This window comes from Gordonia sp. LMA167 (assembly GCF_058130025.1).
Window position 1 is genome coordinate 802129 of the sequence record NZ_CM176708.1, and the last position, 57671, is coordinate 859799.

General features: G+C 66.2%; 45 protein-coding genes, 1 tRNA gene and 1 pseudogene (2 of these 47 only partly in view). 18 read left to right on the forward strand and 29 right to left on the reverse strand.

Going from position 1 to position 57671, the window contains the following annotated elements; translation table 11 throughout:
* From ACVT6V_RS03650 to ACVT6V_RS03680, 7 genes and pseudogenes are all read right to left on the reverse strand, one after another.
* Nucleotides 1–1200, reverse strand: the 5' portion of a protein-coding gene (locus ACVT6V_RS03650) for an MSMEG_0569 family flavin-dependent oxidoreductase (RefSeq protein ID WP_489898455.1). It extends 93 nt beyond the left edge of the window; the window shows 1200 of its 1293 coding nt (coding positions 1–1200); the start codon lies at nt 1198–1200; the stop codon falls past the left edge of the window.
* Nucleotides 1197–1520, reverse strand: a complete 324-nt coding sequence (locus tag ACVT6V_RS03655; protein ID WP_489898456.1) for an MSMEG_0570 family nitrogen starvation response protein — start codon at nt 1518–1520, stop codon at nt 1197–1199. The genes ACVT6V_RS03650 and ACVT6V_RS03655 overlap by 4 nt, the downstream gene beginning before the upstream one ends.
* Nucleotides 1513–2412, reverse strand: coding sequence for a carbon-nitrogen hydrolase family protein (locus ACVT6V_RS03660; RefSeq protein ID WP_489898457.1), 900 nt, complete (start codon nt 2410–2412; stop codon nt 1513–1515). The genes ACVT6V_RS03655 and ACVT6V_RS03660 overlap by 8 nt, the downstream gene beginning before the upstream one ends.
* 20 nt (nt 2413–2432) lie before the next feature.
* Nucleotides 2433–2958: pseudogene (locus tag ACVT6V_RS03665) on the reverse strand (MSMEG_0572/Sll0783 family nitrogen starvation response protein).
* A 426-nt stretch (nt 2959–3384) separates the two neighbouring features.
* Nucleotides 3385–5007, reverse strand: coding sequence for a purine-cytosine permease family protein (locus ACVT6V_RS03670; protein ID WP_489898458.1), 1623 nt, complete (start codon nt 5005–5007; stop codon nt 3385–3387).
* 504 nt (nt 5008–5511) lie between these two features.
* Nucleotides 5512–7524: a hydantoinase B/oxoprolinase family protein gene (locus tag ACVT6V_RS03675; protein WP_489898459.1), complete on the reverse strand. Its 2013-nt coding sequence runs from the start codon at nt 7522–7524 to the stop codon at nt 5512–5514.
* 36 nt (nt 7525–7560) lie between these two features.
* Nucleotides 7561–9612, reverse strand: a complete 2052-nt coding sequence (locus ACVT6V_RS03680) for a hydantoinase/oxoprolinase family protein (protein ID WP_489900695.1) — start codon at nt 9610–9612, stop codon at nt 7561–7563.
* Between the two features lie 341 nt (nt 9613–9953).
* Here ACVT6V_RS03680 and ACVT6V_RS03685 point away from each other — a divergent pair, with 341 nt between their 5' ends.
* Nucleotides 9954–11471, forward strand: a complete 1518-nt coding sequence (locus ACVT6V_RS03685; protein WP_489898461.1) for a PucR family transcriptional regulator — start codon at nt 9954–9956, stop codon at nt 11469–11471.
* Here ACVT6V_RS03685 and ACVT6V_RS03690 read toward each other — a convergent pair.
* On the reverse strand, nt 11439–12542 hold the full coding sequence (locus tag ACVT6V_RS03690) for a transporter substrate-binding protein (RefSeq protein ID WP_489898462.1): 1104 nt from the start codon (nt 12540–12542) through the stop codon (nt 11439–11441). The two genes, ACVT6V_RS03685 and ACVT6V_RS03690, sit on opposite strands and share 33 nt — an antisense overlap.
* A gap of 772 nt (nt 12543–13314) precedes the next feature.
* On the reverse strand, nt 13315–14727 hold the full coding sequence (locus tag ACVT6V_RS03695) for an NAD(P)/FAD-dependent oxidoreductase (RefSeq protein WP_489898463.1): 1413 nt from the start codon (nt 14725–14727) through the stop codon (nt 13315–13317).
* Between the two features lie 102 nt (nt 14728–14829).
* On the opposite strand from ACVT6V_RS03695, the gene ACVT6V_RS03700 reads away from it, so the two are divergent.
* Nucleotides 14830–15468 carry a TetR/AcrR family transcriptional regulator gene (locus ACVT6V_RS03700; RefSeq protein ID WP_489898464.1) on the forward strand — a complete coding sequence of 213 codons (639 nt, stop codon included), beginning with the start codon at nt 14830–14832 and terminating at the stop codon, nt 15466–15468.
* A 319-nt stretch (nt 15469–15787) separates the two neighbouring features.
* On the opposite strand, the gene ACVT6V_RS03705 is transcribed toward ACVT6V_RS03700, so the two are convergent.
* The 10 genes from ACVT6V_RS03705 to ACVT6V_RS03750 form a co-directional block, all read right to left on the reverse strand.
* Entirely contained in the window at nt 15788–16375 is a 588-nt protein-coding gene (locus tag ACVT6V_RS03705; protein WP_489898465.1) for a histidine phosphatase family protein, read from the reverse strand.
* Nucleotides 16376–16425: 50 nt separating this feature from the next.
* Nucleotides 16426–17280 (reverse strand): SDR family oxidoreductase, encoded by an 855-nt coding sequence (locus tag ACVT6V_RS03710; RefSeq protein ID WP_489898466.1) that lies wholly within the window; start codon nt 17278–17280, stop codon nt 16426–16428.
* Between the two features lie 51 nt (nt 17281–17331).
* A complete protein-coding gene (locus ACVT6V_RS03715; protein WP_489898467.1) occupies nt 17332–18591 on the reverse strand; it encodes a PucR family transcriptional regulator in 1260 nt (419 codons plus the stop codon).
* Between the two features lie 3 nt (nt 18592–18594).
* Nucleotides 18595–20019, reverse strand: a complete 1425-nt coding sequence (locus tag ACVT6V_RS03720) for a phytoene desaturase family protein (RefSeq protein ID WP_489898468.1) — start codon at nt 20017–20019, stop codon at nt 18595–18597.
* Entirely contained in the window at nt 20016–21869 is a 1854-nt protein-coding gene (locus ACVT6V_RS03725; protein ID WP_489898469.1) for a DUF3556 domain-containing protein, read from the reverse strand. The genes ACVT6V_RS03720 and ACVT6V_RS03725 overlap by 4 nt, the downstream gene beginning before the upstream one ends.
* Nucleotides 21870–22172: 303 nt before the next feature.
* Entirely contained in the window at nt 22173–23660 is a 1488-nt protein-coding gene (locus ACVT6V_RS03730) for a class I adenylate-forming enzyme family protein (protein ID WP_489898470.1), read from the reverse strand.
* A gap of 150 nt (nt 23661–23810) precedes the next feature.
* Nucleotides 23811–25727, reverse strand: a complete 1917-nt coding sequence (cysC, locus tag ACVT6V_RS03735; RefSeq protein ID WP_489898471.1) for an adenylyl-sulfate kinase — start codon at nt 25725–25727, stop codon at nt 23811–23813.
* Nucleotides 25727–26704 (reverse strand): sulfate adenylyltransferase subunit CysD, encoded by a 978-nt coding sequence (gene cysD / locus ACVT6V_RS03740; protein WP_489898472.1) that lies wholly within the window; start codon nt 26702–26704, stop codon nt 25727–25729. The genes cysC and cysD overlap by 1 nt, the downstream gene beginning before the upstream one ends.
* Nucleotides 26701–27498 (reverse strand): trehalose 2-sulfotransferase, encoded by a 798-nt coding sequence (gene stf0 / locus ACVT6V_RS03745; RefSeq protein WP_489898473.1) that lies wholly within the window; start codon nt 27496–27498, stop codon nt 26701–26703. Before stf0 ends, cysD begins: the two co-directional genes overlap by 4 nt.
* 101 nt (nt 27499–27599) lie before the next feature.
* On the reverse strand, nt 27600–29045 hold the full coding sequence (locus ACVT6V_RS03750) for a sulfatase family protein (RefSeq protein ID WP_489898474.1): 1446 nt from the start codon (nt 29043–29045) through the stop codon (nt 27600–27602).
* Nucleotides 29046–29175: 130 nt separating this feature from the next.
* Between ACVT6V_RS03750 and ACVT6V_RS03755 the strand changes: the two genes are divergently transcribed.
* Both ACVT6V_RS03755 and ACVT6V_RS03760 read left to right on the forward strand, forming a co-directional pair.
* Entirely contained in the window at nt 29176–30135 is a 960-nt protein-coding gene (locus tag ACVT6V_RS03755; protein WP_489898475.1) for a phosphotriesterase family protein, read from the forward strand.
* Between the two features lie 14 nt (nt 30136–30149).
* Entirely contained in the window at nt 30150–31652 is a 1503-nt protein-coding gene (locus ACVT6V_RS03760) for an AMP-binding protein (RefSeq protein WP_489898476.1), read from the forward strand.
* 615 nt (nt 31653–32267) lie between these two features.
* Here ACVT6V_RS03760 and ACVT6V_RS03765 read toward each other — a convergent pair.
* Genes ACVT6V_RS03765 through ACVT6V_RS03775 form a run of 3 tightly spaced genes read right to left on the reverse strand, consistent with a single transcriptional unit; the run spans nt 32268 to nt 35060 of the window.
* Nucleotides 32268–32900, reverse strand: a complete 633-nt coding sequence (locus tag ACVT6V_RS03765) for a TetR/AcrR family transcriptional regulator (protein ID WP_489898477.1) — start codon at nt 32898–32900, stop codon at nt 32268–32270.
* A 21-nt stretch (nt 32901–32921) separates the two neighbouring features.
* Nucleotides 32922–34187: an acyl-CoA dehydrogenase family protein gene (locus ACVT6V_RS03770; protein WP_489898478.1), complete on the reverse strand. Its 1266-nt coding sequence runs from the start codon at nt 34185–34187 to the stop codon at nt 32922–32924.
* Between the two features lie 48 nt (nt 34188–34235).
* On the reverse strand, nt 34236–35060 hold the full coding sequence (locus tag ACVT6V_RS03775) for an SDR family oxidoreductase (protein ID WP_489898479.1): 825 nt from the start codon (nt 35058–35060) through the stop codon (nt 34236–34238).
* A 1371-nt stretch (nt 35061–36431) separates the two neighbouring features.
* On the opposite strand from ACVT6V_RS03775, the gene ACVT6V_RS03780 reads away from it, so the two are divergent.
* The 3 genes from ACVT6V_RS03780 to ACVT6V_RS03790 all read left to right on the forward strand — a co-directional run bounded on the left by ACVT6V_RS03780 (nt 36432) and on the right by ACVT6V_RS03790 (nt 39214).
* Nucleotides 36432–37883 carry an RNA polymerase sigma factor gene (locus tag ACVT6V_RS03780; RefSeq protein ID WP_489898480.1) on the forward strand — a complete coding sequence of 484 codons (1452 nt, stop codon included), beginning with the start codon at nt 36432–36434 and terminating at the stop codon, nt 37881–37883.
* 136 nt (nt 37884–38019) lie between these two features.
* Nucleotides 38020–38613 (forward strand): hypothetical protein, encoded by a 594-nt coding sequence (locus ACVT6V_RS03785; RefSeq protein WP_489898481.1) that lies wholly within the window; start codon nt 38020–38022, stop codon nt 38611–38613.
* Nucleotides 38614–38638: 25 nt separating this feature from the next.
* The gene (locus ACVT6V_RS03790; protein WP_489898482.1) at nt 38639–39214 is read left to right on the forward strand and encodes a class F sortase; all 576 of its coding nucleotides are present in this window, start codon (nt 38639–38641) and stop codon (nt 39212–39214) included.
* Between the two features lie 133 nt (nt 39215–39347).
* Here ACVT6V_RS03790 and ACVT6V_RS03795 read toward each other — a convergent pair whose 3' ends face one another.
* The 4 genes from ACVT6V_RS03795 to ACVT6V_RS03810 all read right to left on the reverse strand — a co-directional run bounded on the left by ACVT6V_RS03795 (nt 39348) and on the right by ACVT6V_RS03810 (nt 42595).
* Complete coding sequence (locus ACVT6V_RS03795; protein WP_489898483.1) at nt 39348–40187, reverse strand: SDR family NAD(P)-dependent oxidoreductase; 840 nt, start codon at nt 40185–40187, stop codon at nt 39348–39350.
* Nucleotides 40188–40546: 359 nt separating this feature from the next.
* Nucleotides 40547–41356, reverse strand: a complete 810-nt coding sequence (locus ACVT6V_RS03800; RefSeq protein WP_489898484.1) for an alpha/beta fold hydrolase — start codon at nt 41354–41356, stop codon at nt 40547–40549.
* A 214-nt stretch (nt 41357–41570) separates the two neighbouring features.
* A complete protein-coding gene (locus tag ACVT6V_RS03805) occupies nt 41571–42278 on the reverse strand; it encodes a hypothetical protein (protein WP_489898485.1) in 708 nt (235 codons plus the stop codon).
* Between the two features lie 231 nt (nt 42279–42509).
* Nucleotides 42510–42595, reverse strand: a tRNA-Leu gene (locus ACVT6V_RS03810).
* A 413-nt stretch (nt 42596–43008) separates the two neighbouring features.
* Between ACVT6V_RS03810 and ACVT6V_RS03815 the strand changes: the two genes are divergently transcribed.
* From ACVT6V_RS03815 to pknB, 7 genes are all read left to right on the forward strand, one after another.
* Nucleotides 43009–44205 (forward strand): FHA domain-containing protein, encoded by a 1197-nt coding sequence (locus tag ACVT6V_RS03815; RefSeq protein ID WP_489898486.1) that lies wholly within the window; start codon nt 43009–43011, stop codon nt 44203–44205.
* 176 nt (nt 44206–44381) lie between these two features.
* Nucleotides 44382–44852 (forward strand): FHA domain-containing protein FhaB/FipA, encoded by a 471-nt coding sequence (locus ACVT6V_RS03820; protein ID WP_489898487.1) that lies wholly within the window; start codon nt 44382–44384, stop codon nt 44850–44852.
* On the forward strand, nt 44849–46318 hold the full coding sequence (locus tag ACVT6V_RS03825; RefSeq protein ID WP_489898488.1) for a PP2C family protein-serine/threonine phosphatase: 1470 nt from the start codon (nt 44849–44851) through the stop codon (nt 46316–46318). The genes ACVT6V_RS03820 and ACVT6V_RS03825 overlap by 4 nt, the downstream gene beginning before the upstream one ends.
* A complete protein-coding gene (locus tag ACVT6V_RS03830; protein WP_489898489.1) occupies nt 46319–47746 on the forward strand; it encodes an FtsW/RodA/SpoVE family cell cycle protein in 1428 nt (475 codons plus the stop codon). It begins immediately after the preceding gene.
* A complete protein-coding gene (locus ACVT6V_RS03835; protein WP_489898490.1) occupies nt 47743–49248 on the forward strand; it encodes a peptidoglycan D,D-transpeptidase FtsI family protein in 1506 nt (501 codons plus the stop codon). Before ACVT6V_RS03830 ends, ACVT6V_RS03835 begins: the two co-directional genes overlap by 4 nt.
* Nucleotides 49248–50636 carry a serine/threonine-protein kinase gene (locus ACVT6V_RS03840; protein WP_489898491.1) on the forward strand — a complete coding sequence of 463 codons (1389 nt, stop codon included), beginning with the start codon at nt 49248–49250 and terminating at the stop codon, nt 50634–50636. The genes ACVT6V_RS03835 and ACVT6V_RS03840 overlap by 1 nt, the downstream gene beginning before the upstream one ends.
* A 105-nt stretch (nt 50637–50741) precedes the next feature.
* Nucleotides 50742–52661 (forward strand): Stk1 family PASTA domain-containing Ser/Thr kinase, encoded by a 1920-nt coding sequence (gene pknB / locus ACVT6V_RS03845; RefSeq protein ID WP_489898492.1) that lies wholly within the window; start codon nt 50742–50744, stop codon nt 52659–52661.
* Nucleotides 52662–53104: 443 nt separating this feature from the next.
* Here the strand turns inward: pknB and ACVT6V_RS03850 are convergent, their stop codons facing one another.
* Complete coding sequence (locus ACVT6V_RS03850; RefSeq protein WP_489898493.1) at nt 53105–53782, reverse strand: aminodeoxychorismate/anthranilate synthase component II; 678 nt, start codon at nt 53780–53782, stop codon at nt 53105–53107.
* Nucleotides 53783–53993: 211 nt separating this feature from the next.
* On the opposite strand from ACVT6V_RS03850, the gene crgA reads away from it, so the two are divergent.
* Together crgA and ACVT6V_RS03860 are read left to right on the forward strand one after the other, a co-directional pair.
* A complete protein-coding gene (crgA, locus tag ACVT6V_RS03855) occupies nt 53994–54284 on the forward strand; it encodes a cell division protein CrgA (protein ID WP_489898494.1) in 291 nt (96 codons plus the stop codon).
* Nucleotides 54285–54396: 112 nt separating this feature from the next.
* A complete protein-coding gene (locus tag ACVT6V_RS03860; RefSeq protein WP_489898496.1) occupies nt 54397–54900 on the forward strand; it encodes a PH domain-containing protein in 504 nt (167 codons plus the stop codon).
* Between the two features lie 31 nt (nt 54901–54931).
* Here ACVT6V_RS03860 and ACVT6V_RS03865 read toward each other — a convergent pair whose 3' ends face one another.
* Nucleotides 54932–55876 (reverse strand): rhomboid family intramembrane serine protease, encoded by a 945-nt coding sequence (locus tag ACVT6V_RS03865; RefSeq protein WP_489900696.1) that lies wholly within the window; start codon nt 55874–55876, stop codon nt 54932–54934.
* Nucleotides 55873–56403 carry a peptidylprolyl isomerase gene (locus ACVT6V_RS03870; RefSeq protein ID WP_489898497.1) on the reverse strand — a complete coding sequence of 177 codons (531 nt, stop codon included), beginning with the start codon at nt 56401–56403 and terminating at the stop codon, nt 55873–55875. Before ACVT6V_RS03870 ends, ACVT6V_RS03865 begins: the two co-directional genes overlap by 4 nt.
* Nucleotides 56404–56527: 124 nt before the next feature.
* Between ACVT6V_RS03870 and ACVT6V_RS03875 the strand changes: the two genes are divergently transcribed.
* A complete protein-coding gene (locus ACVT6V_RS03875) occupies nt 56528–56701 on the forward strand; it encodes a hypothetical protein (protein ID WP_489898498.1) in 174 nt (57 codons plus the stop codon).
* Between the two features lie 702 nt (nt 56702–57403).
* Nucleotides 57404–57671, forward strand: the 5' portion of a protein-coding gene (locus tag ACVT6V_RS03880; RefSeq protein WP_489898499.1) for a DUF4190 domain-containing protein. Its footprint extends 230 nt past the window's final position; the window shows 268 of its 498 coding nt (coding positions 1–268); the start codon lies at nt 57404–57406; its stop codon lies off the right edge, out of view.

Consider the following 57671-nt stretch of genomic DNA (forward strand, 5'->3'; position numbering starts at 1 on the left):
GCGTCCCGATCCCCAGGTGTGCATCCAGGGCAGGCCGATGAAGTTCAGGCCGGGGACACCGGTGACGCCGCGGGTCTGCATCGGTCGGCCGCCACCGTCGAAGGCGCTCGCCTCGATCCAGCGGTAGTCGGGGCGAAAGCCGATGGCCCAGACGATGCTGGTGACGCCCGCAGTGCTGAGGTCCAGGTCGGTAGGGTCGGTTTCAGATTCCCAGACCGGCTCATACCGCGAGGCGGGCGGGGCCTCGATGTTCTGGGCGTCGATGTACCGGTCGATGTCGGCGCAGATCGAGTTGTAGACGGCGTCGGCCTTGTCCAAAGCTGCGGTGAGTGTTGGCGCAAAGCGCAGTGTCGAGTCCTTGCCATCGGTGAGAGTTCCGTACAGGCGCATACCCTCCGACGCGAACTGTCGCAGATCCACGTCGCGGCCGCCGTCGCGGCCGGTGACGTAGTGATTTGTCTTTTCCTGCGCTGCTTTACCGCCGGGGTATTCCTTGGTGGGGGTGTCGTAGAGACCCATGTCGGCGAGCCAGGTCATGCAGTCCCGGCCGCGGTAGATCCGCGCGACCCGTGGAGCGTTGCCGACCGCGAGGTGGACTTCTCGACCCGTCAGATGGAGGTCCTCGGCGATCTGTGCGCCCGACTGCCCGGTTCCGACGACGAGGACGGCGCCGTCGGGCAGTTGGTCGGAATTGAAGTACTGTTCGGAATGGATCTGCGTCACAGCAGGATCGAGCGAGGATGCGTAGGGCGGGATCACCGGGAGTGGATAGCCGCCGGTGGCGATGACCACCTGGTCGCAGGTGATGAGCTCGAGTCCGTCAGCGTCTGCGCTGTCCAGGGTGAGTTCGAAACCGGTTGTGCCGATGTGGCGGAGTCGCGTGACGGTCGTGTGCTCACGCACCGGTGGGTCGAAGGTGTCCAGCCAGCCGTTGAGCCAGTCGACGACCTCGTCGCGCGTCATGAACCCGTCGGGGTCCGGGCCGTCGTAGGCGTAACCAGGGAGCCGGCAGTGCCAGTTCGGTGTCACCAGGGTGAAGTTGTCCCACCGTTTGTCGGCCCAAGCGTGCGCCGGCGTCTTCGTCTCCACCACAAGGTGTTCGACGCCGGCTCGTCCGAGATACCAGCTGACCGAGAGGCCGGCCTGGCCGGCGCCGATGATCACCACGGGTAGATGACTGGGATGAGCGGGTGCGCTCATGATGTCTCCAGGGAGGAAGGGGTTGTCGGGGTGGGTAGGGGTGGGTGCATGTCGAGGATCTCGACTGTGGCGCCATGCTCGTAACGGTCGGCGGTACGGCTGATGTCGTCGGCAGTGGCTGCCGCCGAAGTGCAGGCGAAGCCGTACCTTGCGCGGACACGCTCAGCGGCTTCCACGAGTGCAGTCGTTGCGCGGCTGCGGAATTCGTCGACGGTGTACTGCGCGCCGACGTCGAGATGGTCGTGCATGACCAGGCTCGGCGAGTAGCAGTGCTGCACGACGCCGTCGGGCCAGCGAACCGTGACGGTCATCTCAGGCATCGGCGAGGTCCCGCCACGCCGCGGTTCCGGTGGCATCGAGTTCGGTGAGCGCGCCGTAGGCGTCAGGTCTGCGGTCGCGAAGATGGAACATGCCGCCACGCATGGCCGTGAAGGTGGCGGCGATGTCCACGTCGGCGACCGCCATTCCGCTTCCGAGCAGGGTCGAGTCGAGGATGTTGCCCCCGGGGTCGACGATCTTCGCGTTGCCGACATAGCGCAACGACCCGAAGGTGCCGGATTGATTGGACGCGACCCAGAACACCTGATTGTCCAGTGCGCGGGCGGTGTCGAAGAGGTTGAACCGGTAAGTCCATCGATCGTCCTGAAGGTTCTCGGCGGTCGCCGTCCGTGCGGCGGGCCAGGCCGACAGGCTCGCGATGATCTCCGCGCCATTGAGCGCCATCACACGCGCGGCCTCGGGAAAGGCCTTGTCGTAACAGATCTGGAGCCCGACGCGTCCGATCGGCGTGTCGAAGACACCGTACTCGGCACCCGAGGCGTAGGACATGTTCTCGCCCAGCGGCTGGTGCACCTTGCGGTAGCTCCCGTAGATCCGCGAGCCGTCGAGGACGGCGGCCGCGTTGTAGCGGGTCTCACCGTCCTCGGCGAGCTCGCAGAACCCGATGGCGATAACGAGGTCACCGATGATCGATTGCACCCGTTGGATTTCCGGCCCGTCGAGCCTGATTGCCGGCGGCAGTGAGCGGGTGGTGTTCTTGACGGTGTCACCGTGGTTGCCCAGCGACGACAGGTAGCCGCCGATCGCCGCTTCGGGGAACACCAGGAAGTCGACGTCGCACTCTCGGGCCTGGGCCACGTAGTCGGCGATGGTCTGGTAGTTCTGCTCGAGGTCGCGGGTGAAGTTGGCCGCGACCGATCCGATGGTTGTCATGAGCTCGCCTCGGGGTCGGGTCACACCATGTAGGTGGAGTTGATGATCGCGCCCTTGCGCGCGTAGTGGATGATGGCGTCCTGCACGTCGAGCGGGTGGGCCGGGATGACTCCCTCGATGAGGTCCTCTTCACGGCCGCCGTGCAGGGCGAGCCCGAAACGGCAGCAGAAGACGGTGCCGCCCTCGGAGATGAAGGTCGCCAGCGAGTCGTTGATGTTTCTGTTCGCCAGGGAATCCAGAATCACCGGTCTTCGGAAAGCCGCGCGTGGCAAGGCAATTGATCGCGCCGGGACCGTAGAAGTAGATCGCCGACTCGAAGCCCTTGCGCAGCGCCCGGGTGGCCTGAAGCACCGCCACGAACGACACCGACGACTCGTGAGCGATCCCGTGCACCAACGTGAAGTAGGTTTCGCCGTCTTCGGCCTGGTAATCGGGGAAGATCTTGGTGCCGCCATAGATGTTCGACCCCTTCGGCAGCGAGGGGTGCGGGATCTCACCGAGGGACTTGGCGATGTTCTCGGTGATGGTCTCGTCGAAAGTGGGCACAGTTTCTCCTAGAATGAGGCGCGACGGGTCGAGTCCGTCGGACAGTTCGGAAGTCGAGGCGACGCTGCCTCACAAGAGGATTCGATCCCTGGGATCGGAGGTCGTAGTCCTTACCGGCTACGAGATACAGTTGACGCCCGGCGTATTTCGTGGTGGTTACCGGGAGAATAATTGAGCGACCGAATCCGTTAACATAGCCGCCGAAGGCGAGGGTGCAGGTTCTGTCGGCGGGATCTTCGGTTCTGTCGGCGGGAGGTCTGGCGCTGTGGCCCTTCGTGACGCATCCTCGCAAGCTCGGAGGCTCCTCAGGGACCGAGGGCCGGGATTTTGGGTTCTGTCGGCGGGGCGGTCATGACAAACACCCCCCGGCGCCGCCGACTGCGTGCTGCAACCGACGACGTCGTGGGGTGTAATTTCTGCCTGGTGTTACCGGTCCCGCAGTGCCGCGGCCTCGCGGTCGGCGGCGCGCTGGAACTCGATGTCGTCCGATGCGCAGGCCAGACAGATGGGTTGGTGACCGGCTGAGGGGTCGCGGTCCATCTCATAGGCGATGTAGCTGTCCTCGCATCGATGGCAGCGGATACGTGCCTCCCACATATCGTCGACCTCCTCGCGGGGATCGTTGGGACGAGTCATCGTGAACCAGCCGTCGACCCGGAAGGCCAGGGCGGCACAGTAGATGGCGCCGGCGAGCAGGAACGACACCGGCGGCGCCCACACGGCACCGGTTGCTCCACCGGCCGCGACCATGACTATTCCGACAGCCGACGCGACTCCCCAGGCGGCGACACCAGCGGGATTGATCGCGGGCACACGGCCCGGACGGAACTCCAGCGAATCCGACGGGATCTTTTTGAGTCGCATCCAACCGATGTGGGCCAGCGCGATGGCCACCCACCCGACAATCAACACACCCTGGTACTGCAGCGACGTTGCGATCCACGACAGCACGTTGGTCAGCATCATCAGGTAGACCAGTACCGCGACGACGGCCACCCAGAAGGTGCGGGGCATCGAGAACTTCAGGGTGCGGGCGAAGAAGTTCTGGAAGTTGGTCGACGCCAGGTAGAAGTTGCCGCTGTTGACCCGCGTCTGACTCACCAGCACCCACAGCAGTCCCCAGATCCCCATCATGCCGATCACGCCCAGGATCGCCGACTCCTCCGAGAGCGCGCCTGCGATGGAGATGGTCTGCGCGAGGAACATACCGACCGCAGCATTGACGAGCAGCGTGACCACATAGAAGGGCGTGCCGAAGGTGACCTGCGCGTTGAATGTGGCGTCCTGCGGGCGGCCGAACCGTGCGTAGTCCCACGCCATCATGGTGACCACCCAGACACCCATGTAGATCACGAAGGCGTACCACCAGCCGGGTACGCCCAGATCCGCGGCCGATGCCGGCGCGTGGGTCAGCCAATCGTTGCTGTAGCCGTACTTGACGATGGCCCAGACGACCGATCCGACGAGACCCAGCACGTACAGCGGGAGCAGGACCCCGTTGAGCTTGTCCAGCCAGGTGGTCACACCGCGCCAGGCCAGCGGCGCCTGGTAGAGCACCACGACCAGAGACCAGAAGGCCATGGGCAGCGTCCCGAAGTATGCGTGCAGGGCCGACGCCACGATCGAACCCTCGGCGACCACATAGTAGGCAATGGTGATTCCGAACAGGGCTGCGGCAAAGGCAGATCCGGCCCGTCCGAAGAGGACCCGCGAGAAGAGTGAGACGCTCGTACCTGTCTCATTGGCGAATTTCGCCACGATCGCGTTGATCACACCGTACGCCACCACCGACAGCCCGATTCCGATGAGCGAGTCGATGGTGCCGACGGCGAGCGCCACGGTGGCGCCGACGACCACGAAGAACATCGCGCTCATCAGACCGAACCAGGCCATCGACACCGAAGTGCGCGAGGATCGCCAGGATCGCGGAACGATGTGCAGGGAATAGTCCTCGCTCGCAGCCCGGGCGAGAACGTGGGGATCGTCGGTGAACGTGACGTCGAGCGAGGGTATTCCACTCGTCTGAGTGGACTGCGCGTCAATGGTCATGGTCGTCTTTCTGTGGTGTCGGGATGATGGATGCAGAACGGCGGGCCGATGGCATCGTTGCCACGACCCGCCGTTGGGTGGTACTGGTTTTGCGTTGCGGCCCTGCGTCAGCCGGGATTGATCGTGTCGGTGCTTGCCGCTCCCTGAGGAGCCGCCGAGCTTGCGAGGATGCGTCACGAAGGCCCTTCGTGACGCATCGCTCGTTCCTCGCGAGGCTCCTCAGGGACCGAGGTGAACGATCGCTGACCACTGCTCACGGACCGAGGTGAACGATCGCTGACCACTGCTCACGGACCGAGGTGAACGATCGCTGACCACTGCTCACGGACCGAGGTGAACGATCGCTGACCACTGCTCACGGACCGAGGTGAACGGTCGCTGACCACTGCTCACGGACCGAGGTCAACGATCGCTGACCACTCCTCACGGACCGAGGTGAACAGCTGCTCCCCACTTCTCACGGACCGAGGTGAACGGTCGCTCGGGAGTCCTGGATCAACGAGATCAGACCGCTGCCGGCTCGGACACGGTCAATGTGCCGGGCACGAAGTCGATGGTCGGATCGTCGGTCCAGTGGACGATGGTGCGGCGCTTGAGCATCGAGCGGAACTGCTCGGTGGTCTCCGTCAGGACCGCACCGCTGCCCCAGTCCAGGATGACGCCGTACTGGCGGACGCAATCCATCTCGTTGACCAGACCGGACTTGTACTCCTCCGACACGGCGTGCGGATCGCGTTGCATCCAGTCGTGCCGGTTGTCGCGGATGTACTCCCGCGCCCGGGCGGTGGCCTCGACGTCGATCTCGTACTCGAATACCTCCGGGTCGATCTCCTTGATCACGACACCGTAATCCTTCTCGGCCCGGGCAATGGTCACGTATCCGTCGATGACATCCTCGAGCACAGACTCGACGTCACGCTGCAACGGATCCCCCAGTCCGCCACCGCCGGCCGATGGCCGGGTGAACTCGTCGCCCGACTTGATCGGGATGGCCGCGAAGATCGAACCCAGGTACTGCTCGTCGTCGGTACCCTTGTTCAGCCAGACGCCGTGCGGGATGGACGGCAGACCGCCCCAGAGCCCCCAGGTCACCGATCGCTCGCGGTCACAGCAATAGGACATGACCGTGTTGTCGCTGGCCCACAGCTTGCCGCCCTTCTCGGCGCCGAGCCCACCGCGGGTCTTACCCGGACCGCCCGAGTCCGGTACCAGATCGTGGCACGTGGTGAGTACCGGTGCGAGTCGTTCCTGGCCTTCGAAAGGCTGTGTGCCGTACTGGACTCCGAAGATCGGTGCGGACGCGTTGTAGCCGTCGGCGCCGTTGCGCGCGCCCCAGCCGCCCATCATCCAGTCGTACCACATGAAGTTCGGGTCCCCGTCCTCGCGCTGATCCTTGCCACCGACAAGGAGATACTCGAGGTTGAACGCGCAGGCCATGGCCCGTTCGGGTTGGATGTCGGACCAGATCTCGAACACCGAGTTCATGATCTTCTCGAATGGCCCGGAACAGAATCCGGCGCACGGCCGCGGCCATTCCGCATTGACCACGGTGCCGATCGGCCCGAGGTCGGCGGTCACCACCCGGTAGAAGCCGGAGTTCAGCGGGATGTCGGGGAACTGCATCTTGGTCCCGGCGACGATGCCGGCGAACGATCCACCGAAGCCTGCATTGAGCATCGACGAGATCGATGCATGCGAGTCGCTCAGGTCGTAGTGCACGGTGTCGCCGGAGATGGTCATGCGCATGGTGATCGGGATCAAGCCCTCCCCGAGCGCCGGATCCTGGTCGATGTAGTCCTCGGTGTACCAGACGCCGTCGGGCAGCTCGGCGATCTTGGCGCGGGTGAGATCCTCGACGTAGTCCTGCACCTCGGCCATCGCGGTCTTGATCGTCTCCACGCCGTACTTGTCGCACAGCCGCTGGATTTCGCGTTCGGCGACGCGGGTGGACTCCGCCTGAGCCTGCATGTCACCGATGATGTCGCGCGGGTTGCGGGTGTTCTTGGCGATGAGATAGGCGACGTCCTCGAGGAATTCGTCCTTGCTCCACAGCCGGGTCGGCGGAATGCGCAGTCCCTCACCCATGTGATCGAGCGCCTTGACATTGAACGAACCCGGCGTGGCGCCGCCCACATCGGCCCAGTGTCCGTTGGCCTGGGCGTAGCCGAGCAGCTCGCCATCGTAGTAGATGGGCCGGATGATGCGGGTGTCGTTGAAGTGGCTGCCGCCCTCGTAGACGTCGTTGATGACGAAGACGTCGCCGGGATGGATGTCGCCCTCGAACTGGCGGATGACGGCCTTGGCCGTGTAGTGCAGGGTGCCGACGTGGGCCGCGATGTCGCCGGTTCCCTGCATGACCGTGTTGCCCTCGGTGTCGCAGAGCGCGGACGAGAAGTCCCGCGAGTAGATGACGAACGAATAGCAGGTTCGTAGGATCTGCTCGGCCATCTGGTCGACGGTGTTGATGAATGCATTCTTCAGGACCTCGAAGGTCACTGGGTCCAATGATGTTGCCATGGTGGTTTCCTCGTGTCTGTCAGGGTCGGTGGACGGTCACTGGGCGTCGGTGGTCAGGATGAGGTTTCCCCACTCGTCGACGGTTGCGGTCGTCTGCGGCGGAACCACCGTGGTGGAGTCGAGCTGGTCGACGATGCACGGACCGGAGATCACGGCTCCGGCCGGAAGCGTGGACCGGTCGTACACGGGGGTCTGCAGACGAGCGACCTCGTCGGGGAACAGAACGTCGCGGATCTCGACCGGCATCGGGGTGAACCCGGCCGGGTCGATCAGCTCGGCGGGGACGACGTCGGCGCGCGGCGTCAGGCCGATGGCGCGCACCGAGATCCGATAGATCTCCACGCCGGTGTCCTCGGCGGAGAAGTTGTGCTCCTTGAGGTGGGTCGCATGGAAGGTGGCCACCACGTCGTCGAGGTTCGTCAGTGGCATCGTCACCGGCACCGAGATGGCCCGCCACTGACCCATGTACCGCATGTCCAGGTAGTACTCGAACGCCATGTCCTCGGCGGCGACATGCTCGGCCTCGAGACGGGCCCGGCCCTCCTCCTGCAACTCTTTGAACGAGTCGGCGAGGTGCGCCAGATCGGCTTCGGCCGTCTCGGCCAGGTACATCTTGGTGATGTCGTGCTGGATGTCGACCAGCATGCAGCCCATCGCCGACGTCACGCCCGGATGCGGCGGGATGATCACCGTCGGGATACCGAGATCCTTGCCCAGGTACGCCGCATGCAGCGGGCCGGCACCGCCGAACCCGACCAGCGCGAAGTCGCGGGGGTCGTGGCCCTTGCGGATCGAGATCAGTCGGATGGCATCGGCCATGTTGGCGTTGGCGACCTTGATGATCGACTGCGCGGCCGTCTCGACGTCGAGACCCAATGGCGCCGCGACCTTCTCGATGGCGGCGTGGGCGCGCTTCTCGTCGAGTTCCTTGACTCCACCGGCGAGCTTCTTGCCGACCGTGCCGAGCACCAGGTTGGCGTCCGTGTTGGTGGCCAGCTCGGAAGCGCCGTAGCAGGCGGGTCCGGGTTCCGACCCGGCCGACTGCGGACCGTTGCGCAGCGATCCGGCCTCGTCGAGCCAGGCGATCGATCCGCCACCCGCGCCGATGGTGAGCACCTCGATGCTCGGGAAGCAGATCGGGTAGCCGAACTCGACGCTCCACGTGTTGGTGGTGCCGACGACACCGTTGTCGGTGAGCGAGACGTCGGTGGAGGTGCCGCCCATGTCGAATCCGATCGAGTTCTCATAGCCACACTGACGCGCGATGTGTCGACTCGCGATGGCACCTGCAGCGATCCCGGATGCGGCCAGTCGCGCGCCGTACTTCTCGGCCATCGTCGGGGTCATCACGCCGCCGCCCGAGTGCAGCAGCAACACGTCGTGGTCATAACCGGCCTCGGCCAGCCGGCCCTCGAGGGTGCGCGCGTACGGCCCGATGATCGGCACGAGCGCCGCGTTGGCGACCGTGGTGGAGAAGCGCTCGTACTCGAAGATCTCCGGGAGGACATCGCTCGAGGTGGTGATCGCCACGCCGGGCAGCTCCTCGGACAGGATCTCGGCCATCCGCACCTCGTGGGCGGGGTTGGTGAAGGAGTTCACGAAACACACTGCCACGGTCTCGATCTCACGGCGACGCAGGATTCGGGCCACGTCGCGTGCACCGTCTTCGTCGAGTGGTTCGAGGACGGTGCCGTCGTAGCCGATACGTTCCTTGACGGTCAGCCGGTGACGTCGGGCGACGAACGGCGGTGCGACCTCCTGGTAGGGGTCCCAGGATTCACGGTCGCCGCGGCGGATCTCGATGACGTCGCGGAAGCCCTCGGTCGTGACCAGCGCGATCTTCGGGAAGTTCCGGGTGATCAGTGCGTTGGTGGCGATCGTCGTTCCGTGCGAGAAGAACTCGACGTCCTCCCAGCTGACCCCGGCCTGTTTCATGCCGGCCAGCACACCTTCGATGGGGTTCGTCTGGGTCGGATACTTCGCCGTGACGATCTCACCGTCGCCTCGCTGGATGAACACGTCGGTGAACGTGCCACCGATGTCGACGGCGGTGCGGACCTTGTCCGTCCGGCTGATGGCCTGGGTCATGTCGTACTCCTCGGGCTTCGCTTCGAAGTGGATGTGGATGACGCATACGAAACCGTGATCGCGGCGGCCCGACAATTGGCTCATCGCCCAACGGCGACCGTCCCGTGACTGGACGTTGCCACACTCCTGGGAGCAGTCCCGGCGCATCTACCTGCGGCAACGGGTCAGCCGACGCCGGTAACGCCCAGGTTTCCGACATCACGCCGAAACGGACTGTCACGTAACCGAAACAGAAGGATGGCCGCCAGACGTGGACCTGCGGACGTGGTCGGCTGGCCAGACACCTTCGGTGGACCGATAATCGAACGGGGCAGTTCGAGCCCCACCGAGAAGGGAGTCGCATGGCCACGGTGGGCGATCTCGTCGACCGAGCCGGTCTCCTGTCACTCACACCCGGACCTGCCGAGAAGGCCCGCCGCGACACGATAACGGCGGTGTACGAGGTTGTTGCGTCACCGCCGTCACCCTCTGCCGGCAATGTCGCGCACCTGGCGACATCCGTCTGGTCGTCGTTGGGGAACCCGGAGCGCATACCCGTTGAACTCCGCTCCCGGGGAGCGGTTGCCGTCGTCGTCGACACCGATGATGCGAGCTTGTCGGCGGAGTTCGTCGGCGCGTGCGTACAACAATCGCTGCCGATCTTCATGCTGCCCCGATCGGCCACCATCGCTGACGTTCACGCCCTGCTCGCCCCGCCGACGGCCTCCGGCGCCACAGGCGTCACGCCAGAGTTGCTCGCACCGATCGACGACGCACTCAGCGGCTTCACCACCGTCACCGGCATGACCGCCTGGTTGGTGATGAACGGTTGCGTCGTGACCACCGCGCCGTCGGCGGATTTCGAACTTCTCGAGAAGACGCTCGCACGCACTCCAGCTCCGCTGGAAGCGATCTCGAGCAAGAGCGCAGCCGTTCATCTCGTGTTGCCCCGGTCCGGACACGCACTCGCACTGATCAACAAGGCACGCAAGGCGGTCGATCCGCGACGCATCCGGGATTTCGCGGACCGACTCGACGTCATTGCGCATGCGATCGCCCTGCAACGCGCCACCCGCCGAGATCTGGAGCATGCACTGATCCGTGAGTTGATCGAGACCCAGGTCCCCTCGGCGGCACTCGACCCGTGGGTCGCCTCCTTCGGCCTCGTGCCCGGTGACCGTGTGCGTGCCGTCGCAGTCATCGTCGACGGTGAACCCACCGGGACCACAACCGATACCGTCGCGGTCCTGCACGATCTGGGCCTGGTCGGGGGCAGCTCGTGTGTTGCCGCCGCCCACGGCGATGTCGCCTATGCACTGATCAAGACGAGCGATGCAGAGCTGCGAAATCCTCTGGAAAACAGCCAGTTCGACGAACATGTCACAACAATGACCAAGCTCGTCGAACGGCGACGCCACCTGACGCCCGCGGTCGGTGTCAGTTCGTACGTGATACGCAGCAGCGACGACCTCATGCGCGGACTCATCAACGCGCGTCAACTCGCGGAGCGGCAGGCACGCGCCGCGGTGATCGAGGCGCCGCAGATCGCCTTACCCGTTCCGCTCGCGGCGACCCTGCTCCGGGCGCATCCCGGGTTGTCCGAGGTGCTCGAAGACTCACTCCTGCAACCGGTCATCGACTACGACACCGAGAAGGGCACGAGTTTCATCGAGACGCTGCGCACGTTCTTCGCGCTCGACGGGCATTGGGGCGCAACGGCGAACGAACTCGGTATCCACATCAACACGCTTCGGTACCGTCTGTCGCGGGTGGAGCAGCTGACCGGACGTGGATTCCAGTCGACCGCTGACCGGTCGGACTATTACCTCGCGTTGTGCCTGCGCGAGTCAGCCGGACACGATGAGCGGTCGACTTCCTGACCACCACGGTTCTGGTGCACGCGGCGCAAACTCCGCGATCACCTCATACCGGCCGCCGTCGGCGCGACCGACGTACGCCGGGTGCGCGCTGTAATGGTTCGCGCGGAAATAGAACGGTGTGCCCTCGGGATTGTCGTCGAAGCGGATACCGATGAGCGCCCGCGTCAGGTCCGCGACGTCGAGCGTTGCGGCCTGTTCGGCGGCGATCGCGAGCGCGTGTACGGCGTTGTATGCGCCGACCTGCGCGGAATGACTCCACTGCTGTCCGCGGATGTCCTCGAGCGCATGTCGATACGTCCGGTTGACGGGAGTGTCGAGGTTGGAGAAGTAGGTGGCCACCATGTAGTGGCCGTCGCTCACCGCTGTCGGCATCTGCGCGAGGTCGACCTCCGTGGTCACGGTCGCGGCGATCGGCGTGGTCTGCGCGGCGAATCCGGCCGCGTGGTACTGCGTGTAGAACGACGACGTCGAGTCCAACCCGACGAGATTGCTGATGATGACCGAGGGCTCAGTCCGGGCGATGTCGTCGAGGACGGCCTCGAACTGCGTCTCCCCCAGCGGCGCATACCAGCTGCCGACCGTCTCCACATCGAGCTGTGCGCCGAGGCGACGAATCGACTCGGCCAGGACACGCGGATAGATGTAGTCCGAACCGACCACGTACACACGCCGGCCCAGGTTGTCGGCGATCCACGTGATGTAGTCGGCGATGTACTGATTTGGAGCTGCGCCACAATAGAAGACGCGCGAATCGGTCTCTTCGCCCTCGAAATACGTCGGATACATGAGCAGCGTCCGATTCGCATGGATCGCCGGGATCAGAGCAAGGCGGGTGGCCGACGTATAGCCGCCGACGACGACGTCGACATCCTCGTTGCGGCACAGGTGATCGACCCCGCGTGCGGTAGACGACACCTCGGAATGATCGTCGTAGATCGCCACTTCGAGTTCGGCGCCGGCAACGCCACCGGCGCTGTTGATCTCCTGGACCGCCAACATCGCACCGTCGAGGATCGACTGCTCCATCGGTGCCTGTGCGCCGGTGAGCGAGTAGAGCATGCCGAGCTTCATCTCTCGCTCCTTCCGCGTCGCGGCACGTGATGACAACTATGCCATCGCCCGCGGGGTCGCGCGCCTTTGACGATGGAGGGTTGGTCGACGCGGAGCAGAGTTCGATGCCCTTCGTGACGCATTCTGGCAGACTCCGGGCATCTCGGGACCACCTCGGGACCGGGGGCCGAGGTTTGGGGTTCTGTCGGCGGGATTCGGGGTTCCGTCGGCGGGGTTTGGCGCTGTGGCCCTTCGTGACGCATCCTCGCAAGCTCGGAGGCTCCTCAGGGACCGAAAGGGCGGGATTCGGGGTTCTGTAGGCGGGGTTTGGCGCTGTGGCCCTTCGTGACGCATCCTCGCAAGCTCGGAGGCTCCTCAGGGACCGAGGGGACGCACGCAAGCTCGGAGGCTCCTCAGGGACCGAAGGGGCGAGGTTCGGGGTTCTGTCGGCGAGGCCGACGTGACGAATACCAGCGCGCCGCCGACTGCGTGATGCAGCCGACGGCGCGGTGGGGTGTTGCTGGTCCGGAGAGGCGCGGCCTCAGCTCACTGCCAGACCCAGATCCAACGACGCGAGCGCTGATCGAACCGGCGGACGCGACGGCGGCGGCGCGCGGGGGCCTGCGGGGTTTTGTTGTTGTTGGTCTTCTGCGGAGTGGGCATCGGTGGCCTTTCTCGTGGTGTGTGCGATCCGGTGTGGATCTCTCTGACACCAATGAGATTGCCCGTCAGTACTTGTGACTCCATCGACGCCTGCTGGGAGGTTGCTGGGCGTCGTTCGGGGGCGTGTCGGTCAGGCGGTGATCGGCACCCGATGCGCCGCAGGGTCGTCGCCGAGCAGCCGACCGGTCGCATCGCCGGCACGTAGGAACCGGCGCTTCTCCAGCCAGTCCGCGAGCATCCGCTTCTGCTGGAAACGCAGGTCGGCGACCACCTCTCGCGCGGAGACGTCGGGCCGACGGACGGCTCGGGTCACCGTGCCGGCGAGGGTGGTCACCGGCATCATCGCCGCAGGCGCCTGGACGCGGTTGTAGATGTCACTCAGCACCGCCGCGAAGCCGGGCTGCTGCTGGGCCTGGCGATAGAGCTCGTACTCGAGCGGCGAGGGTGGGAGTCCGGAGGCCAGGAAGTTCGTCCACTGGTAGACATCGACGCAGTCACGCTCGCGATCGGATGCCCAGGCGGCTGTTGCGCAGTCGACGGCTTCGGGATCGGCACCGTCGCGCGCGCCGAGCACCGGTGCCAGTGCTTCCCCGAGGAGCCGGCCGTAGCGCAGTCCGTCGCGGATGCCCTGCGCGGTCACCGGATCCTTGAAGTGTCCGGCGTCGCCCGGCAGGACCCAGCCGGGGCCGCTCGACCGGCGGAAGTAGGACTCGATGCCGGTACATGCCCGCACCCGCGAGACCATCTCGCATCCGTCGAGCCGCCGAGCCAACCCGGGGAGCGCCTCGATGCCGCGGAGGTACGCGTCCTTGGCCCTCCGCCCCTTGAACTCGGCGTTGAGATCGACGGGTGGCTGCAGCAACGACAGCAGATCCCCACCGTCGCAGGGGAACGCGGTGCCGAGCAGGCGACCGACCCGCCATTGGGATGCGATGTGACGCAAGTCGGTTCGGACATCCGACCAGTAGGCGTAGTAGCAGGCACGACCACTGGGTGCCACCAACGTCGGCACCCGGGCGCCGACGCGGTCGGCCACCAGACTCTTGCGGCCGTCCGCGCCGATGACGACCGGCGCATGGACCTCATGGGCCACCTCGTCGTCGTCGGTGTAGCGGATGCCGATCACACGCCCGCCGCGCCCGACGACGTCGGTGGCCGTGCACCGTTCGCGGACCTCGGCACCCGCGGCACGGGTCGTCTGCACCAGGACATCGTCGAGCTGGATGCGGCGCACGCACATCGCGTAGTCGATACCTGAGACTGCGGAGTATGTTGTGCGCCAGCCGATGTCGTCGAGGATCGCCTCGGCCAGCGGCATGCGCGGGGCGCCGATCGCCTCGACCGCGGGCAGTGCCCCGAGGGCCTGGATCTCGGCCATGGTCGTCGGCCACAGCAGATGGGTGGAGAGCGTGTCCGACGGGAACTGTGCAGCGTCGATGACGAGCACGGTCAGGCCGCGCTGGGCCAGGGCGATCGCGGTGGCCGAGCCCGCGCATCGGGCACCGACGATCACTGCATCGAACTGCTCGACGGCTGGACTCATCTGTCCTCCATCCGCCGACCTCCGACACACAGTCCGACACAGTGTCAGGAAGACGTTATGCCTGTACGCAGGGGGTGTCAAGAACGGCGTAGCATCTGCGACATGGTTTCGGTGACGAGGTCGCAGGGTGTGCACGCGCGGGAACGCCGGGCCGAGGTAACCGAACGCGTACTGACCGCCGTCGAGGAACTCCTCGCTACCGGCGAGCGCTTCACCGAACTACCGGTGCAACGGATCGCCGAACAATCCGGAATGTCGCGGACCAACTTCTACCAGTACTTCCCGAACAAGAGCGAGGTGCTGATCCAGGTCGCCGACGTCGCATCCGCCGAGTTCTTCGCCACTCCGACCGCCTGGTTCGCCGACGACGCATCGCTCGACGCGGGGGTCGCGGGAGTGGAACGCGCCATCGGCGCGATGGTCGAAGAATTCCGCAAGCATTGGACATTGATGCGCGCGTTGGGCGAGGTCGCCGCCTACGACGCCGAGGTCGCCGCATTCTGGTTCGGCCGAATCAACGACTTCATCGACTTCGCGACCTCTCGCGTCGATGTGTGGCGCGCCGCCGGACGCGTCGATCCTGTCGTCGACAGGGAGGCGGTGGCAGCCGTCACGTGGATGGTCGAGCAGAGCGTCACCCAGCACATTCTGCATCCGCGCGACACCATGTCCTCCGATCAGCGGCTGGTCGCGGCGCTGTCGCGGACGATCTGGCTGACGATCACCGCGGGAGCCGAGTGAGGGCGACACTCGTCGGGTTCTGAGGCGGCCTCCGTTTGGGAGGTCGAGGATTTGGGTGGGGTGGGTGCGAGGCCCTTCGTGACGCATCGCTCGTTCCTCGCGAGGCTCCTCAGGGACCGGTTGGTGAACGCATCGCTCGTTCCTCGCGAGGCTCCTCAGGGACCGGTTGGTGAACGCATCGCTCGTTCCTCGCGAGGCTCCTCAGGGACCGGTTGGTGGGCGAGAGTTTGGGTGGGTGGGTGCGAGGCCCTTCGTGACGCATCGCTCGTTCCTCGCGAGGCTCCTCAGGGACCGGGGGAGGCGCATCGGTCGACGCGGATCAGCGCAGGTGATCGGTCTCGTTGAGCGACAACACCTGCCGATGACCGCCGGGCAGAGCGAGGACCCGGGACACCGACGTGTAGTAGGGATCGGTGAAGAACATCTTGTCGGCGCCGATGACGTGGGAGAGGTATGCATTGATCACGCCGCCATGACAGACGACCGCCACCACGCCGTCCTCGGCGCCGCCGGTCAGTGCCTCCATTCGGTCGACCACCCGCTGCTGGAACCGCGCGGTGTCAAAGGTGTTGTCGCCGAGGCGTCCGGCATTCATGTGATCGAGCAGCAGCGTGCGGTCGGTGTAGGCGAGCGCAGCCCCGTAGGTGGTCCAGCCGTGATTGAGTTCGACGAGGCGGTCGTCGACGTCGACGTCCACTGCCAGGGCGTCCCGCACGGGGTCGGCGGTCTGGACCGCTCGGCGCATCGGGCTGCTCACCAGCCGGTGCACCTGTCCGTATCGGCCGTTCGCGAGGGCCTTCGCCAGTCGCTGCGCCTGGTCGTGGCCTTCCGGGGTCAGGTCGGGGTCGGCGCCCGCGGGATCGGTCTGCCGGAACGGCAGGGCGTGCCGGATGAGGAGCAGTTCCATGGGGTCAGTTCACCGCATGGCGGTCGTCACCGCGACAGCGGGGCCGTGGTTCACCGACCGGCATCGACGAAGAAGTCGTACTCGAGCGGATCGGATCCGCCGTACCGCGTCAGGTCGGTCATCCCGGCGTCGCGCAGGAGATCGGCGTCGATGAAGCACTGACCGCTGACATCAGCGGGCTGGGCGGCCAGCACCACGGCCGCGTCCGCCATGATCTGCGGATCTCGGGCGTGCGCCGACGCGTCGTCCCCGCCGAGAATGTTCTGCACCGCCGCGGTGGCGATCGTGGTCTCCGGCCACAAACAGTTGCAGGCGATGCCCCGATCAACGAACTCGGCGGCAAAACCCATGGTCAACAAGGACATCCCGTACTTGGCGAGCATGTATCCGGGAAACCTGGCCAGCCAGTTCGGTGACAGGTTCAGCGGCGGGGACAGGGTGATCACCCGACTCCGATCGGAGGTGGTGAGGTGCGGCAGGCATGCCTGGGTGAGCGCGAACGTTCCCCGCGCATTGACCGCCTGCATCAGGTCATACCGCTTCATGGAGAGCTCCGCCGTCGGTGTGGGGCTGAGGACACTCGCGTTGTTGATGCAGATGTCGATGCCACCGAAGCATTCGACGGCGGTCTGCACGACGTGGGCGACAGCGCTGTCGTCGCGGAGGTCGCCGACCACCCCGACGGCATGACCGCCGATGCGCTCGATCTCGGCGACCGCGGTATGGATCGTGCCGGGGAGGCGCGGGTCCGGGGTGTCGGTCTTGGCGAGGAGCACGATGTTCGCGCCCCGTGCGGCTAGAGCACACGCGATGGCCAGGCCGATTCCGCGACTGCCGCCGGACATCACCACCGTGCGGCCGGCGAATTCATCGTCGGTGAGGGTTTGCAGGGTATGGGAGAGCAACAGCTGACACTTTTCGAGCAATGGATGGGTATGAAGCGGATCGGGTTGTGGTCAGTGCCGCGGACCGAGCACGGCGGGCCCGAGGAATTCGCAGACGGTCAGGGCCAGTGCAAGGTCCATCCGATCGCGATTCGGCGAGGTCGCGCCCAAGGCCTTGCCGACCCGGTACTTCACCGTGTTGCGGTGCAGGTTGAGCTGTTCGGCGGTGTGCAGATGGCTTTCCCGGGTGGCGAAATACACCGACAGGGTCTCGCGGAGCATGGCGGCGTTCTCGGTGTCATCGGCGAGGTCGCCGAGTACCTCGCGGACCCAGGATCGGGTGGAGTCCAGGTCTTGGGCCAGCAGCGACACCACGGCGACCCCTCGGTCACCGAAGCCGAGCACGCGCGCGGACGAACTGTCCGGCATCGTCGCCACCGAATACGCGGCCACCGCCTGCTCGTGCGATCGACGAAATCCGGTCAGGCCGGTCCCGGGCAGCCCCAGCGCGACATGGACTCCCGCGGGCAGATCGGCCCGCTGCGCCACGTACTCGGACTCGATGACGCTCGTCGTGTCCCGCAGCGGAATCCAGACCCACACCGTGGACCGATCGATCGCGGTGACGAGCGGCGGTCCGTCGGAGAGCAGCTTCGCCGCCAGGTCGCGGCCCGCCCGGTCCAGCGTGCTCAGGCCACGCGCATCACCCTGGGTTTCCCAGAGGATCATCGCGATGTGGTTGCGTTGCAGACGATATCCGGTCTCCTGTTCGAACGCACGTCCTTCCGGGTCGGCACCGTCGAGCAGCTGGTGGACCGTCGACGACAACACGTTGCCCTCGGCGCCCAACCATCGGCGCCGCTCGTTCTCGTAGGCCTGAAAGACGTACTGGGTGATCCACTCGATGTAGCCGAAGAGGATGTCGGAGATGTGCCGGGCCACCGTCACGGTGTCGTCCGACGACAGCCCGAGCTCCTGCACCAGCCGCAGACAGTGCAGCGTCATGCTGTTCTGCCCCAACAGATATGCGCGCATCAACGAGTTGGATGACACGTCGCGCTGGGCCAGGCGCAGCGCGTACTCGACGGCGGCGGTGGTGGGTTGCAGGTGATCGACTGGAATCCCGTTGGCCAGCACGTGGATGATCGTCGACACGTTGCCGTGCACACTCGCCTCGAGCAGTTCCACCAGCTTGGGGTCGGAGTCGAGTTGATCGATCTCGCGTTTCATCATGTCCGACAGTTCGGCGACGAGCGCCGGCTCGCTCTCCCGCAGGCGCTTGGCGACCGCCGTGACCGCCGACGCGAGTTCCGGTGCCAGCGGCGACGTCATCATTCACCTCTGGGACGCATCGAGCGAGCGCAGTGCCGACGATGCCGCATGGTAGCCACAGAGACCGTGGATGCCCGCACCCGGAGGCGCGGACTGGGAGCACAGATAGACGCCGTCGACGCCGGTCGCATACGGGTCGATCGCCGCCCGAGGTCGCAGGATCATCTGCAGTCCATCATTGGCACCACCGATGATGTCGCCGCCGACATAATTGGCGTTGTACCCATGGAGTTGCTCGGTGCTGGTGCTGTGCGTGGCCACGATCTGGTCACGGAACCCCGGGGCGAAACGCTCGATCTGCGCGATCACCGCCTCCGTTGCGTCACCTGAATAGCCAGCGGGCACATGCGCATACGACCAGATCGGGTTGATCGACCCGTTGCTTCGCGTCGGATCGGCGAGGTACTGCTGACCGACGAGGACGAATGGTCGGTCGGCCATCACCCCGGTCGCACGTTGCCGTTCGGTGCGCGCGATCTCCGCATAGTCCCCGCCCAGGTGGACGGTACCGGCGGCGGCACATTCCGGATTGCGCCAACCGATGTCGCCGTCGATCGCGAAATCCACCTTGAATGCCGACGAACCGGTCCGGTAGCGCTGGTATGACCTTCGGATCCGAGCCGGCATCTGGTCTCCGTACAGCGAGAGAACCTGCGCGGCAGACAGATCCAGCATCACCAGGTCTGCATCGGGGATCTGCGAACGGTTGCTGATCCGTACGCCCGTCTCGATCTTGCCACCGAGCTCGCCGAGGGCCGATGCCGCCGCCGCGGTGATGGCGCCGGAACCGCCCTGGGCGACGGGCCATCCGTAGCGGTGTCCCGCCGCCAGGATCATCAGCCCGAGGGACGCCGACAATGGACGGTCGAGGCGGGTGAACGCGTGCGCGGCCACCCCGCCGAACAGTGCGCGAGCGGTGTCGGTGCGGAAGAAGCGGGCCATCACGGAGGCGGGGAGCAGCGCACGCGGGCCGAAGGCCGCCAGCTTGATCGGATGTCGCGGGATGTTGACGATCGGCCGCAGCAGGTCGCCGCCGAGATCGTCGAATCCTTTCACCAGATCACCCAGCGCGAGCCGCCAGCGACGGGAGTCGTCGCCGAGACCGTCGGCGGTCTCGGCGAGCGAGCGGCGCAGTACGCCGACGTCACCCGTGTCGAGGGGGTGCGCGCAATCGATCTCCGGCCATCTCCATCGGAGCCCGTGCTTCTCGAGTCCGATGTCGGCCCAGAACGGGGAGCCGACGGCCATCGGGTGAAACGCCGAGCAGTAATCGTGAATCACACCGGGGACCGTCAGCTCACCGGAGCGGGCGCCGCCGCCGACGGTGTCGGCCGCTTCGAGCACCTGCACGTCGACGCCGTTACGGGCGAGGTGCAGGGCGGCGGCGAGCCCGTTGGGCCCGCCGCCGACAACGACTGCTGTCGTCACTGCTGCACCTGCTTGCGGGCGGTCGGCGCGCCGTCGTTGGATCGCATCTGTGGCTCGGACACGATCTCAGGATCCGTGAGTGCGCGGTGTGCGTCAACGTCCAGCGTCCAATCGACCTCGAACGGGATGGGACCGTTCGGGAGCCAGGGCTGCTCGTTGATGGCGTCGGTAACCCGGTAGGTGCCGGTCTCGATGACACCGAGCGCCGCGTCGATGACCTTGTATCGCTGCGTACCCTTGTGGATCGGCTGGGATTCGATCCAGGCGATGGTGAACTCGCCGGGGGCGAAATTGCAGCGCCGTTGCAGGGCGGCGATCAGCTTCTCGTCGTGCAGGTGTCCGTCACCGAAGTTGAATGCCACCAGTGAGTTACAGCTGAACTCGGCTTCGCGCAGCGTGTAGGTGTCGATGTCGTCGCCGAGGTGACGCAGCATCAGCGAGAACAATGCCCGGCCCTGGCTGTGCATGGACCGCCACGCCAGCATCTGGTGCATCACGACGTCGGCGACCTCGGGCGGATACGACGCCAGCAGCTGGGTGCGGGTGTTCTTCGCGGACCGGACGACATACTTGTCGAGCTTGTCCTCGGCACCGGGCGCGAATGCCCAGGTGGCCGACGCCCAGTTGCCGGCGTACTGGCGCATCGACGGCAGGAACGACACGAGATCGGGCCTCAGGTTGCCCAACACCGGGAAAAAGCAGAGCCCCGCGGCAATCGCCACCATCACCCACGGCATGGTCGTGTCGGTGAGGCCGTAGCCGTTCCAGTTCGGGAAGCCCCAGAACAGGAAGATCGCGGCGTAGGCGAACAGCAGGTTCCACTCCAGCGGAACGGCCAACGGGAACGTCGAGAGGATGAACAGGTGGAAGCACACCATCAGCACCACTGCCGCAAGAGTCAGCCACTTGTTGGCGGAGAACAGCAGCACGAGCGGGGTGATGACCTCGACCAGTGTGCCGAGCACATGACCGATGCCACCGGCCACTTTTGACGGTCGCATGTCCTCGGGGAAGTTGCGGTAGTGCGCCCGCTTGATCGCCTTGCTCGGCATCCACGGTGTGTTCGACAGCATGGGCGGGATCACCATCGAGAAGTGGTGGCCGAGCTTGGAGATACCGGCGCCGACCCACACGGTGACGATGAGCAGCTTCAGCGCGACGATCATGTCGACGAACGGCAGGAAACCGAAGAAGACGATGGCGGGCAGATATTGCTCGGATCGTGCCGCGATGAAGATGACCTTGTCACGCAGCCCGATGACGACGAGCAATGCGATGAGCGGATACATCAGCGCGGGGTTGACCATGCCCTGGTTGTCGGGGACGACCGAATCCAGCGACGACGAGGTGACGCCGGGCAGCACGATGGCCACGACCAGGTTGACCAGAATCAGGGCGTAGATCGCGACGTCGCCCGATGTGCGGGTGTCACCTTTGGTGAGGGGCACCTTTCCCGGCCACGGTGGGAGCCGAATGGTGTTGGGTCGCAACCAGTACAGGAACCCTCCGGTCATCGGTTTGAAATGGCCGGCAAGCGGTCCCCAGGAGCCGCCGATGCCGAGGATCTCGACGAGCACGGTCCACAGGATCGCCTTCTGGTAGACGATGGGCTGATTCCACCAGTCGGTGACATGCAGCGGGTTCAGCCCGGACGTGAGGGTGGCGAGCGTGATGCCGACGCCGGCATAGAACACGAACACCTTGACCAAGTAGATGACGTGCACCATTTTCGGTGTGCCGAAGCCGTATTCGGCCCAGTGGCGGCCGAGCACACGGAGCCGTTCGAGGAACGGTTTGTCGAGGAAGGTGTCGGGGTCGACGGGTGGGAAGTCGGGTTGGGTGAAGCCCATGGTGGTGCTCCTTCGGGTTGGGGTGCGGTTTCGGGGGTTGGGTTGTGGGGGTCGGGTGCGGTGGTCTCGATACGCCCTTCGTGACGCTCGCAAGCTCGCTCCTCAGGGACCGAGGGGAAACGTCGCAAGCTCGCTCCTCAGGGACCGAGGGGGAACGTCGCAAGCTCGCTCCTCAGGGACCGAGGGGGACGTCGGTGGTGGTGGGTCTCGATACGCCATGGGCTCGCAAGCTCGCACGTGGCTACTCGACCAGCGGGGGCAGCGCCGGCCGGAGTCTCCCGCTGATCGAGTAGGTCCGAGCCGCTAGGCGAGGGCCGTATCGAGATCCGCGCGAATCTGAGTGCGCACTTCGGTGCGCAGGGCCGGCTTGTCGATCTTGCCCACGGGATTGCGTGGCAGGGTGTCGACGACGTGGATCTGGCTCGGCTGCTTGACCTTTGCCAGCAGTCGGTTGAGGTGGGCGCCGAGATCGTCGGCGGTGACTGGCTGATCGGGGTAGGCGACGACGAAGGCCACCGGGACCTCCCCGTACAGTTCGTCCGGCGCCCCGACGACGGCACACTCGAGCACCGCGGGATGACCGGCGAGTGCGTTCTCGATCTCCTTGGGGTAGATGTTCTCCCCGCCGCGGATGATCATGTCCTTGATCCGGTCCACCAGCGTGAGGTAGCCATCGGTGTCCAGGCGTCCGACGTCACCGGTGTGCAGACGGCCGTCGACGACGGTGGTGGCGGTGGCGTCGGGGCGATTCAGGTAGCCCTGCATGACATTCGGCCCACTGATCACCACTTCGCCGGTTTGTCCGGCAGCGACGTCGCGGCCGTCGGGTCCGATGATCGAGATGCGCTGACCGGGCAACGCGGGTCCGACGGTGCCGAGCTTGCGGACGCCATCGACCGGGTTGCAGGCCGACGCGCAGGTGCCCTCGGTCAGGCCGTACCCTTCGACGATCGGTATGCCGAAGGCCTGTTCGGTGCGGTCGAGGAGTTCGGCGGAGATGGGTGCTGCGCCGCAGATCGCGAAGCGCAGGGATGCCAACGCCTCTGTGTCGAGGTCCGGGTGCGACACCAGCAGCGCGTAGATGGTGGGCACGGCCGAGAAGAAGGTGGGGCGCAACCGCGCGACGTCGTCGAAGAATCGGGAGGCGGAGAACTTTCCGGTGATCGAGAGCTGTCCGCCGGCCAGGATCGGCGCGAGAAAGCTGACGCAGATGGCGTTGACGTGGAAGAGCGGGAGGACCAGTAGTGCATGGTCGGCGGAGGTGAGTGCGCAGTGCGCCACCATCGCCGAGCCCATGTAGTCCAGGTTCGCGTGCGAGAGCCGCACACCCTTGGGCCGGCCGGTGGAGCCGGAGGTGTAGATGAGCAGGGCGTCATCGCCGGCCGCCGGCGTGCTCGGTGGCACCCATGCGTCGGACGGCTGGGCCCTCAGCTCGTCGACGTGCACGAAGATGCGGTCGGGATCGGTCCCGCCGGCGGTCTCGCCGACCACGACGCGTGCTCGGGCATCCCCGAGCTGATACTCCGCCTCGTCGGGGGTGAACGCCGGATTGACCGGTGTGGCGATGGCCCCCAGCCGCCACGCGGCCATCAGTGTGATGAGCAGTTCGGCACGATTGGGCAGGAAGGTCGCCACCACGTCGCCGCGCCCGACCCCGAGGGTCTGCAGCTGTTGCGCACACGCATCCACCCGGTGTGCGAACTCGGCATAGGTCAGCTCACAGGAGTCGTCGCGGACGCAGGGAGCCGACCCCCGATGCGCGAGGTCCCAGGCGAAATAGGAAACGGTCACGGTCGGTGCCCTTTCGTCGTAGCTGGCTGTGAGCTACGACACTATGGGCGCTGCGGTGCAGGTGAAACGGTCTGGCGGGCCAGAGTTCGATGGGGTGATTGTGCTCCGAGGACAAAGGAGACCTCCCGATCGGTGCGGTCGACGACTCGCTCAATGATCGAGAATGCCCCGTTCGGTCAGGACCGCAACCACGCGCCCGGCGAGTTCCTCGATGTCCTCCCCGGTCGTGTCGAACCGCTGGTCCGGGCTCGTCGGCTTCTCGTACGGTGCGTCCACCCCGGTGAGCCCTATGAGCTGACCGCGCCGCGCGCGTTCATACAGCCCCTTGGGATCTCGGCGCTCACATTCGGCGACCGGGGTGCTGACGTGGATCTCGATGAACTCCAGATCGGCGGCCCGGTGGAGCTCGCGCGCGATCTCGCGATCGGATCGCAACGGGGACACCATCGAGGCGATGGACACCACGCCGGCGTCGGCGAACAGTCTGGCGAGGTGGCCGACACGACGAACGTTCTCGGCGCGGTCGCCGGGCGAGAATCCGAGGTCGTCGGAGATACCGTGTCGAATGTTGTCGCCGTCGATGAGGTAGGCAACCCGGCCGCGGCCCACGATCGCACGTTCGAGGGCGACGGCGACCGTCGACTTCCCTGACGCGGGCAGTCCGGTGAGCCAGACGGTCGCGCCGCGTTGGCCGGTCTTCTGCCATCGCTCGGGTCGGCCCAGCGAGCTCGGATGCCACTTGATGTCGTTACGAGTCGCTTTGCCCGGAATCACCTCCCGGGCTTCGGTGATCGTGCCCGCCCCGACGCTGTCGTTGGAGGACTCGTCGATGAGGATGAATGCACCGGTGTCACGGTTCTCGAAATAGCGATCGGCTACGACGACCGAGGAGGTGCGCAGCGTGATGACCCCGATGTCGTTGAGAGCCAATGAACTCGGACCGACTTGCTCGATGAGGGTCTCCGGGTCGAGACGTCGCTCCAAGGACTGGACCGTCGCGCGCACCGACGCCGCGCCGTGCTTCAGAGCGACCCGATCTCCGGCACGCAGAGGCGATTCCGACAACCAGCACACGGTCGCGTCGAGCTCACGGGCCGGCACCGGACGGTGAGCTGTGGTCGCGGCGCTGACGATGATGTCGCCACGACCGATGTCGATCTCGTCAGCCAGTTCGATCGAGATGGACAACGGCGCAACCGCGACTGCGCGTTCGTCGTCGAGGGTGTCCACGGCGGTGACAACACTGTTGTTGCCCGACGGTAGGACAGTCACCTCGTCGCCCACCTGCAGGCGCCCCGACGCGAGTCGTCCGTAGTAGCGTCGGCGATGAACGTCCGTGGGACGCGAAACCCATTGGACGGGAAAGCGAAGCTCATCGGTCGTCGGCGACGGAGCGACGAGCTCGATACCCTCCAGATGCTCCAGCAGGGTGGGACCGGTGTACCAGGGCGTGTTCACCGACCGGTGCACCACGTTGTCGCCATCCTTGGCGGCGACGGGAATGGCCAGAATGCGTTCGATGCCGACCTGTGTTGCGAGATCGGTCAGGTCGGCCTCGATCTCGGCGAATCGTTCCGCGGAGTAGTCGACCAGATCGATCTTGTTGACCGCCGCGATCACGTGCGGTACCCCGACCACACCGGCGATGCGGGCGTGTCGACGTGTCTGGACCTGTAACCCGTTGCGCGCGTCGACCAGCAGCACCGCGACGTGCGCGTTGGAGGTACCGGTGAAGGTGTTGCGGGTGTAGCGCTCATGCCCCGGGGTGTCGGCCAGGACGTAGTTGCGCCGTGCGGTCGAGAAGAATCGATAGGCGACGTCGATCGTTATGCCCTGTTCGCGTTCGGCGCGCAATCCGTCGGACAGGGCTGCGAGGTCGGCGACACCGTCCTCGTCCGTCACGGCGTCGATGTGGTCGGTGGGTAGGCTGCCCGTGTCGTGCAACAGACGGCCGATCAACGTGGATTTGCCGTCATCGACGCTGCCTGCCGTGGCCATGCGCAGGATCTGGCGCCGACGCGACTGGTCGGCAGCGTCCGGGCGGTCCCCGATTGTTCTGGTGCTCATCAGAAGTACCCCTCGCGCTTGCGGTCCTCCATGGCGGCCGACGACGTACGGTCATCGGCACGGGTCTCGCCGCGTTCCGACACCGTCGCGTCGGAGATCTCGGCGATGATCTCGGGGATGGTGGTGGCGCGGGAGCGGACGGCACCGGTGATGGTGAGGTCGCCGACCGTGCGGTAGCGCACCCACTCGCTGTGTGGGCTCTCGCCGTCCCGTGGTCGGCTGTAGGGCGAGACGGCGAGCAGGATGCCGTCGCGATCGAACACCTGCCGTTCACTGGCGTAGTAGATGGACGGCAGATCGAGGCTCTCCAGTTCGATGTAGCGCCAGATGTCGACCTCGGTCCAGTTCGACAATGGAAAGACGCGCACCGACTCCCCACGTCGGATGCGGCCGTTGTAGATCGACCATGGTTCGGGGCGTTGCGATCTCGGATCCCATTGGCCGAATTCGTCCCGGAAGCTGAACACACGTTCCTTGGCGCGTGCGCGATCCTCGTCGCGTCGTGCGCCGCCGAACGCGGCGTCGAAGCCGCCTGCCTCCAACGCATCCAGAAGCGTGCGTGTCTGCAGGCGATTGCGGGATCCCGACGGATCTGTCGTCTCGGCGACGCGACCGGCGTCGATCGATTCCTGCACCGACGCCACGATCAGCTTGATGCCGGCCGGGTTGTCCGGGGTCGGTTCCACGCGCCGGTCCCGGAAATCGATGACCTCGTCGAAGTTGTGGCCGGTGTCGACATGGAGAATCGGGAACGGCAGAGGATGCGGCCGAAATGCCTTCTCCGCCAGACGGAGCAGGACGATCGAATCCTTACCGCCAGAGAACAACAGCACCGGCCGTTCCAGTTCGGCGACCACCTCGCGGATGATATGGACCGCCTCGGATTCCAGAACACGCAGCGCAGCAACGTGTTCGATGTCGCCCTCCGTACGCGGGTCATCGAATTGCGGGGCGATCAGCTCCGGCTCTGCAGTCATAATGGGTATCCGTTCTGTGCGGCATCCTGGCGGTAACGATGCGCCCATTCCTGGGAACGCTCGTTGGACTGCGGTTTGAGTGGAGGTGGCGGTGCGAGGTCTGGGTCCTGTCCGATCGCCGCCAGAACACGTGCGGTGGTACGGGTGGGAGCCTGGGTCAGCTCGGTGAAACCTATCGGGATCGGTGTGATCCGCTCGGACTCGAACCACCGGCGCCAGTGTCGATCCTGTTCGAGGAGGAGCCCGGCGAGGTGCGCGATCGCCCCGGCGTGATAGACCGCGCCGTCCTCACCTGCCGAGTGCCGCCCGTCCTCGTCGCGCCAGATCCGCGTCTGCACCGCACGCCACATCGACACTGCTTGTGGCACAACATCTTCACGGTAGACGTACACGTAGACGGGATCGGTTCCGCCAAAGAGTGAGCGGATCGCGGTACGCAGCGAGCCTGATCCGACGCGGGACCGCGCGATGAGCAGCGGGGTCTGGTTCCACATGAGCTTGCCACCCCAGACGCCGTTGGGGGAGCGCCCCTGATCGAGGACATCAGCCTTCCATTGGTCCCAGTCCCGATCGTCGATGACGCCGCGGTCCAGCGGAGCGAGCCGATCCAGGATCGCCGGGTCGGTGACACCGGCGAACCATTCCCGCGGCTGCGGCGCCAGCGACGAGCTCGCGAAGTACTGGAAGAACTCCTGCGGCTTGCCCGCGACACCGGATGCGGCCAGCGACTCCACCAACAGCGTGCTGCCGCTGCGCTGGCTCGCGCACACGAGATAGTTCGGGATGTCGGACACGCGGATCAGTCTAGCGGCGCGGAAAACCCTTGCAACCTGGGCTTTTACGGTCAACCAGCACGTAACTCTTTACATCCTCGGGGCGATGTGCTGTGGGCCGATCAGCCGTCGCCCCGGCCGGCGGGCGACGTGATCTCGCCATGGAGCTCGCGCCCCGATCCGCGCGGTCTGCGCGAGGGCAGCTTCTCCTCGTCGGACGACGTCTCGGCGGCTTTCGCGTGGAACTCGGCCATGAACCGCTCGGCCACCGCAGTGCCTTCGTGCTCGTCAGGGATCACGTCGGAGGTCGACGTCCGCCAGTCATCGAGCAACCGCCGCAGCACGCGACGGACCTCCGTGTAGTCCGGATCGTCGGCGAGATTGTTTCGCTCATCCGGATCGAAACGGAGATCGTAGAGTTCGTGTCGCGGCCGAGGCCGCCCGATCGTCGCCGTGTCGAGTGACCTCGCCGACAGACTGTCGGCGATGTCAAGGGGCAGCAGCAATTCCGATCGGTCGGCGTAATTCTCGATGTAGCTGTACTCCTTGGTCCGCACCGCCCGGATGGGATCGAAGGCATCGTGGTAGGTCTTCTCGGTGAACACCGCTGTGCGAACCGGATTCTCGCCGCCGGCGAGCAGCTGCGTCGCGTGCGATGTCCCGTCGATGCCGTCCGGCGTGGGGATCGACAGCAGATCCAGGAGGGTCGGAGCGAGGTCGACGCCGGAGAACAGGTCGTCGTAGTGGTGCGGCGTCACGCCCCGCCGTGTCGGCGGCCGAATCATGAAGGCGATACCCGTACCCTCCGCGTAGAGAGTGGATTTCGCCCGTGGGAAGGCCAGCCCGTGATCGGTGAAGAAGACGATCCAGGTGGTCTCGTCGAGTCCGAGTTCGGCGACCGTGTGCAGGAGCCTGCCGACCGCCGCGTCGGCCTGGGTGATGCTGCCGGCAAGGCCCGCGAGGTCGTCGCGGACGTCGTCGGTGTCGGGTAGGAACGACGGCACCGTCACCGACGCGGGATCGGCGTGCTCATACTGCTCAGGCGGATAGGGGCGATGGGTCTCGAAGAATCCGGCCGTCAGCAGGAAGGGACGATCGTCGGAGGATTCGACGTGCTCGCGGAGCCATTCCTCTGATCGGAGCACGACGTAGTCGCACAGGGAGTCCGTGACGTCGACGGTTTCGAATCCGATCGTGGTGGGGTCCGCGCTCTCGTGCTGCATGCCGAACAGCACAGTCCGGTAGCCCGCCTCCGACAGCAGCGCGGGCAATGTGCGGACATCGCTGAGGTATTCGAACCCGTGATGCGCCAAGCCGACCAGGCCGTTGCGGTGTGGATAGCGGCCGGTGAACACCGACCCGCGGGCCGGGGAACACAACGGTGCCGTCGCATGAGCATCGGTCAGCAGGATGCCGTTCGCCGCGAGTGCGTCGAGATTCGGGCTGGCCACGCCGTCGATCCCGTAACACGAGAGGTGCCGGCCCAGGTCGTGCCAATGGATGAGGAGGACGTTCTCACGCCGGTCCGAGCCGGGCTCCGTTGTGCCGACAGGTTGGGGGGTCGCCATGCGTCCATGATGCACGCCCGGTTGATCCGGGTCCGTTCGTCGCCACTTGAAGTTGAAATCAGCCTCAAATACAGTCGGCCGAGGAAGTGATCCAGGCCACACTGGAGTCTCGTACGCGCAAAGGAGCCGCATGAGCACCGTCAACACCGTCACCGGACCCGTCGACTCGGCCGATCTGGGCAACGTCCTGGTTCACGAGCACGTCTTCGTGCTCGGGGAGGAATACCGGGAGAACTACCAATACGACTGGGACGAGGAGCAGAAGATCGCCGAGGCGGTCCGGGACCTGCGCGAACTCAAGGAGCTCGGGATGGACACCATCCTGGATCCGACCGTGCTGGGTCTGGGTCGCTACATACCGCGCATCCAGCGGATCGCCGAGCAGATCGACCTGAACATCGTGGTGGCCACCGGGGTCTACACCTACAACGACATCCCGTTCCAGTTCCACTACACCGGCCCGGGCCTGCTGTTCGACGTGCCGGAACCGTTGGTGACGTTCTTCGTCCGAGATCTCACCGAGGGCGTCGCCGACACCGGTGTGAAAGCCGCGTTCCTCAAATGTGCCATCGAGGAGCAGGGTCTGACGCCGGGTGTGGAGCGTGTGATGCGGGCGGTCGGGCAGACCAGCGTGCAGACCGGCGCGCCGATCACCGTGCACACCAATCCGCACACTCAGTCGGGACTCGTTGCGCAGCAGGTACTTTCGGAGGAAGGTGCCGACCTGACCAAGGTGGTGATCGGACATTCGGGGGACAGCACCGACCTCGACTACCTGATGAAGCTCGCCGACGCCGGGTCGATCCTCGGGATGGATCGGTTCGGGCTGGATGTGCTGCTGCCGTTCGAGGATCGGATCAACACCGTCGTCGCGTTGGTCGAGAAGGGATATGCCGATCGCATGGCGCTGGCGCACGATGCCGCCTGCTTCATCGACTGGTTCTCTCCCGAGGCGAAGAAGCAGGCGGTCCCGAAATGGAACTACCGCCATATCAGCGAGGACGTCCTGCCGGCACTGCGTGAGCGCGGTGTCAGCGACAAGGACATCGACACCATGCTCGTCGACGTCCCGCGCCGCTACTTCGAGTGACCCGGAGGAGTTCGATGGCCAACACCGTGGCGGGGATCTGGACCACCGCCGATGAACATCCGGACCGCACCGCGCTGCGCAGTGGCGGGCGGCAACTGAGTTATGGCGCACTGCGTGACCACATCGCGCATGCGGCCGGCGGATTCGCCGGTCGCGGCGTGAACCACGGCGACCGGGTGCTCTTCATCGCTCCGTCGATCGCCGAGTTCGTGATCACCTACTACGCCCTGCAGACGCTCGGCGCGACGGTGATCACGATGAACGTGATGTCGACGTCACCCGAGATCGACTATGTCGTCGACGATTCGGGAACATCCATGATCGTCGCGTGGCATGAGTGCGCCGACAACGCCCGACGGAGCGCGCAGTCCGCGGGCCTGCCGTTCGTCGAGGTCGCGCCGTACCCGGACGTCATCGACGGCCACGCGCCGGTGTCCGACTACGTGGACCGTGCCGACGATGACACCTCGGTGATCCTGTACACCTCGGGAACCACCGGGCGTCCCAAGGGCGCCGAACTCACCGTGGCCAACATCAACGCCTGCCCGGTGGCGTTCCGGCAGCTGATGGAGGTGACCGAGGAGGATCGGTGGGCCACTGCGCTGCCGCTGTTCCACGTGTTCGGGCAGGCGATAGTCATGAACTCGGCGCTCTCGCAGGGATGCAGTCTGTCCCTGTCGAGTCCGTTCTCGCCCACAGCGTTTCTCGATTTGCTGCGCGACGAGAAGATCACCATCGCGTGCGGTGTGCCGACGATGTGGAACGCGATGTTGCAGGTGGCCGACGGTTACGCGCCGAGCGATTTCGCCTCGTTGCGCCTGGCCGGGTCCGGCGGCGCAGCACTGCCGGCCGAGGTGATCCGGGCGTTCGAGGCCACGTTCGGCGCCAAGATCCTGGAGGGATACGGGTTGACCGAGACCGCCGGTGCGGCAACCTTTCACGATCTCCACGGTGTTCCGGTGGCCGGCACGGTCGGCCCGGCACTCCCGGGCACCCGGGTGGAGATCCGCGATCCCGGGGGAGCGGCCGTCGACCCCGACGTGGTGGGCGAGATCTTCATCCAGGGCCCGACCGTGATGAAGGGCTACTGGAACCGTCCGGACGCAACCGCCGCCGAGCTGGTCGACGGCTGGTTCAAGACCGGCGACCTCGGATCGATGGACGCGGCAGGCAACGTCCGCATCGTCGATCGGGCCAAGGATCTGATCATCCGAGGCGGCTACAACGTGTACCCGCGCGAGGTCGAGGAGGTGCTGTACGAGCATCCCGACATCGTGGAGGTCGCGGTGGTTGGGGTTCCCGATGACCATTACGGCGAGGAGATCGCCGCGGTCGTCGCCGCCCGGCCGGGCGTGTCGATCGAGCCGGATGCCTTGCGGGACTGGACCAAAGAGCGACTGAGTGCCTACAAGGTGCCCCGGATCGTGCAGTTCGTCGACCAGCTGCCGAAGGGCGCCACCGGCAAGATCCTCAAGCGGGCGATCGACCGCGACGCCTTGCGCGGCGTGGCTCATTGAAAGCGCGAGCAACTAACGTCGCGACTCCACCCGCTCCCTGAGGAACGTGAGAAACAGGCATCGCGGTCCTACTCGCTCTCTGAGGAAGGTGAGAAACAGGCATCGCGGTCCTACTCGCGCCCTGAGGAAGGTGAGAAACAGGCATCGCGGTCCTACTCGATCCCTGAGGAGCCTCCGAGCTTGCGAGGATGCGTCACGAAGGGCCCTTCGTGACGCTCGCAAGCTCGCTCCTCAGGGACCGGTGGGGTTGCGCTCGCAAGCTCACTCCTCCTCATGGACCGACACGGGAACGCGCCCTCGCTCCTCACGGACCGAGGCCGCATACGCATCCAACAGCGGCGCAACAACAGCAACCCACCTCGATCCCTGAGGAGCCTCCGAGCTTGCGAGGATGCGTCACGAAGGGCCCTTCGTGACGCTCGCAAGCTCGCTCCTCAGGGGCCGGAGGGGTGCGCTCGCAAGCTCGCTCCTCAGGGAACGGGGGAACGCGCAGCTCGCTCCTCAGGGACCGGGGGAACGCGCAGCTCGCTCCTCAGGGGCCGGAGGGGTGCGCTCGCAAGCTCGCTGCGGGGACCGGGGGGGTGCGCTCGCAAGCTCGTCAGGGACCTCAGAGGTCTAGGGTCGACGCAGCCCCAACGCGTTTGCCCACAGTCGGGTTGCGGTGAACACCAGGGTGTCGAGGTCATCGTCGGCGCCCAAACCGAAGCTGTGATAGGCCATTCGGGACACCATGCCGGACAGGGCGCGGGAGGCCTGCATCGGGTCGAGCTCCGGGTCGGCGAGGCCGGCGGCCTGGAGCTCGCCGATGCGTTTGGCGTTTCGTTCGACGAACACCTGACCACGTCGCCGACGCTTCTCCCGGAACTCCGGGCTGATGCCTGCCACCTGGTCGCGCACCATCATCAGCTTCGCGTTGCGCCGGTATGCGATGAAATACGCGCGATTGGCAGCTTCGATTGAGGCAATCGGATCCTCGGATGCCGGTTCGTCGTGCGGCATGCCCGGGTGCAGCACTTCTTCCTGAGCTTCGGCGAGGACCGCGTCGAGGATGTCCTCTTTGCTCTCGAAGTAGGTGTAGAACGATCCGGTCGCGCAGCGGGCCTCAGCGGTGATGTCGGTCAGGCGTGCCGCGTTGAAACCGTCCCGCTCGAAAACGGTACGGGCGGCGACGATCAGCGCTGCCCGCGTCCGCTCTCCGCGTGCGGTGAGCGGACGCGGCTTACCCGAGTCGTCGGCATCTTCCGGCATCACACCGCACCTCGTCGCCGCTCAGCGCGAGACAAGCGCCTGGTCGGAGACACCGGCCACGGTCTCCGGGGTGGCGGCGCCGTCACGGTAGGGCCGCAGCTCCCGGCGTGCGATGGCGCGCTTGTGCACTTCGTCGGGACCGTCGGCCAGCCGCAGCGTGCGGATGTGGGCGTAGGCCATGGCGAGCGGGAAATCGTCGGTGACGCCGCCGCCGCCGTGGACCTGGATCGCCCGGTCGATGATCTTCAGTGCGATGTTGGGTGCGGCCACCTTGATGGCGGCGATCTCGGTCGCGGCCGCCTTGTTGCCGACGGTGTCCATCATGTGAGCAGCCTTGAGGGTCAGCAGCCGAACCATCTCGATGTCGATGCGCGCCTCGGCGATCCAATCCTGGACGTTGGCGCGTTCGGCGATCGGTTTGCCGAAGGTGACACGCTGGGTGGCGCGAGCACACATCAGTTCCAGTGCGCGCTCGGCGATACCGATCGTCCGCATGCAGTGGTGGATGCGACCCGGCCCGAGACGCGCCTGGCTGATCGCGAATCCTTCACCCTCGCCCTTGAGGACGTCGGTGGCGGGCACGCGGACGTTCTCGAACACCAGCTCGCCGTGGCCTTCTCGGTCGACGTAGCCGAACACCGGCAGGTTGCGCACGATGGTGAGTCCGGGTGCGTCGGTGGGCACGACCATCATCGACTGCTGCCGGTGCGTCGGCGCACCCGGATCGGTTTTGCCCATCACGATGAGGACCTTGCAGTCGGGACGCATCACGTTGGACGCAAACCACTTTCGCCCGTTCAGCACATACTCGTCGCCGTCACGGACCATCGACAGCTCGACGTTGGTGGCATCGGAGCTGGCGACATCCGGCTCGGTCATGGCGAAGGCCGAGGCGATCTCGCCGTCGAGCAGCGGCTGCAGGTACTTCTGCTTGTGCTCGTCGGTGCCGAAGAGTGTGAAGACCTCGATGTTGCCGGTGTCAGGGGCGTTGCAGTTGAACAACTCGGAGGCGAATCCGACCCGACCCATGATCTCGGCGAGAGGAGCGTATTCGAGGTTGGTCAGGCCGGGGCCCCACTCGGGGTGCGGATGGAAGAGATTCCAGAGTCCGGCTTCCTTGGCCTTGGCTTTCAGTTCCAGCAAGATCGGCGGCGTCGCGTGGGGATTGTCGGACTCGAGCATCTGCTGGGCGTACACGGACTCGTTGGGATAGATGTGCGCGTCCATGAATTCGAGCAGCTGCGCTTGATACTTCGCGGCGCGGTCGGACGGAGTGAAGAGATCCATCGGTGTCTCCCTGTGGTTGGGTGCTGGCTGAGGTGTCTCGGTCTGGGTTCAGGAGGTGGCGGTGTCGATCAGGCCCTGCTGGTATCTGCGCATCCCCCGCAGCCACCGGTCGTAGTCGGCACCCTTCTGCCGATACATCTCCAGGACCTCCGGATGAGGCAGGATCAGGAATCGTTCGTCGCCGATCGCCTCGATCACGGTGTCGGCGGCCTCGGCGGGTGTCAATACCCGGCCCGCGGTCTCCACGGCCCGCTGCATGAGGAGGGCCTCGTCATCGTCGGGCGCCTCATCGGGCCGCAGTAGTTTGGTGTCGACGCCCATCGGGCACAGGCAGCTCACCCGCACGCCCCGGTCCCCATAGGTGACATTGAGCCACTCGGCGAAACCGACGGCGGCATGCTTGGTGACGGAATAGGTTGCCGACCCGAGCTGGGTCAGCAGGCCGGCCGCTGATGCGGTTGACACGAAATATCCGTGGCCTCGGTCGATCCATTCGGGCACCAGTCGCCGGGCGGCGCGAATGTGGCCCATCACATTGACGTCGACGACCTGAGACCACTCGTCATCGGTGGCGAAGAGTCCCGGAGCGCCGCCGATCCCCGCGTTGGCGAAGTAGAGGTCGACGGGGCCGAAGCGGGATTCCGCCAATTCTATGGCCGCATCGATGTGCTCGGTCGAGGCCGCGTCTCCGGCGATGGAGGCGACCGAACCGGGTGCCGATTCGTTGATTTCCTTCTCTGTCGACGCCACTGTCTCCGGGTTCAGATCGGTCAGCACCACTTGGGCGCCCCGGGCTACGAGGCCGGCGCCGATCGCGGCACCGATCCCGCCTCCGCCGCCGGTCACGATGGCCACTTTGCCGTCGAGTTCCATCTCGCATCCTCTGCCGTGTCGGGCTGCTGTCGACTCAACGTCGACGTCAGGGTGTGTCGATCAAGCTACTTGAAGGTGCCTTCAGGTTCAAGTATGCCGCCCCGAGTTTCTCGGCCGCCGGCGAAACGTCCCACGCGGTCACAGTGGGAACTGCGGTTTTCACAACACTGGTTGCAGTTATTTCGTGGCTTTCTCCGGGACTTACGCTCTGCGATCAGGCCATTTGGAGGTACGGCGAAATCGAATGACGAACAATGCGATTTCCGAACGCATTCGTGTGACGGCTTAGTAGAGTCGGCGAGACGGAGAATTCGCATCGGAGAACGCTTCGGCCCGATGTAACGAAATTCTCCTCGCCAACGAGAATCTGATCAAGCGATCGTCCAGAACCCGGCGATCACCATCGCACCAGATGAACCATGGATCAGCGAAAGCAATTATCTCCCTGTATTACTCGTGGCCGATTTCGGCCGTTGACAACGGAGAGGAGGTGACCAGCAATGGATCTGTTCGGCATTCTCGCCAGCTTCGTCCAGACCGCACTCGGATTCCTCACCAGCCTTTGGTGAACCTGACGGCAATTGGGACAGACCGCTCGGCTCTCACCGAGATCTCTGGACAGTTGCGCGAGAGTTGTCCATCCCTTCTCAACTCTCGTTGCAATTTGCTCATCATTCTTCGGAATCGAGCACGACCCATCGACCGCGCGATATTTTCCCGGACCCCGGAGCGTCGTGCGGGTCCGTGGGTCGGTAACCGACGAGAGAGGTGAGGCCGGGCGTCTGGCGTTGCGACGCCTTCCCGGACGTGACGTGTAACACAACCTTTGGAACGGACGAATCAACCGAGGGACGGTCCTTGTGACCGCCTCGTGAGGGTCGTCCGTTTAGAGCAACTTTGGCCGCGCCCAGTGTGATCTGGATTACACTTGGACGGGTGCCACTGCTCGTCGAAGGGAGGTGTCACCCATGTTCATCCTGGTCGCAAATCTCGTGCACGGAATTCTCAGTGCTGTTTGGGGATTCCTCTGGTAGGCCTCACCGCCAGGCCATCCACGCCCTCGGGCGTCCGGAGATGGCGGTCTCCGTGCTGACTCCAATGACGCAGTGACAGTCTGGATTTCGCTTATTCTTCTCGCGCGGACACCTTGCGGTTCGTTACGTTAACGAAAGATACCGCTGCTCAACAACATCCGTGCTGTCGGCGTGCGCCGGCCTTCCGGACGCGGAAGTGTTGCATTCACGTGGGTTCGGGACTCCTGGTGCCGACGGCCCCGGTCGGATTTCGACGAAGGTCGTGATCCGAACGGGCGGTCGCACCGCGATGCCACTACGAATGCGAGGCCCCGAAGTCGGGGCTCAGGAGACCGAGATGTCCGCACCACTCGAGACCGGCGGACCGCCGCCGGATGCTGTGATCGTGGCGGCGCTGCGCGCCGGCGACATGACCGCGCTCGGCGCCGCCTACGACCGCTACGGTTCCGCGCTGCACACCTTCGCCTACTCGATGGTCCGCAGTCGGGACCGGGCCGCCGACGTCACTCACGACAGCTTCATGATCGCGGCGGCACGGATCGACCAGCTCCGCGACCCGACGCGGCTGCGGCCGTGGCTGTACGCCATCGTGCGGTCCGAATGTCTGCGAGACCTGCGCGGCACGAAGCGAGAGACCGCGTTCGAGGAATGGCATGACCGCGCGACCGACGACGCACCCGACGATGACCTGCACCGACGCGAGGTGCAGGAATTGGTGCGTTCGGCCCTCGACGGACTCTCCCCGAAAGATCGCGAGGTCATCGAGCTGAGTCTGCGGCATGACCTCGACAACGGCGAGATCGCCGCGGTCCTCGGAGTCAAGGCTTCGCATGTCACCGCATTGACCTCACGCAGCCGCAAGGCGTTGGAGCGCAGTCTGGGCACGCTGCTCGTCGCACGGGCCGGCGGTGAAGGGTGCGACGAACTGACCGCCCTCCTCGCACCCTGGGACGGCGTGTTCACACCGCTGTGGCGCAAACGGATCGCCAAACACGTCGACGGCTGCCCGACCTGCACCGGCGAACGGCGCAAGCGGTTCACCCCGGCAGCGATCCTGGTGGCGCTCCCGATGATGGCAGTGCCCGTCGCGCTGCGTGATCGGGTGATCAGCGACGCCCACCCCGTGCTGACCGCGTACACACAGAACGCCGGCGAGGCGCACGCCGCCGAGTTCGTGCCGGAACCGGTGACCATGAGTGGCCAGACCGCGGGCGCGACGGCGGGGCCGCCGACGTCGACGATGATCGACGGCCAGCCCGCGTGGGATTACCCACCGGCCGAGCGTGCCGGTCCCCGGTGGTGGATGTGGGTGACCGCGGCAGTGATGGCGATGCTGGTCGCGGGTGGGTTGTTGGCCGCGCTCGTCGTACGGGGCAGCGACGATCCGGACCCGACTCCTGTCGTCGACGATTCGCAGACTGTTGAACCCGCACCGCAGACGACCGCCGGGATCCGGTCGGTGGCACCGCCACCGTTGGAGCGCGAGGTACCGACGACCAGTGTCTTCGAGCGGTCGCCGGTGACGCCTGCGGTGCCGCCGGAGCTGTCGGCGCCGGTCGAACCCTCACCGCCAGTGCCCTCGGCCTCGGCACAGCCCTCGGGCGCCGTGCGCCCCCCGGCAGCTCCGGTGTCCCCCGCGCCCGACGATTCGGTTCCGCCCGCACCCGTTCCGGGTGTCCCGGATCCGGCTGCGCCCGTTGTTCCGCCGGCGCCCGATCCCGGTATGAGCAACTGTCCGCCCGCGGCGTGCGGGCCGTCGACGGATCCCGCAGGTCCGCAGATCGACTGACGCTCCGCGGGCGCAGTGACCTGCGCTTTCGTAGATCCCGAAGTTCTTTTCGTGGAAAGTGTTGCACCTGTGGGTGCGGCGGACTCCTACCCCTGAAGGCCGAAACGGTCGGCCTCGCAGCCTTCAGGAGTCAGCCATGAACACCACCTTCCACACCACCACCCGCCGCCTGATCCTGGGGTCGGCCGTCGCCGCCGCACTGATCGGACCGGGCGCGGGGATCGCCTTCGCAGAGTCGCCGGCTCAGCAGTTCGAGCCGGGCCTCGGCGTCGTTCAAGAAGAGGTCGACCCGATCGGCCCCGTCGCTCCGAGCGACGCCGACGATCAGGTTGATCCCCAGGACGATGACGCCGACACACCCCCCGGCAACGACACCACGACCGATGACAACAGTGACGACAGCACCGGCGACGAGAACCCCACGGACGACGACAACGGCGGTGCGGGTGGCGGCGACGAATGCGTCGAGAACAGTGAGGACCCGAACTGCGAGCCGATAGCCACCCCGTGCGACGAGAACGCCGGGGATCCGGAGTGCCCGAAGCCTCCCGTGACTCTCACCGTCGTGCCGGAAACGCCGGCGCCGACCCCGCACGTCACATCCGACCGCCCCACCTTCGACACCGGTGACGAGCGCTCTGTGGGCGGCGCCGGAGTTGCCGGCGGCCTCATCGGACTGATCATCGGCAGCGGCGCAGCCGTGGCGGTCTTCCGCCGGCCCATTCGCTGATCGTCGGACGCCACAGGGAGAAGTCATGCAGACACGTCGATTCGCCGCACTGTTCGTCATTCTGATCACGATCGCCGCCGGCCTGCTGATGCTCACCGCATGCGGCCCAAGCGAAGGGACGGTGAAACCAGCCCAGATCCTTTCCGGCAGCACCGAGACGTCGGCGGCAAGGACCGCGCCGATCGGCGATCCGATCCACCTCACGGTGCCGTCGGTGCAGGTCGACGCCGCGGTCAAACCGATCGTCGCGACCGACGAGATCGATCCACCCACCGAGGGCGACGCGTGGTGGTGGTCCGAGCGCGGCAAGCCCGGCTCGGCGGACACCGTCTACATCGCCGGGCATGCGATTCACACCGGCGACGGGGTGTTCACCCCGCTCCAGCGGGTGCAGCCGGGCGCAGAGATCCGGCTCGCGACCACCACCGGCACCCGGACCTATCGGGTGGACGCCACCGCGACGTACGACAAGTGGCATCTCGACCGCTACGACGAGGTGTGGAAGCCGGTGCCCGGGAGGCTGATCCTGGTCACGTGTTTCCTCGATCACGGTCGGGCGACCGAGGAGAACTACCTCGTCTACGCGTCGCTGGTGCGGTGATCCGCGGCAGGACACCTGCTCGACAGAACGGCGAGGGCCGGGACATCGCCGCGATGGCCCGGTCCGTCGCCGTGTCGGGGGTGTTCACTGACCGGATGGACACCCACCCTCGCTCCTCACGGAGAGGGATCTCCTACGTCAGCGACGCGATGGCCCGGTCCGCGGCAGTCGGGGCGAGGTAGTCCATCGCGGGCAGCAGAGCTCGCAGGACCGCCGGTGCGACAGCACTCGGCCGGTGGGTGATGGCTCGCAGGATCCAGCGAGCCGCCTCGTCCGCACTCAGCGCGTGCACGTCGTCGTATTCGACTGTGGGCGCGATCATCTCGGTGCGAACGAGCGGGAAGTGGACGTTCGTCGCGCAGACCTCGGGATGGGGCCGCTCGGCGTTCAGGCTGCGCCCGAAGATCGCGAGGGCACTCTTGGACCCGGCGTAGGCGGAGAACCTCGGGAATGTGTTGGCCAACAGTGCCCACGTGCAGACGTTGACGATCTGGCCACGGCCCCGCTCGACCATCCCGGGCAGCAGCCCGAGGCTGAGCTGTACGGAGGCAAAGTAGTTGAGCTGCATCGTGCGCTGGTAGTCGTGCAGACGCTCGGTCGAGTCGATGATCGATCGTCGGATGGAATGCCCGGCGTTGTTGACCAGGACGTCGACCGAGTGGTCGGCGAGGTCGGTCACCAGGTCGGCGATCGCGTCCTGGTTCATCAGGTCACAGACGCGGTATTCGCAGCCGGTTTCGTTTGACAGTGAACGCAGTTCGCTCTCCCGGCGCGCCACGGCGATCACCTGTGCACCGCGTCGACTCAGTTGTGTCGCCGCCGTCCGGCCGATCCCGGCGGACGCCCCCGTGACCACCACCGTCAGCCCGGCGACGTCGCGGCCGCGTCCGGACACCGCATCCTCGACCGCGCGTGGCAAGAGCGTGCGACGCTGGACCAGGTCCATGGCGGTGGCGGCGAGCGAGTTCGACATCGAAGTCCTTTGCGGTGTGCGGTTCTCGGGCCGATGAACATCCGGTGAAGGTCGTCACTCCGGGTCGCGCCGACGGGGCCGCGGCCTTAGGGTCGATCTTGTCGCCGTGTTCATGCGGTGGCGTCACAAACAAATCACGAGATGTCGGGGGACACAATGGGATCGATTGAAACCATCATCGGGTTGTACCAGATCTATCAGATCCTGCACGCGCTCGGGCTGGTCTGAGGCCACCAGTCTCACACACCCGTTCACGCCGGTGGTCGGCCGTCGGGTTTCGCTGTGTGCTGCTGTGCGCAGCCTCTCGCGGACCTGTGCGCCGGCACCGGCGGGCCATCCGTTGCCACAACCAGAGGCCATCACCTCGCGCCGACGAGGAACTCCACCACGATGTCGGCGAACGTCTCGGGGTCGGTCTGATCGGCGATGTGTTGCTGGCCTTCCAGGGTCACCACTCGGCAGGCGGGCAGGGCGGCGGCGACCATGTTGACGGCGTGCTGCAGGAACTTCGGGCTGTCGCCACCGCGTATCAACAATGTCGGCACCTGGACCGCGGCGGCCTCCCCTGGCCGCAGTACCAGACTGACGCTCTCCTCACGGGGTAGTGTCGGCGCCGTGGCGACCCGCGCCGGCCAGCTGGGTTGCGCTCGTAGCGCGGCGATCTCGACGTCAGGCATGTGAAGCACTTCGTGCAACATCAGATCCACGGCGTCCTCGTAGCGTCCGTCGTCAACGGCGTGCTGCATTCTCGCCACCAGCTTCGCCGGCTGAGGTTCCTCGATGATCGCCGGCTCATAGAGCACCAGGCGCCGCATCTTCGTGGTGCGCGACGCCGCTCGCAGGGCCAGATAGCCGCCCAACGAATGACCCAGCACATCGATCGGCCCGCCCGATCCGGCGGCAAGGGCCTCCACCACCGCGACAACGTCGTCGACCTCACGATCCGGAGACCACACCGGACCGTCCGTGCTGCCGCCGCGGCCCCGCCGATCCATCGCGTAGACGCTGCGGTGCGGGGTGAGGTACTTCGTGATCCGCCACCGTCGGTGATCCGACATGGATCCGTGCACCAACAGCAAGGGCGGCCCCGAGCCGGTTCGCCAGACGGCGATCCTCGTGCCGTCTGGCGTTTCGATGTGGCGTGGAACGGGACCGGATTCCTTGCTCATCGCGACCTCCATGGACGTTGGTCAATCGTCCCACCAGGGTGGACGGGTGTCGAGATCAACGTCATCGCCTCCCCCCGGGTGTCACGTGCCCTCATGCCTCGTCGAGGCGTCTGTCGAGCAGGTCGGACAAATAGTGAAAACCTGCCAATACGTACCTGTCGAATAAAAAAGCAGACCCCGAAATCGGGGCCTGCTTTTTCTATTTCCTCGAGATTCAGAACGGGAGGAGGTTGTCGAGTGATCCGAACCCGCTGTTCGACGCCGACTTCATGAAGTTGGTGGTACACCCGTTGAACGTCACATTGTCGACGTGCACGAGGTCACCGCTGCCGCCCGGCTGACTGGAGACGCCGTAGTCGTCGACGACGGTGTTCCCGCCGGCCGCTGCCGCGAGCTCCTGCAGAGTCCCCTTCTTGCCGCGCGGGAGATTGCTGCCCAGATCACGCGTCGCCCACCACTGATCCGAGTTGGTGGCGTCGTTCTTGGCGGCATTCTCGTGGTTCGCACTCCATACGAACGTCACGAATCCGTCGCTGCTACCGGTGTTGGCGCCGGTGGCCCGGATCTGCCAGTTGGCGTTGCCGCCCTTGCTTTCAAAGGTGAGCGGGGTGCCGACGACCTGGGCCAACTTGACCTTGTTCGCCGAGTGATACGACGCCTTCCGCGGCGTCTGCGCATCGGTCTTGAGCTCCAGCGAGCCGTCCTTGTCGACGACCGTCGTCGCAGAGTATGTGCCGGCCTGGCCCTGTTCGTCGGAGAAGGTGTTCCCCCACCCGTTGGTCTGGTTCTCCGCCGACACGCTCGCGCACGACCCCTGCCCCAGACTGCCGGTGTCCGGCGCGGCCGCGGCAATGGCCGGGGAGATCATGGCTGCGGCCCCCACCGCTGCGGCCACGGTTGCGGTTCCGACGAGACGACGCATACTCGATTCCACCTTTCCAAATACTATTTCCTTTTCATTTCCGTCGCCAGCGTAACAATTGCTTAATCACCGCGACTCCACCATTTGGACGATCTTTTCGGCGAGATCGACCGAATTTCTGGAAATCACGCACGTCAGGCTCGAATAATGGGAATCCTGCCTGCGCAACGAAAAAAGGCCAGATCGCTGAGTGCAACCTGACCCTTGACATCGGTCTGAGCTGAAAGCTCGTGGTGGGCGAAGGGGGACTTGAACCCCCACGTCCCGAAGGACACTGGCACCTGAAGCCAGCGCGTCTGCCATTCCGCCACTCGCCCGTGGCTGTCTGCGTGAGACTGGAAGACGATAGCAAGGGTGGACGCCCGGAAGCAAAACGCCGTTCACGCGGGTCCGGTCGGGTCACGCGGGTCCGGTCGGGTCACGCGGGTCGTCGACAACTCGCGCTGCCCGAGACGTCCCGCGCCACGGAGGAGACCCGCGTCGTCGACATCACGACATGTTCACCGAACAGATCCACTGATTCGTGATCGGAAATACATGTGAAAGCGCTGGTCAGGGGCAACATCGCGAGTACAGTGAGACTCGCAACGTCGGTGAGGCTGATGTTGCTTACGTTGCTGCATTGACGCGAACCCCGGCTTAATGGTCAAAATCGGTATCATCTATCAAGGCCATACGCACGGCGACACGCCACGCCCGTGTGCACCAAGCCGCGAAGGGAGGGTCGCCGGTGGGCATTCTGCAACGAATTGAACGAAAGCTCGAGGGAGCTGTCGATGATGGGTTCGCGCGTGTCTTCGGTGGCCAGGTCGCCCCGCAGGAGATCGAGAACGGGCTGCAGCGCGAGGCACAGGAGGGTCTGCGAGACCTCGGTGACGGAGCGATCCTCGCTCCGAACAGCTATTCGTTGCTGTTCAGCTCCACCGACTACAAGCACCTTGCGGCCGAATACGAGTTGAACCGGAAGACGTTCTCCAAGCACCTCGAGAACTTCATCTCCGACAACGGGTGGCAAACATATGGGCGCGTCGTCGTAGAGTTCGACGAGGCGCCGTCGCTACATACCGGGATTTTCCGCGCCCGCGGAACGGTTGATCCGGACATCACGCCGCGGCCCACCTCGCCCGGCCAGCACCGACCAGATGCAGAGCAGCACCCAGAAAGTGCACACCGACAAGGACAAGTAGGAGCCCCGAAGATGACCAACAACCCCGGATACGACCAGCGCAGGGGCACCGACCCGGCGTACGACCAGGGTGGCCAGCAGGGTGGCTACGACTATCAGCAAGGCTACGAGCAGGCCTACGGCCAGCAGGGCGGCCGCCCAGGCTACGACCCGAGCTACGCGGCACAGGGCTACGGCCAGCAGGGTGGCTACGACTACCAGCAGGGCGGCTACGACCAGGCCTACGGCCAGCAGGGCTACGACCCGGCGTACGCGCAGCAGGGCTACGCACAGCCCGGATACGACCAGGCCTACCAGCAGGGCGGCTACGACCAGGGCTACGCCGACCAGGGCTACGGCCAGGGCGGGTACGACTACCAGCAGGGCGGCTACGACCAGGGTTACGCCGGCCAGCCGACCTACGGCTACCAGCAGGGCTACGACCAGGGCTACGGACGTCCGGCTGGCTATGCCCCCGCCGCCATCACCCTGCTGCTCGAGGACGGCAGCAACCGCACCTTCCAGCTGCGTGAGGGCTCCAACATCATCGGCCGCGGCCAGGACGCGCAGTTCCGTCTGCCGGACACCGGCGTGTCGCGTCGGCACGTGGAGATCCGCTGGGACGGGTCCGTCGCGATGCTGACCGACCTGAACTCGACCAACGGCACCACGGTCAACGACCTGCAGGTCAGCAGCTGGGAACTGGCCGACGGCGACCGTATCCGTGTCGGCCACTCCGACATCACCGTTCGGTTCCAGTAGTCACCGGTCATTCACCCGGTCTCCACCTGGAGGCCGGGCGTTGATACTGAACTGTCACATCTCAATGCCGGCGAAACCGTGCTCTGCCCATAAGATGCAGTCGGGTCCGTTTCTACGACCGGCGCCCGGGGTGGAACGAGCGGGCCAGAGGTGATGGCGCTGGAGGTGAACACTTAATGCAGGGCTTGGTGCTGCAGCTGACCCGTTTCGGGTTCCTGCTGCTGCTCTGGCTGTTCGTGTATGCGGTCATTCGCACCCTGCGCGCCGACATCGCCACCGCCGGCGGCAGTCGTCTGGCGCGCTACACACGCAGCGACAAGCGCGAACGCTCGGGCGCACGCACGTCCGCCCGAGGGTCGGCCCGCTACCTGGTGGTCACCCAAGGCGCGCTCGCGAACACGCGCATAACGCTGGGCGCCCAGCCGGTGCTGCTGGGCCGGGCCGACGACTCGACGCTGGTCCTCACCGACGACTACGCCTCCGAACGGCACGCACGGCTCTCGCGCCGCGGCGACGACTGGTACGTCGAGGACCTCGGGTCCACCAACGGCACCTATCTCGATCGGTCCAAGGTGACGACGGCGGTGAAGGTCCCGATCAGCACGCCGATCCGTATCGGCAAGACCGTGATCGAGCTGCGCCCGTGACCCTGGTACTGCGCTATATCGCGCGAAGCGACCGAGGTCTCGTGCGGTCGAACAACGAGGATTCCGTGTATGCCGGTGCCCGGCTGCTCGCGCTCGCCGACGGAATGGGCGGACACGCGGCCGGTGAGGTCGCCAGCCAACTGGTGATCCAGGCGCTGCGGACCCTCGACGACGACGAACCCGGCGGCGACTTGTTGGCCCAACTGGACCGCGCCACCCATAACGGCAACTCGGCGATCGCCGACCAGGTCCATCACTCGCCCGAGCTCGACGGCATGGGCACCACACTGACCGCCATCCTCTTCGCCGGCAACCGGATCGGGTTGTGTCACATCGGCGATTCCCGCGGCTACCTGTACCGCGACGGTCAGCTGACACAGATCACCCGCGACGACACCTTCGTGCAGACCCTCGTCGACGAGGGACGCATCACCGCCGAACAGGCGCATACCCATCCGCAGCGTTCGCTGATCATGCGGGCGCTGACCGGTCAGGAGGTCGAGCCGACCCTCACCATCCGGGAGGCCCGCGCCGGCGACCGCTACATGCTGTGCAGCGACGGCCTGTCCGACGTGGTCAGCGAAGAGACCCTGGCCGACACCCTCGGCTCGATCCCGGACCACAAGGAGTGCGCGGATCGGCTCATCGAACTCGCGCTCCGTGGCGGCGGCCCCGACAACGTGACCGTCATCGTCGCCGATGTGGTCGACGACGAGTACGGCGATTCGCGACCCATCGTCGGCGGCGCCGCCGGTCACGACGACGAGGGATACACCCCCGACCCCGCGACCGCTGCCGGTCGTGCAGCGGCCCTGCGCCCACCGCCCTCGCAGCCGCAGCGGCCCGCCATCATCAACGACGACCACGACGAGCCACCGCGCCGACCATGGCGACGCTGGGTGTTCGCCGGAGTCACCGTCGCCATCATCGCCATCCTCATCGCCGGGTTCTTCGTGACCCGGGCGATGGTGCGCAACAGCTACTTCGTCGGTGAGGTCGACGGCGACGTGGTGGTCTACCAGGGCTCCCCCGACAAGGTGCTGTTCATCGACCTCAGCTCGGCCAATGAGAGCGTGTGCGTCACCGGGCTCGACCAGGAACGTCCGCAGGTCGCGTTCGTCGAGTACAACACCTCCGACACCTGCACCCCGCTGCAGACCTCTGATCTGGCCGAACTCGACCGCAACGCCGTCGTCAACAACTCGATCCGGAACATGCCCCTCGCCGACGCCCAGGACCGGGTCGAGCAGCTCAATTTCCTTCCGCTGTGCCCGAATCCGGTGCCGCCACCGGCGCCGGCCCCCACACCCGCGCCGGCCCCTGCACCGGCGCCCACCCCGACATCCGCGCGTCCCGCGCCGGCCAGTGCGCCGCCGGCGAGCTCGGCGACCAGCTCGACCACGACGTCACCTCAGGCACCGCCGCAGTACGACAGCGACGGCAACAAGATCTGTCGGGGCCACTAGATGACTCAATCGTCCGCACCCGTCCACGCCCCGCCGCGCCAGCCACCCGAGCAGACCGGGCGCACCGCCGAAATGGTGCTGCTCGCGTTCGCGATCGGCCTGGTGACGGTTGCGCTGATCATCGTGCAGGCCGCACAGGAGCAGAACCTGACCTGGGCCCTGCTGAAGTACGTGCTGGCCTACATCGCGCTGTTCGGCGCCGCCCATTTCGTGGTCCGTCGCTACGCCCCACACGCCGATCCCCTGCTGTTGCCGATCGTCGCGGTCCTCAACGGGCTCGGGCTGGTGCTGATCCATCGCCTCGACCTCGGCACGGGCCCCACCGGCGAGTCCATCAACGACAGCGACGTCACCCACAACGCCGATCAGCAGTTGCTGTGGGCGGTGCTGGGCATCATCGTGTTCTCCGCGATCCTGATCCTGGTCCGCGATCACCGCACCCTGTCGCGGTACGCGTACACGATGGGCCTCGGCGGCCTTCTGCTGCTGATCATCCCGGCGATCCTGCCGTCGTCGATGTCGGAGATCAACGGATCGAAGAACTGGATCATCACGCCATTCTTCTCGATCCAGCCCAGCGAGTTCGCCAAGATCCTCATCATCATCTTCACCGCGGCATTCCTGGTGTCCAAGCGTGATCTGTTCACCACCGCGGGCAAGCACTTCCTGGGGATGGATTTCCCCCGCGCCCGCGACCTGGGTCCGCTGCTGGCGGCGTGGTTCGTCTCGATCGCAGTGCTCGCCTACTCCTCCGACCTGGGCAGCTCGCTGTTGATCTTCTCGACGATGCTCACGATGGTCTACGTCGCCACCGGTCGGTCGAGCTGGCTGGTGCTCGGCATAACCCTGTTCATCATCGGCGCGTTCGTCGCCTACCAGCTGTTCGCCCACCTGCAGGTGCGGGTCGAGATCTGGCGGGATCCGTTCAGCGACTTCGACGGCGCCGGGTATCAGATCGGGCAGAGCCTGTTCGGCCTGGCGACGGGTGGTCTGTTCGGCACCGGTCTGGGATCGGGTCGACCCAACATCGTCCCGTTCGCCAACACCGACTTCATCATCGCGACGATCGGTGAGGAGTTGGGGCTCGTCGGTCTCGGGGCGATCCTGATGCTGTATCTGATCTTCGTGATGCGCGGCCTGCGCACCGGCGTCGCCGTGCGCGACAGTTTCGGCAAGCTGCTGGCGACCGGACTGTCGTTCACCATCGCGGTCCAGGTGTTCGTGGTGGTCGGCGGCGTCACCAAACTGATCCCGCTGACCGGCCTGACCACACCGTTCCTGTCCTACGGCGGATCCTCGCTGCTCGCGAACTACATCCTGGTGGCGCTGCTGATCCGGATCTCGAACGCCGCACGCGAACCCGACCCGACCCGGCGGCAACCACCGAAGAGCATCGACTCGCTGCCCACCCAGGCGGTGCGCCGATGAACAAGCAGATCCAGCGGGTGTCGGTCGCGGTGATCGTGATGGTCATCGCGCTGCTCGCCAATGCCACCTACGTGCAGGTGTTCAAGGCCAACGCGTTGCGGTCCGATCCGCGCAACAACCGGGTGCTGCTCGACGAGTACGCGCGCCAACGGGGTTCGATCACCGCCGACCGCGGTTCGGTGATCGCGGTGTCGGTGCCCACCGACAGTCGGCTGAAGTTCCTGCGCACCTATCCCCCGAACGGTGCTCAGGCATTCGCACCGGTCACCGGGTACTACTCGTTCCAGTACGGCAGCGCCGGACTCGAGCTGTACGAGAACTCGATCCTGAACGGCAACGACGACCGCCTGTTCGGTCAGCGGTTCATGGACATGTTCTCCGGCCGCGATCCGCGCGGCGGCAACGTGGTCAGCACCATCGTGCCGCGCGTGCAGCGCGCCGCCTATGACGGTCTGCGCAACGGATGCCAGGGCGGGTGCCGAGGCGCGGTGGTCGCGTTGCAGCCGAACACCGGCAAGATCCTCGCGATGGCGTCGACGCCGAGCTACGACCCGAACAAGTTGGCCAGTCACGATCAGGATGTGCGCGAACGCAGTTGGGCCGCCTGGAATCAGCCGGGCGACATCAACATGCCGATGCTCAACCGTGCGATCAACCAGCTCTACCCACCCGGATCGACGTTCAAGGTGATCACCACCGCGTCGGCGCTGCGGGACGGGCTGACCCCCGACGTCCGGCTGACCGCCGCGCCATCGATCGTCCTGCCCGACACCACTACGTCGCTCAGCAACTACGGCGGCGAGACATGCCCGGGATCGTCCGGCGGCACCGTGTCGCTCCTGCAGGCGTTCAAGTACTCCTGCAACACGGCATTCGTCGATCTGACGACCTCGAAGATGAAGGACCCGATCACCGTGTTCAGTGAGACCGCGCAGCGCTTCGGCCTCGACGAGAAGCAACCCGACACCCCGCTGCCGGTGACGCAATCGACGATCGGTGAGATCCCCGATCTCGCCGCGCTCGGCCAGGCCTCCATCGGGCAGCGGGACGTGCGGGTGACGCCGATGCAGATGGCGATGGTCGCCGCCACCGTCGCCAACGGCGGCGTCCGGATGCAGCCCTACCTGGTGGACAAGTTGCAGGCCGCGGACCTGCGTACCCTGCAGACGACCCAACCGACCACCATCAACGAACCGATCAGCTCGGATCAGGCCGCCACCCTGACATCGCTGATGATGGAGTCCGAGCGAAGCACGCAGGGTGCGGGCGGGGCGTTGTCGATCGCGTCGAAGACCGGTACCGCCGAGCACTCGGCGACCTCCGACGTCGAATCAGAGACCCCGTACTCCTGGTACATCGCGTTCGGACCGTCGTCGAACGCGCAGATCGCGGTCGCCGTGGTGGTGGAGAACGGCGACCCGGGACCGGCCTCGACGGGCGGCGCGGTCTCGGCGCCGATCGGACGGGCCGTGATCAACGCGCTGGTGGGAGGTGCAAGCTGATGACATTGCAGAGCGGCACCACGATCGCCGATCGCTACCGACTGATGCGTCTCATCGCCACCGGTGGCATGGGCCAGGTGTGGGAAGGCCTCGACACCCGTCTCAATCGACGGGTGGCGGTCAAAGTTCTCAAGGCCGAATACACCCACGACCCCGAGTTCACCGCCCGGTTCCGCGCCGAGGCGCAGACGACCGCCAAGCTCAACGACCCCGGCATCGCCAACGTCTTCGACTACGGCGAGACGCCGGACCGCGGTGGCGGTGAGCCATTGGCCTATCTGGTGATGGAGCTCGTCGACGGCGAGCCCCTGAACTCGGTCATCTCACGCATGGGTCGGCTGTCCTTGACCAACACGCTCGACATGCTCGAACAGACCGGGCGGGCCCTGCAGGCCGCGCACACCAAGGGGTTGGTGCACCGCGACGTGAAGCCGGGCAACATCCTGATCACGCCGACCGGCCAGGTGAAGATCACCGACTTCGGCATCGCCAAGGCCGTCGACTCGGCGCCGGTCACCCAGACCGGCATGGTGATGGGCACCGCCCAGTACATCTCGCCCGAGCAGGCCACCGGGGACGAGGCGACCGCCGCGTCCGACGTCTATTCGCTCGGCGTGGTCGGCTACGAATCACTGACCGGTCGTCGGCCGTTCCTCGGCGACGGTGCGATCACGGTCGCGATGAAGCACATCCGGGAGACACCTCCGCCGTTGCCGACCAGCGTGCCGGCCAACGTGCGCGAGCTCATCGACATCACGCTCGCGAAGGACCCGAAACAGCGCTACACCAACGGCGGCGAGTTCGCCGACGCCGTCGCCGCGGTACGAGCGGGCCACCGCCCGCCACGCCCCGGGCTGATCGCGGGTGCCGCAGCTGCGGGTGCGGCCGGTGCGGCGGCCGCGGCGATGCGCCCGACGGCGACGCGCGCCATGACCGGGCCGGCTCCCGGGACGCAGCCGTCGACCGCGCGCACGACGAGCAGGCCCCCGAGTCGCCCGGTGCCGCCGGCCGACGACAACAGCTGGACCACCGGTCAGAAGGTACTCGCCGGCGTGGCCGGCGCATTGCTGCTCGCCGCGCTCATCCTGATCGGCTACTGGCTGCTGAACCTGAACTCGTCTTCGCCGGGGGTGCCCGCGACGTCGTCGACGACAACGATCACCGAGACGACCACCGCCGAGCCCGAGGTCACCACCGAGGAGCAGGCCCCGGAGCCGACGAAGACGAAGAAGAAGGACACCACGACCACCACCACCACGACCGAAGAGCCGACCACGACCACGGAGGAACCCACCACCGAGACGCCCGACACCACCGATCCGGGTGCCCCGACCGCCGACAATCCCGTCTTCCCGACGTTCACCATTCCCGGGCTGACGGGCGGATGAGTTGGCCGATAATGGATGGGGTGTCGGTACGGATGGCGGCCAGGGCAGGCACACCGGCCGGTCGTCGAGACGACCGGATCAGCGAAAGATGGTGAGGCCAAGGTGATGTCGACGCCGCACCACTTGTCCGACCGTTACGAGCTCGGAGAGACGCTCGGATTCGGCGGGATGTCGGAGGTGCATTTCGCACGCGATCTCCGGCTGCATCGCGACGTCGCGATCAAGGTGCTGCGCGCCGACCTCGCCCGCGACCCCACGTTCTATCTGCGCTTCCGTCGCGAGGCACAGAATGCGGCCAAGCTGAATCACCCGACGATCGTGCAGGTCTTCGACACCGGAGAGTCCGAGACCGACGACGGTCCGTTGCCGTTCATCGTGATGGAGTACGTCGACGGCGACACTCTGCGTGACGTGCTGCGCGCAAACGGCCCCGTGTCACCTCGGCAGGCCATGACCTGGATGGCCGACGTCGCTGCGGCGATGGACTTCTCGCACCGCAACGGCATCGTGCATCGCGACATGAAACCGGCGAACGTCATGATCGACAAGTCCGGCGCCGTGAAGGTGATGGATTTCGGGATCGCGCGTGCCATGAGCGACACGACGTCGACGATGACGCAGACGTCGGCGGTCATGGGCACAGCTCAATACCTCTCGCCGGAGCAGGCGCGCGGCATCAAAGTCGATCCACGTAGCGACATCTACTCGATGGGCTGCGTGCTGTTCGAGCTGATGACCGGCGAACCGCCGTTCACCGGTGACTCCCCGGTCGCCGTGGCCCACCAGCACGTCCACGAGGACCCGGCGTGGCCGTCGTCGATCCGCCCGGAGATCCCACGCGAGCTGGATTCGGTGGTGCTCAAGGCGATGAGCAAGAACCCGGCCAATCGCTACCAGTCGGCGAACGATCTGCGTTCGGACCTGATCAAGGTGCTCGCCGGCGGAAAGCCGTCGGCTCCGATGCTGTTGTCGGATGAGGATCGGACCGAGTTCATCGACGCGGCGCCCCGCCGGTCGCTGCTCACCGATTCCGGTCCGCGGCGCCCGGTCACCTCACATCGCCGCGACGACGATGGTGATGACGCGCGGCCGCGCCGACGTCGGTACCGCGGTCTGCTGCTGGGCGCGATCGCGGCGATCGTCGTCGTGGTGGCCGGACTATTCCTCTGGTCGCCGTGGAGTTCGGACTCGGCGCAGCAGGTACCGGTGCCGACAGTGGTGGGACTGCCGTCCACGCAGGCTCACGACAGTTTGGAGAAGGCCGGCTTCAAGGTGAAGGAACTCGAGGAACCCAGCCTGGACGTTCCCGCCGGTTCGGCAACCCGGTCCGCACCCGCGGAGAATGTGCTGGCGACAGAGGGTGCGGAGATCACCCTCTACATCTCCAGCGGGCCGCAACGCCACCAGATGCCGGATCTGCGGGGCAAGACACCCGACGAGGCCACCGAGGAGTTGCGGGTTCTCGGCTTCTCCAATGTGAAGACCGACCGGGTCGACTCGAGCGGGGAGCTCAAGGACAAGGTGGTCAACACGACCCCGCCGACCGGCGCAGAAGCACCGGTCAACGGCGCGGTGGTGGTGCATGTCGGCAACGGGCCCAAGGAGATCACCGTCCCCGACGTCACCGGACAGTCCGAGGACGCCGCGCGTACGGTGCTCGAGCAGGTGGGTCTGAAGGTGGTCAGTGTCGCCGGCGATTCCGAACTCCCGGCCGGTCAGGTCGTGAGCAGCTCGCCCGCCGCCGGAGCCACGGTGGAGCAGGGCGCGACGGTGCAGATCGTGGTGTCGCGAGGCAACATGTTCGTGATGCCGAATCTGCGGGGCCGCACACCGGCACAGGCCCGGGCGGCGCTGACGGCCGCGGGGTGGGAGGACAGCACCCTGACGCGCTCCAACCGCAACGTCCCGATCACCAGTTCCGACAACGGCAAGGTGATCGATCAGGATCCGGCGGCCGGGACCAGGGTCCGCAAGGACGGCTCGGTGTCGATCGTGATCGGCCAGGCCAGCCTGCTGCCCGGCTGACGCGGCCCGACCAAGCCCCTGATCCGCCGCGGCACCGGATCAACAACCCGACCCCGGTCACCGGCCCGCGGGCAACCAGCAACCAACCCCAACCCCGGTCCCAGGTCCCTGGTCCGCAGGGCAACCAGCAACCAACCCAACCCCGGTCCCTGAGGAACGAGGCGCCAGCCGAGTGTCACGAAGGGCCCTTCGTGACGCGTCCTCGCAAGCTCGGAGGCTCCTCAGGGACCGGACGTTGGCGACGCATCCTCGCAAGCTCGGAGGCTCCTCACGGACCGTGTTGGGGACGCGTCCTCGCAGGCCCCTCCGCTCAGGAAGCAAGTGCTGGGTTTCCCTCGAATCAGGATCAGCCCCTGATCCGCAGCGTTAGCGGATCAGCAACCCAACCCCGGTCCCTGAGGAACGAGGCGCCAGCCGAGTGTCACGAAGGGCCGACGATCAGCTCAGCCGATCGCCGCGGCCATCTCGGTCTCGAGAACCTCCACCCGGGACTCGGGGATATCGATGCCGCACACGGCCAACCAGTTGGCGAGCATGCGATGGCCACCCTGGGTCAGGACGCTCTCCGGATGGAACTGCACGCCGTGAATCGGCAGCTCGCGGTGGGCCATCGCCATCACGATGCCCGACTCGGTGCGGCCGGTCACCATGAGTTCGTCGGGGATGGTCTCGGGAAGCACCGTCAGTGAGTGATAGCGGGTGGCGGTGAACGGGTTGGGCAGTCCGGCGAGCACTCCGACACCGTCGTGGATGACCTGCGACGTCTTGCCGTGTAGCAACTCGGGGGCCCGATCGACGGTACCGCCGAACGCCGCACCGATCGCTTGATGGCCCAGGCATACGCCGAGCAGCGGCAGACCGGTGTCCCGCGCGACTCCGACCATGGGGATGGTGGCTCCGGCGCGCTGGGGGGTTCCGGGACCCGGGCTCAGCAGCACACCGTCGAAGCCCTCGGCGGCGGCGGTCGGGTCGGCCAGTTGCGGATCGTCGTTGCGCCACACGACGGCCTCGACTCCGAGCTGGCCGAGGTACTGGACCAGGTTGTAGACGAAGCTGTCGTAGTTGTCGATGACGAGGATGCGGCCGGACCCGGATTCCTCGTGCGCAGACGGCTGGATCACCCAGTCAGGCTACCTTGGCCGCAGGTGGCCGGGTCGAGCGGTTTTCGTTCGGCGCCCGAGCAGAGGATGCGACATTGCCGGGACGGCGACCTGGTGAGATACCGTGGACAGATAGTACTTGCGAGCGACGGACCGTCGTGTACACGAGTGTGGACCGGTACCGTCGCGCCTGACCGACAGCCCGAGGCTGTTCAGCACTACAGAGGAAGTCATGCCGAAGTCAAAAGTCCGGAAGAAGACCGACTACACCATCAATCCGGCGAGCCGGACGCCGGTGAAGGTGAAGGCCGGGCCCTCGAGCAACATCTACGTCTGGATCATGCTCGGCCTGATGCTGCTCGGGCTTGCCTGGCTGATCGTGTTCTACCTGGTCGCGACGCCGTCGGCGTTGGGTGCCGAGGGCAAGCCATTGCACTGGATGTACGCCCTCGGTCCGTGGAACTTCTTGATCGGGTTCGCCCTGATGGTGGCCGGCTTGTTGATGACCATGAGGTGGCGCTGACGTCGGCGGCCTGTCTCCGACCAGGCCGAACACCCTCGACTCACATGTGTGTAATTCATCCACACTGTGGAAATCACATGTGTGTAAGTCATCCCCATTGTGAGTAAGTCCTGTGGATAACTCTGCTGATCTGTCCACACTCGCGTGGTCGACGTCGCGCACGGCCGGTCTGGCACTCGGCGTCGGCGGTCTGATCCTGCTGGTCGGCGCAGCGGTGACCGCGTCGGACCGGGTAGGTCTGGTCCTCATGGGCGCCGCGGGTCTGCTGCTGTTGGGATTCTCCGGTTATGCCCTGACGGTTCGCCCACGTCTCGCCGTGACCGCTGTGGGCGGCCGGCCGGCGGTCGAGGTCCGCACGCTCGGCGGTACGCACACCTATCCGCGTGATCGGATCGAGCGGATCCGGCTGCTGGATTTCCGACGCATCGGGCGTCGCACGGGTCAGCTCGAGTTCGACTTCCTGCGCCCCGGCGCACCGACGACCCCGCCGGCGGACGGGTTACGCGAAGACACACGTCTGATGGTGTTCAGTCGCTGGGACCTCGGCACCGACCTCGACTCGGTCGCCGACGACCTGCGGCGCGCCGGGTTCGTCGTCGAGGATCAGCGCAGGTAGCGGTGGAGTCGGCGAGCGGCTGCGGTGCCGCTCAGCCGACGAGGACGTGGCTGTCCGCGGACAGTCCGACGCCGACGCCGATAGCCACCGCCAACACGATCAGCACACCGATCGAGATCCACCCCACCCGGGCGGCGGCGGACGCCGAACGGCGTTGCGGGGAGAGCACCCATTGCGGCCCGAAGATGATTCCTGCGGTCGCCGCGGCGCCGAACACGAGGCCGCCGAGATGCGCGAGCAGCGAGATGCCCGGGATGGTCACCGACAGCACGATGTTGAGCACGATGATCGAGATCACCGGGGCCGGGGAGACACGCGCCTTCAGGACGACGACGAGGACCGCTCCCATCAAGCCGTAGATCGCTCCGGAAGCACCGGCATTGATCGCCGTGCCGGAACCGAGGGCCATGACCGCCGCGCTGCCGCCGAGCAGTGCGGTGAAGTACACGCCCAGGTAGCGCGGGATACCGATGGCGATCTCGAGGTCGCGGCCGAGGATGTACAGCGAGATCATGTTGACCGCGATGTGGGTGACCGAGAAGTGCAGAAAACCGGCGGTGAACAGGCGCCAGTACTCGCCGTCGGCGACCCAGGGCTTCACCAACGCCCAGTCGACGAACAACGGCGACCGGAGCATGTCGAAGCCACGGGCCTGCAGTGCACAGATCGCGAAGATCACGACGTTCACCGCGATCAGGCCGTAGGTGGCATAGGGGCGCGCGGCGACCATCGGTGTGGCCACCATCGGTCGGATCCCGCGGTCCCCGTAGGTCGGGGCGACAGTGGATCGCTGCACCCCGTCGTTGCTCAGGCAGGCCACACAGTGCTGCCCGACCGCGGCCGGACGCAGACACTCGGGACACGCGGGCCGGCCACACCGGCTACACGCCAGCCCGGTCGGTCTGTCGGGATGCCGAAAGCACACCGCCGGCGGGCCGGCGGTGTACTGCGGACCGGGATGTTGCGGGCCGGTCAGCTGATTTCGATCTTCTCGATGATCACCTCGTCGAGCGGACGATCCGCCCTGTCGGTGGAGGTCGTGGCGATCGCATCGACGATCTGCTGCGACGCCGGGTCGCTGACCTCTCCGAAGATGGTGTGGCGACGGTTCAGATGCGGCGTCGGGCCGACGGTGATGAAGAACTGCGAACCGTTGGTGCCCGGGCCTGCGTTGGCCATCGCGAGCAGGTACGGGCGGTCGAACTGCAGTTCAGGGTGGAACTCGTCGGCGAACTGATAGCCGGGTCCGCCGCGGCCGGTGCCGGTCGGGTCGCCACCCTGGATCATGAAGCCCTCGATGACGCGGTGGAACACCGAGCCGTCGTAGAACGGGCCACTGTTGCCGCCGGAAGCGTTCGGCTGCTTGTACTCCTTGGAGCCGTCCGCGAGGCCGACGAAGTTGGCCACGGTCTTGGGGGCGTGGTTCGGGAAGAGTTCGACAACGATGTCGCCGCGATTGGTCTTGAGAGTCGCGGTCTGCTTCTGAGTAGTCACGCCTTCCATCCAACCACTTCTCCTGTGGTGGGGGATCGGCCCTCAGCGAACAACGCGGTGTTGTCAGGTGCTGTGCGCCACGTCCCACGCGCCCGGGGTGACAGTGCGCGACGGATGCTGGCACGCTGGTGGCATGTCGAACAAGTACGTGTGGGCCGCAGTCTCGGTCCTGGCCTCGCTGTTCGCGACGGCGATCACCGTGGCCGTCGTCCGGCGTTCCCGGCGCGAACCCCCGCCGATCTCCGCGACGGTCCCGCGGGTCGAGGAGCTCGCTCGCGCGGGTGACGACCCGGCATCCACCCAGTAGTTTGACCTCGCTTCTTGCCGCTTCGTGACCGTGCACGCATCGGTAGCTGCGCGGACCATGCATCGACAACGGTAGTTTGGAACAGTGACCTCCGACGACACCTCACGTCCTCCCACCGATCCCGGTGGGTCCCGGGATGGGACCGGCGATGATGGTGGCGCGACGGCCGGCACTCCGGTGTCGGCACCATGGGAGCGTCGTCCGACGGCTCCTGTGACCGCACCGGGTGCTCAGGCACCATCGTCTGGCTCCGGTCCCGCACGCCCGACCCCTCCTCCGCAGCCCCGGTCGAGTGGACGGCCTCCGCAACCGGGGGTGGCACCACCCGGTGGTCCCCCGCCCTCGCGCACGCAACCTCCGCCACGCGGACCCGGCGGCCCACCGCCGATGCCCACCGGTGGGCCGCCACCGGGTGGTGGTCGGCCGACTGCTGGTGGCGTGCCCCCGTGGAACACCTCGGGACCCGGCGGCCACAACGCACCACCCCGTCGGGGCGGCCCTCCTCCCCCCGGTTACCGACCTCCTCCGGGACGCCGCCCACCGCCGCCGGGGGGCGCCCGCCCGCCGCAGCCCGGTGCACCGCACCAGTCCCCACAATCAGGTCCACCTCCGCAGGCCGGACCACCTCAGGCCGGCGGGCCGCGACCCGGCGGCTCTCCGCGCGGGCTGTCGCCCAGCGCAACCCCGACCCGTGTCACCGCGTTGCCCCAGGGTCCGGATGTCGCCGAGCCGACGACCCGTGTCCCCCACGAGCCCCGCTCGGACGCCGACACCACTGTCAACCGGCCCCCGCCGTTTCACGAGGAGGCCGACGGTCTCACGTCGGTCGACTCCTCGACGCCCACCCGCGACGGCGGCGAGTCGAGTCGCACGCTGGCCTACTCGAACACCAACCCCGACAAAGACGTTCCGGAGGAGCCCGTGCCCACGCGGACCCGCACCGAGGCCGCCCGGCCCTCCCGCACCGCTC

What these genes read in the sequence shown, in the direction of transcription:
- ACVT6V_RS03655 (WP_489898456.1), bottom strand. Translation starts at nt 1,520, where the DNA reads ATGCCTGAGATGACCGTCACGGTTCGCTGGCCCGACGGCGTCGTGCAG.
- ACVT6V_RS03705 (WP_489898465.1), bottom strand. Translation starts at nt 16,375, where the DNA reads ATGGAACTGCTCCTCATCCGGCACGCCCTGCCGTTCCGGCAGACCGAT.
- ACVT6V_RS03800 (WP_489898484.1), bottom strand. Translation starts at nt 41,356, where the DNA reads ATGAGCAAGGAATCCGGTCCCGTTCCACGCCACATCGAAACGCCAGAC.
- ACVT6V_RS03770 (WP_489898478.1), bottom strand. Translation starts at nt 34,187, where the DNA reads ATGGATCTCTTCACTCCGTCCGACCGCGCCGCGAAGTATCAAGCGCAG.
- ACVT6V_RS03725 (WP_489898469.1), bottom strand. Translation starts at nt 21,869, where the DNA reads ATGGGCTTCACCCAACCCGACTTCCCACCCGTCGACCCCGACACCTTC.
- ACVT6V_RS03680 (WP_489900695.1), bottom strand. Translation starts at nt 9,612, where the DNA reads ATGACCCAGGCCATCAGCCGGACGGACAAGGTCCGCACCGCCGTCGAC.
- ACVT6V_RS03805 (WP_489898485.1), bottom strand. Translation starts at nt 42,278, where the DNA reads ATGCGTCGTCTCGTCGGAACCGCAACCGTGGCCGCAGCGGTGGGGGCC.
- ACVT6V_RS03690 (WP_489898462.1), bottom strand. Translation starts at nt 12,542, where the DNA reads ATGAAGCTCGGCATGCTCTACTCGCTCACCGGCGCACAGGCACCGATG.
- ACVT6V_RS03870 (WP_489898497.1), bottom strand. Translation starts at nt 56,403, where the DNA reads ATGGAAGGCGTGACTACTCAGAAGCAGACCGCGACTCTCAAGACCAAT.
- ACVT6V_RS03830 (WP_489898489.1), top strand. Translation starts at nt 46,319, where the DNA reads ATGACTCAATCGTCCGCACCCGTCCACGCCCCGCCGCGCCAGCCACCC.
- ACVT6V_RS03780 (WP_489898480.1), top strand. Translation starts at nt 36,432, where the DNA reads ATGTCCGCACCACTCGAGACCGGCGGACCGCCGCCGGATGCTGTGATC.
- ACVT6V_RS03875 (WP_489898498.1), top strand. Translation starts at nt 56,528, where the DNA reads ATGTCGAACAAGTACGTGTGGGCCGCAGTCTCGGTCCTGGCCTCGCTG.
- ACVT6V_RS03715 (WP_489898467.1), bottom strand. Translation starts at nt 18,591, where the DNA reads ATGACGTCGCCGCTGGCACCGGAACTCGCGTCGGCGGTCACGGCGGTC.
- ACVT6V_RS03660 (WP_489898457.1), bottom strand. Translation starts at nt 2,412, where the DNA reads ATGACAACCATCGGATCGGTCGCGGCCAACTTCACCCGCGACCTCGAG.
- ACVT6V_RS03760 (WP_489898476.1), top strand. Translation starts at nt 30,150, where the DNA reads ATGGCCAACACCGTGGCGGGGATCTGGACCACCGCCGATGAACATCCG.
- pknB (WP_489898492.1), top strand. Translation starts at nt 50,742, where the DNA reads ATGTCGACGCCGCACCACTTGTCCGACCGTTACGAGCTCGGAGAGACG.
- ACVT6V_RS03700 (WP_489898464.1), top strand. Translation starts at nt 14,830, where the DNA reads ATGGTTTCGGTGACGAGGTCGCAGGGTGTGCACGCGCGGGAACGCCGG.
- ACVT6V_RS03820 (WP_489898487.1), top strand. Translation starts at nt 44,382, where the DNA reads ATGCAGGGCTTGGTGCTGCAGCTGACCCGTTTCGGGTTCCTGCTGCTG.
- ACVT6V_RS03670 (WP_489898458.1), bottom strand. Translation starts at nt 5,007, where the DNA reads ATGACCATTGACGCGCAGTCCACTCAGACGAGTGGAATACCCTCGCTC.
- ACVT6V_RS03685 (WP_489898461.1), top strand. Translation starts at nt 9,954, where the DNA reads ATGGCCACGGTGGGCGATCTCGTCGACCGAGCCGGTCTCCTGTCACTC.
- ACVT6V_RS03675 (WP_489898459.1), bottom strand. Translation starts at nt 7,524, where the DNA reads ATGGCAACATCATTGGACCCAGTGACCTTCGAGGTCCTGAAGAATGCA.
- crgA (WP_489898494.1), top strand. Translation starts at nt 53,994, where the DNA reads ATGCCGAAGTCAAAAGTCCGGAAGAAGACCGACTACACCATCAATCCG.
- ACVT6V_RS03750 (WP_489898474.1), bottom strand. Translation starts at nt 29,045, where the DNA reads ATGGCGACCCCCCAACCTGTCGGCACAACGGAGCCCGGCTCGGACCGG.
- ACVT6V_RS03765 (WP_489898477.1), bottom strand. Translation starts at nt 32,900, where the DNA reads ATGCCGGAAGATGCCGACGACTCGGGTAAGCCGCGTCCGCTCACCGCA.
- ACVT6V_RS03840 (WP_489898491.1), top strand. Translation starts at nt 49,248, where the DNA reads ATGACATTGCAGAGCGGCACCACGATCGCCGATCGCTACCGACTGATG.
- ACVT6V_RS03835 (WP_489898490.1), top strand. Translation starts at nt 47,743, where the DNA reads ATGAACAAGCAGATCCAGCGGGTGTCGGTCGCGGTGATCGTGATGGTC.
- cysD (WP_489898472.1), bottom strand. Translation starts at nt 26,704, where the DNA reads ATGACTGCAGAGCCGGAGCTGATCGCCCCGCAATTCGATGACCCGCGT.
- ACVT6V_RS03790 (WP_489898482.1), top strand. Translation starts at nt 38,639, where the DNA reads ATGCAGACACGTCGATTCGCCGCACTGTTCGTCATTCTGATCACGATC.
- ACVT6V_RS03755 (WP_489898475.1), top strand. Translation starts at nt 29,176, where the DNA reads ATGAGCACCGTCAACACCGTCACCGGACCCGTCGACTCGGCCGATCTG.
- ACVT6V_RS03695 (WP_489898463.1), bottom strand. Translation starts at nt 14,727, where the DNA reads ATGAGTCCAGCCGTCGAGCAGTTCGATGCAGTGATCGTCGGTGCCCGA.
- ACVT6V_RS03775 (WP_489898479.1), bottom strand. Translation starts at nt 35,060, where the DNA reads ATGGAACTCGACGGCAAAGTGGCCATCGTGACCGGCGGCGGAGGCGGG.
- cysC (WP_489898471.1), bottom strand. Translation starts at nt 25,727, where the DNA reads ATGAGCACCAGAACAATCGGGGACCGCCCGGACGCTGCCGACCAGTCG.
- ACVT6V_RS03795 (WP_489898483.1), bottom strand. Translation starts at nt 40,187, where the DNA reads ATGTCGAACTCGCTCGCCGCCACCGCCATGGACCTGGTCCAGCGTCGC.
- ACVT6V_RS03785 (WP_489898481.1), top strand. Translation starts at nt 38,020, where the DNA reads ATGAACACCACCTTCCACACCACCACCCGCCGCCTGATCCTGGGGTCG.